Source organism: Thiospirillum jenense (assembly GCF_014145225.1).
GTDB classification, from domain to species: Bacteria; Pseudomonadota; Gammaproteobacteria; order Chromatiales; family Chromatiaceae; genus Thiospirillum; species Thiospirillum jenense.
This window is the reverse complement of sequence record NZ_JABVCQ010000023.1, coordinates 1-54118: the sequence shown is the minus strand read 5'-3', so window position 1 is coordinate 54118 and position 54118 is coordinate 1. Positions and strand designations below refer to the sequence as shown.

Here is a 54118-nt window from a genome sequence, read left to right as displayed (position 1 = left end):
CTTGTTGTAATGGATAATGGGTTGCAACCTACAATCCGGACCCCGTATATTTGCGGGAATTGATGTTTCAATCCTTGTTGTAATGGATAATGGGTTGCAACTGCGACCGCAAAACACGGCGATTGCACGGCTATAGTTTCAATCCTTGTTGTAATGGATAATGGGTTGCAACAGGTTTGTTCACTTTCGGAAGATGTTCTAAAAGTGAAGTTTCAATCCTTGTTGTAATGGATAATGGGTTGCAACCCCGAGACCCCCGCTGACACCCCCAAGACATCACAGAGTTTCAATCCTTGTTGTAATGGATAATGGGTTGCAACATGCAGGACATGTGCCTTCGCACTTGGGCGGCTCCCGTTTCAATCCTTGTTGTAATGGATAATGGGTTGCAACTGAAATCCACACGCCACATGAATATCAAAACGATGAGTTTCAATCCTTGTTGTAATGGATAATGGGTTGCAACGTCAAAACCACTTTTGAAGTTGGAAAAGTGTATTGTTGTTTCAATCCTTGTTGTAATGGATAATGGGTTGCAACGTGGTGATGGTCACGGTGTCGCCATCTGTAACCCGAGGTTTCAATCCTTGTTGTAATGGATAATGGGTTGCAACTGACGTTCTAAACTCACTCATTTATTGATCCTATTGTTTCAATCCTTGTTGTAATGGATAATGGGTTGCAACCCATTCCAACGCGAGTTCCGTGTGCCGTGACGGCAGTGTTTCAATCCTTGTTGTAATGGATAATGGGTTGCAACTTGTCGCCACCCGGGGCGCACCAATACACGCCGCGGTTTCAATCCTTGTTGTAATGGATAATGGGTTGCAACACTGCCGCAATCAAGGCGAAATAATAGAGTTAGCTCGTTTCAATCCTTGTTGTAATGGATAATGGGTTGCAACAACCGAATTTCCAATTCGAGTTTGGTTATTTCGGAGTGTTTCAATCCTTGTTGTAATGGATAATGGGTTGCAACATCGAGTGCCAATTGGATTAACTCACCTTTTTTGCAAGTTTCAATCCTTGTTGTAATGGATAATGGGTTGCAACCAATCTGTGCACGGAGTTTTCCGATTTGATGAGCGTGTTTCAATCCTTGTTGTAATGGATAATGGGTTGCAACCTGCCTGTCGCGGTCACTGTCATTAAATCATTGATGTGTTTCAATCCTTGTTGTAATGGATAATGGGTTGCAACAGAGATTGGCTGGGATGCTGAGGATTTGCAGTTCATAGTTTCAATCCTTGTTGTAATGGATAATGGGTTGCAACCGCATTTTTGGTGAAAACCTAGAAAATTCAGCTAAATACAAAAAATTTTCCGACCTCCTTTTTGGCATTTTCGACCGAAATTTTGCGAAAAACAGCATGTTTTAACCCAAATTTTGACGTTTGAAAGTGCTTTTTTTATCACTAAAAACAATCATTTACAGCACTTCAGCCACGCTGCCAAAATAATTTTCTGTCAGCAAATTTTACACTTTGGCAGCCATACCACCGTGACACCCCGCTGACTGACTGCGACTTTACACCCGTTCGCCGACGATAGCAACAGTTTCCTGCACGATCGCCCCTAAACACAAATATTCCGATAACAACAATCCTCACAGCGCATTTTTGACCCCGTTCGCGCCGGCACCCGCCCCGTCTTCAATAATAAAAAAATAGCATGAATGAATTGATGTGCCTTCGCCACCAACTGGTCAGTAATTGCAACTTCTAATAACTGATTCCCATCCCGCACATACGCTACAAACCCCCGCGTCACCGGCTGTTGATACACTTCCCGAATTAACATCGCATACAACACAATCTGCATTTCATGCGTTTTGAATACCGCTTGACGTGGCGCTGTATATTTATAATCCAATGGCGCCAATGACCCATCTTTTAACCATAAAATCTCATCTACAATCCCCCGCAAACGCAATTGTGGCGATGCCAAATACACCTCAATCTCACGCTTAACTGCACCAATTTTACGCCGCAAATAATCACGATTTTCAGTTGCCCGCCGCTGATGCACCTCCCGCCCTTTTAATACCTTAAACCGTTTTTCTTCATGCTGCGGAATATGCTGTACATTCATAAACCAAATAAAACGCGGACAATACACATACTCCAATACCTCCGATGGCGTCAACATCGGCGTCCGCTCATGATCGCTTAACCATTGACGCACCACCGCATCGTGGCGTTCTAATTCCTCCGCCTCAGCATCAATCTCATTATTCATACAAACAATGCCAATATCTCATCCGTCACCAATTGCTTATCAAATGCCTGCCCCAATAATATCGTCTTCTTAAAATCCATCTCACACATCGGAAACAAATACACCGAATCTACCTGTGCATCCGTCAATTCCTCAATTTGCAACCGCAATTCATCCAATCGGTTGCGTTCAATTGTCCCTAAAAACACCGATTTTTGCACCCGATATAACCCGACATTCTTACAACACCGCGCCACTCTGCTCCGCACTTTATTATCCACAATATCATAAATAATCCACACCAACATCTCCGTCGTTTTCATCTTCAATTCTCCCAATCCATGTATTCGCCAAATGATGACAATCCAACTGCACCGTATCCCGTCGTTTAATTCGCCGCTGCCGATACAAAATGCTCTCATCTAAATACGTTTCAAACGCATTCAGCAATACCACTTTACCCGCTTTTTCTAACCACAACCCATTTTCTAAACGCTTAAATAACGCATCATTTACCTGTTTTGCCGTAAATAATCCCAGCACCGTCTCATCTGCCCAAATACGGTAGTTTTCAATCAAATCAAATACCAACGACTTCTTCTGATAATGATCCGTATGCAAAAAACCCACATACGGATCCAATCCAGCAATCACACACGCCCGCTCAACAATGCCGTATAAAACTCCATACGCATAATTCAATAAACAATTAAACTCATCTTTCGCTGGATTGCGCGACCGCTCGACAAATTGGAATGAAGCTGGCAATAACAAATTCACCGCTTCCAAATACGTCCGTCCCGCCCGCCCCTCAAATCCCATTAACGTCCCACGCATTTCATCCAACGACCCCGTCAATTGCACAACGCTCTGACGCAATGCACCTAGTTGCTCTAACTTATCCGTCAATTCACCATACAATCGGGTGCGCCGCGAGCGCATGATTTCTAATAATTCAATTTGATTCCCCAACTTACATCCCAGCCATTCCCGCACCAATAGTATTCCCTGCTCAGTATCCGCAATGCGTAATTGTTCCCGCCGAATTGCAATCGTCGAACCCGGCCGTCCATGCCAAATCCGCCCATAGGGATCACCGTATTTATCCAGAAAAACAATATCAATATTATTTTCCACTGCCAATTCAATCGCATCAGTGGACAAACTCGCCCCCGTTGTAATTAAAATTGAACGCACTTTACGCGCCGCCACCTCCTTTTTATCCTCCTTAATTTTAATTAAAAACAACTCACCTTGACGATGCAAGTAGCTACCAAACGTGGTTAATACTAAATTCATTTCAAAATCACCTATTCACCATCCACCGGCCAATATTCTTCCAATATCTGCTCCAAAGTAAAGGGGCACTCTATTGGAAAAACCGCCTCATTTAATCCAGTTTCTAATGCCGCTTGCAACACCGCCCGATAATAACTATCTAATAAACAATCTACCACCCGCCCCCGCAAACTCGGATTATGATTTAATAGGTTTTCAATATCTAATCGCTGAATATGAATTGCCAATCGCCAACTCTTTCCCCGCCATTGCGGCTGATACTGCCATTTTAATAAATACGCTAATAATACCGACAGCCTGCTTATCAATTCCCGTCGTTCCCGCACGCCCATATTTTCTAATTCATCTGCGACATGTTCCGCATCAAAAGCAACCCAATTGCGTTGCCGACACAAAGCCGCTTGTTCATATGCCCATTGCGCAAAATCTACGTTATACTGCGTCATGCTCACTTTCTCCGTGCAGTTTTTTCAATCCTTGTTGTAATGGATAGCACGTTAAAATCATGCGCGCTTATCCCGATTTTCCATAGTAATTAACTCCCCAAATCCATGACTCACACCATGCCCAAAAGCAAAACCATTCGGCAACACCGCATTAGTGCGCACCACACCACCAATCCCTAAAAACCGCTCCTGTTTATACTCAATCGTCTGTGTGTAAAACTGCGCAAACACCGCATACAATCGCTCCGAAAACGTCACTTCTAATCCACGCATCGCAATCAACAGCGCCGCAATCAATAATCGCTCCCGCTCCGCCATTTGCTGCTGTTTGTTCATACGTTGGTATTGTTGATAATTACGCGGATTAAACAACAGCGCCGGCGTCAGCAAACGATAACTCATTAAAGAGTCACTCACCCCAAACGTCACCGCCTGAGAAGTTAATACAGCGTCCGCAATCGTCACCTCATCATTTCCAATCCGCAATGCTAAATCCAGCCACGGCAAGTTTAATAAACGCGGCGCCGCTTGATGCCACCCAACCATCACACCATGTCCATTCCACCAGCGGTATTGCACTCGCGGATAACGATACAATGACTTACCCGTCACCGGATCGTGTTGATGAAATAAATCATCTGCCCGAAATGCATTTGCTAATGCCCCACGCAATTGCCGACTGCGCACGACTTTATCACCCGGTAATTCACAGCCCCAATCCAATTCTACTTCGGTATAGGGAATAGTTGCTAAAGAATACATGTTGTTGACTCCTCATCATCACCAAAATCTAAACCACTATCAGAATGATAATAACCTGCGCGTAATACCCAAAATGCACCCACTAATTCAGCATATTCCTCAGGATGAAATGTTGGACGCGCATACACAGTTACCGTCCGCCGTTTTAATTCACCTGCTAATGCGCGTAACGCCTCGCGTCGTTCCCACCGATCCGCGATATTCAATGCCGCTTTTAATTGATCGAGCAACCACTTTTCCTCCACATTTAATACCAAAAAACTGATTTGTTGAATACGCCCCCGCAATAAGGTTTGCACATCCGGCATCTCTTCCCAATACGCAAAAGCGCGAGTAATTTCTGCGCCTGTATTCTTACGCGCTTTCACTAAATCAAAATACGCTTGACCTAAACCCAACACCGATTTTTCATTCAATTGTTTTGGTTGTTGTGCTAATACTTCCCGCGTAACATTTAATAAAATTGGATCATAGATCATACTGGCATAATCGCGCCCACTAGCACTCGTCAAAGAGATAATTTCTACCCGACCGCCACATTCATCTAACCGATTATTACGATTGCAGCGTCCCGCAATCTGAATTAACGCATCCAATGGCGCAAAATCACGAATCACAATATCCATATCAATATCCACGCCCGCTTCAATTGTCTGCGTAGAAACCACAACACACGGCTTTCCTATTGATAAAGATTTAATCGCATCAATTTTAACGATGCGATCATTTGGCGTTACGTCAGCAGTAATTAAATAAACTGGTGTTGTGTTTGGCACATACGCCCGCACCGCTCGCCAAATAGTCTTTGCACTCGCACGAGTATTCAGCGTCATTAACACCCGCTGCCCATGTGCTTGCCAACTATCTAAACGCCGCAGTAATTCGGCAATAAAATCATCAATGCACTGTGTGTCACGATGCCGCAAAATGAGTTGATAACGATTAAACTGATTAAAAATTGCCGTCATTTGTGCAGCATCTCCCGCCAATTCCTGCGCACCCGTTAATAACGCTGGCTGCGTTGCCGACATTAACAACACGCGGCTATTACCTTCTATCGTTAAACCGCGCAACGTATGATCTACAACATCCCACAATTGACACGGCAGTGTTTGCACTTCATCCAAAATAATCACCGCATCCATTAACACATGATGACGCATTTGATGCTTAGTGCGCGGCGATAACAACGCCAGCAATAATTGGTCAAATGTGGTAACAATGATTTCAGAACGCCAAGTATCTAAATAAAACCGCGTATAAGACGTGCCGAGTTTTTTACCTTCCCATTCATACTCACGTTGAGATAACGAATGACTAGATAATAAAAGATCAGATTGCACAGTATCATTGACATCTATACCTAGCAACTCACGATATTCTTTTTCTGTTTGGTCAACAATAGAAAGAAATGGCAGCGCAATAATAATACGCGGTGCAACGCCTGTTTGCGCCATCTGTTCTCGTTGCGCGAATGCCCAACTCGCCGCTAATAACGTTTTACCGGTACCAGTCGGCAAGGTTAAAGTGCAATAATGATCTGTGGAATTGATATTAGCGGTGAATTGCGAGCGCAATTGTTGCCGCAAATCATCGAGCGGTGTTGTTGTTAAATCGGTAATACGTTTAGTCACGCATTCTGGCGATAACATTGGACGTGCAACTTGCAGATAACGCTGGGTATTTTCTTGACTCAACGCTAAAAAGGCTTTATCCGCTTCTAATAATAGCGAGAAAATAAACTGCGTCCACAGCCGAAAATGCACTGCTTCCTCAGTTGATAAAGCGTGTAGTTTTTCTGCAATATCTTGGCGACGAAATAACCACCGCCGCGCATCTTCAAATTCACCCTCAATCTCAGTGAATTCTAAACCGCTGGCATGAGATAATGCCGTATAATTCAATTGTTCCCATTGCGTTAAGAGTGGATCATCGTCATCAAGACGCAGCCGATTTTCTAAATACTCCAGCGTAGCAAAACCAGCATGATGACCTGCAATCGCTTGCGTTAAAGCTAAAATAGTGAGTGGTGCCAACTGTTGTTGACGCGCCCATAATAACGTTAATGCTGCCGACAATGCTGAATGTTCTTTAGCGCGGTAATCACCGCGATATTTTTCGGGATTGCGGATATAGCTTTGAAAAGCTGGACTACCTTTTCCTAAATCATGCCCGCGAACTAATGCAGTTAATACAGCCGCCGTCTCTGGACGTTGCGTGCGGACTTTTTCTGAATGGGTATTGAATAAAAACGTCGCTGCTGTATTCACCTGTTCAATGTGTTGCGTTAATAACAACGTTGGATGCGACAACAGCGACGTTTCATTCATAAAAAGACTCCTGTCCACTGAGTTGTTTGCCATGCAACCGCCGTTTCAACTGTAAACGGTTGCCCGCGATGTTCGAGAAAATAAGGTGCATGACTGAATACGCGATTGGCGCTCACCTGACGCGGCAGCCGCAATAAATGCACTCCCAATTTATCATTGCTAATCAATTGCACCTGCTCTGCTGAACACACTCCTTGCACCTGATAGCGCCCAAATGGTAATGAGATTGCAGATTCACACGCAATGAACTCGACATCACTTAATAACTCAGATAATCCCATGCACGGATTAAAATGCCACCGTCGTTGTTTAATCCGCTCCACTAATTCGTTAAACCGCGCCGGTTGTGTTGGCCACGCTAACTGCAATTGATACTGCGGTTTTAATAGCCACTCTTGCCGATGTAACGCCGCTTTTTCTGGTGCTGGTGATTCACTCCCGCGTTGATTGCGTTTAATTTCTAATGGCAATGCGGTCGGAGGGTCTTTGCGCAATTTAACCCGATGCCAAAATCGCTCTGGTAATGCACCGCTCACCGCAACTTTTAATTCTGCCAATTCAGTCGCCAACGCATCTTTTTCTAATCCCAAAATGGCGGCGACTAATCCCAATACCACCGTGCGCGGTGGCACGGGGTAAGTGAGAGCATTGACATTTGCCTCGGCGCGGAGAAAGTGACCGTATTTAGCCGACCAATTGACACTGAGGATGTCCATAGCATGATGCCTGTTGTTTAATCAAAACCAAGCGCCTGCCATTCATTCGGCAATTCACTCGCAAACGTCACATCAGGTGACACCTCATAGCGCACTTTGGCAATCCGCGATCGTTGCGCATCAATACGGTTTAATAACCGCGATACATCCACGCAGTAATCATCTGGAGATGACCAAGCGCGTTCAGTTTTATCACCACTTGCTTGCAACTTTACATAATCCATCAAATTGCCAAACTGAAATTCTTCACCGGGTTGGTATTCAATAGACACCAATAAACGCGGTACCTGACCAATTTTCGTGCGCGTATTCCCCGCCGAGCGCACACCATTCCACAACGCCAATAACAAATCATTATAATCAGTATCACTCAAACGTGATTTTTGTGCCGAATGTTCATTCGCCACCCCATGAAACGCAATCAAGGCATAACGCAGCGCTGCGTAATTGGTAAACGTACCCTGAGCCTTTTCTTCATCACTGCCAAAAACGGATGTGCCTTGAATCTGAATCTCTTCCGCATCATGCAGCACTTCACCCATATTGAATTGAACTGCGCCAGTCAACGTCTTCGGAACTGGCTTGGGTTTCCATTCCGTCTGTTTCTTTTTATTACCCTTCACTGGTTTCGTATCAAGCGAAAAATCATCAGACTGTTCTGTGACTTCACCGCCATCTTCTTCCTTTTGACCTTTAAAAGCCAATGAAGAACCAAAGCACCGCGCATCAATAAAACTATCTAGCAGAATGTTAACCAATTCCTCACCATCGGCTTTATCTTTGCCGATCTTATTCAAATAATGCGCCACGCGACCGGTTAAATTAGTCGTGCGTCCTTCGATATTACCGACTAAAATATCCCGATTTTGCATTGCCCAATAATCACGCGCAAAGCGTTTTAATCGCACATCAGTTACATAAAAGCGCCCATCCGGTAAACTGCGCGGCCGATTTTCATCAGGATCGCCATTCGGGTTGCCCATGCGAATGTCATACAAAAACAAAATTTCACGGCGGGAAGTGAGTGTTGTTGTCATTGTCATTACTCCTCAATAGTTTTAGATTTGGCAGGCAGCACGTCAACCGTAATTGATTGACCAAGCAATAAAAAATAACAGGTCACAGTTTGGTCAAGCCCAATGGTATCGCCAATTGATTGTCCACCAAGTCGCCCTAAATCCTGCACAATTGAACGCACATCCGCATTAGCTTCTACTCCATAATTCAGTAACTTCTCACGGATTTTGCAATACAACTCAGGTAAATCGCGCCCATCAAGATTCAATCGTTTTAACCAAGCAAGCGCATTAGATGCGACATTGACGCCCCGCGCCGCCTGCACTTGTAATACTTTTCCGTATAAAATGCCTAATAAAAACGTAAAGGCTTTTTCGCGGGTATTTAATCCAGAACCAGATTGAAAATAGGGCTTGAGTGCCGCTAAACTCGGTTCAAATTGCAATGGTTCGGCATTCAATTCTGCCATCGGTAAGACTCCAATTGAATCAAGATAATAAAATAAACGCGCCAGATGTTTCATCCAGCCAGCCAGCGTCCAATAATAGGTTTTTTTACCCCCTTTTTCACTATAACCTTCATACAATAAACCGCCAAAATTACCAGAATCAGCAATATCATCAAGCCGCCAACGAGCGGTAATTAATAATTCACGCCATAATCCAGCCGTTGCTGTGCCGAGTGGTACGCCGTGATAAATTGCTTCCACCAATTGCCGTTTTATTGCAAACAATTGACTGCTCTCATTCGCTTTTGCGGCACGTTTCCCACCGGGACGTTTAAGTAATACCAATAACAGCGTCAGATTCAGATCAAATGTTGCATCCTCCAATGGATAACGCGGTGCGAGCGGATGTTGCCATTTATTTGCCTGTTGATTGTGTCGCGTTAATTCACGCAACCGTGACGGCAAAATATCCGTTACCACGCCACGCACATCATCAATAACTTGTCCAAACGTCGCCCATAAAATATGCACCACCACTTGCGCATCATCTCGATCACGGACGAAATCTAATAAATCATTTTCATGTGAACCAATCTTGTTTCCAGCATCATTAATGGCGTTGATATATTTCTGCCAATCAATCAAAAAATGCCGCCGCCCAGCAGGATTGCCAAGCAAACTGGGCAATAACAACGCCCGATCACCCGCAACGAATCCAGTAAATTGTTGCGTCAATAAATGATTTTTGAAAACATACAATAGATCGGCACAATCTAAACACAACCCATAACTTTTCCACGCTTGTTTAATTTCTAAGTTTGGAAATGCACCAACGCGATCCATATTAGAAAAGTTAATTCCCGTACCGCGCAAATTTGGGTATAGCGTGATGTTCGTTGCGCCACACAACGGACAATTTGCATGGTTATATGCCTGAGCCGAGCTGGTGATGTATTTATTAGCTAATGTTTGTGAAAGATACGCATGATATTCACTACATTCGCCCGGCCAGCGCCCTGTTGAATCAAGAACAGCTAAGAACACCGTTTTCTTTTCTGGAATTAACCGAAGCGCTGCCGCTAAAATATGCGGATCAATTTGCCCTGCCCCGATAGAATAAGATTGATCTGCAAAAACTAATGTTTGGCTGCAAAAAAGCGTGTTGTGCATTTCTCTGAAATAAGCAGCCCACTGCGTATTCTGTTGACCGCGCTCGGCAAAACTTTTTGCAGTGAGTGCTTGTGTATTTAATGTAGGCCCCGGCTCTCCATTCTGAAAAGTCCGCTTCATTATTGGACCAAATGCCGCAACTCGTGACATTACAAAAGGAAGTTTTGGTGCTTTAATAGGCGTGATTTCCTCACTCCATAGTTTCACCACACCGGGCTGTTCACTAACAGCTTGCAATAAATACACAATTGCAATTTTTTCAGAATCTTCTACGAGAAGCGGCGTAAGGTATTCTCCATGCTGTTTACGAATAACACCCAAACTCAGCCCAGTTTGGTTGCATCGCGCATTTAATTCTAATAACGCCAGCTCTCGCATCTCTGCCAACATGATTACTTACCTCACTGTTTCAGCATCGTTAGAATTTGCACACCACTATTCCAACACACCGCACCCAATTTGTCCGACATCACAACCTTGTGATATTCAAGACGAACGTTGATACTTATTCACAGGGCGGGTTTTATTTGGATACTGGCGCACAGTTTAATTCAAATTTAGCGCCCGATCATTTAATAAATGATAAGTCTGTGCCTTTAAAATATTGGCCCCAATACACTACCAAACAATAGGATTACAGAGGCGGCAACGGTAATTAAAATGTTGTCATCAATTGGGCCAAATTCGTAGCGTTCAATCACAGTAGCGACGATTGCTGATAAAACGCCCCAATCAGAAATGGGTGGGTGTGCTAATCCACCAATCCACCAGCCTAATGGTGCGCAGAGTATTAGCATGAATACATTACCAATCGGATTTTTAGAACGTTGCTGAATAACCATATTACGCACAATGCCAGTAATCCCATCGCCAAATGCCATATACAATGCGGGTAGAATCGCCAACCAGGGATCACCCAATATCCACCATAATAATGACACTGAACTCGACCACATCAATGCAAACTTGACATCATTGCGATTATCATCCGTTTGAAACCAATAAAAACGCCAACCGGTGACATGAGTGATGTAAAGTAGCACGGTTAATAATAAACCGCTTACCAATGGATACCAGGGATCAGTGAATACGAGTGGCACCATGATTGATCCAACCCCTCCCGCAAACATGTGGACCAGTTTGCGCACATAATAAACAGCACGAATAGGCGCCATTCCTCGTGCTACCATTGCTTCATACGGTAATCGCGTAAGTGCCAATATCGCTAATACATACACACTTAATCCACACGCCCAAGCAAATTGCGGTGAAAAAGTCATAGTGAGCGTCTCCTATTTATTAATAAAAAGTGTGCAATTTAACGCATAACACTAATTGCCAGTACGCAGCTTTTCAACTAGTGCTTTACGTTCACGTTTTTTATCGGCATTACCCCAGCCATTATAGTCATAAACTTGTTTAATTAAATCGGCGAGTGCGATACGTTCAGCGTCAGGCCAAGCAATACCATCATTTAATAAACGCCGAATATCGGCCATAAACGCTCCACCAGCATCAGGTTTGCGATTGCTTTCACACTCTTGTTCAAATGCAACACGCATATCGCGCAATACACGTTGTTCTAGTGTCAGTGTATTGTCTTGTTCCTGCATTTTTAATTTGTGGCATTCCTCTGTAAGATAAGTCGTCTCTTTATCATCTATTTGCATTACCCCATAACCAACTGCTGTTTTTGCACCAGCGCCTAACCATTCCAATGCCGATTTCAGTGCAGCAAATACATCCTTGAGTTCACTGGCAAATTTGGCACAACGCGGCGCAATGCCAAATAACAATTTTGGCTGTTTAGCAATTAAGAACGGCACTGGTACTGGTGCGTGCCAATCGGCTGGCACATGCTCAGGTTCATTATGCCAATTCTGAATTTCACCCCCTTTTTCATACCATTTACCCATGTGCGGGGTCATGACATCAGCTGCAAGTGTGACTGGTTGAATTGGTAGTGCATCGAAAAAAATAAACGCTCCCGATTGTTCATTATTGCCAAACCAATGATCCAGTCGTTGCTGTTTTTTTATTTCGTCAGTGAGCGATTCATCCCATACTTCAATCCATGCGCGAATTAAACCTTTAACCGCACTACCCGCTAGATACGGCACTCCGAGCGTATGATGCCAGGCAAGTCCATTCTCAACTGGATGTGCTAAACCCAAGCCGGTTGCAAAATGCCAATCTACTTTGAATACCGCACCGCGCCCACCGAGTGCAGTGATTAGCATTAAATGGCGAATCGCGGCGGCATCAAGTGCTGTGCTATCACCAGTTTTTTTAGCATTATCTTTTATCCAATCAGATTTACCCGTATCAGGCACTATCCAATTACTATCATAACGATCAAAAAAACGGTTATACCAAAGCCCGCGATGACCACCATCAGGCATGGTTTTAGGTACATCATGTTGATAAAGCGGTAAGGTCATGGTTATTGATCTCCAGCGTTATCATCTTCACGCGCAAGAAAAGCACTGGCGAGTTTTTTAACCCAATCAAGAAATAATAGCGCCTCAATTTGCGCGGCTAAATAGGCGTCTTGATCGGATTGAGTGATGGCATCTAATAAATCACCCTTGCCCGCAAATGGTCGTCCATCTTTATTAAGCCAATCGCCCAATAGCGCATAGAGTTTATAATAAGTATGCACAGTGCCTTTGCGCCGATAAAATGCCGCAGTTTGCCCCAAACCATTCGCGTGAATCATAAATGGCATAGCGCTGGCGTAACTATTAAATTCCTTCTGTTTTTTCTCATCACTACTCTTTGCAAAATCTTTAATGCATTTTAAAGCAAATGCAGCGCGTTCTTGCTCTGGTGTTGCATTGGATAATTTTTGATTAGGCAACGGTTTATTTTGGTCAGGCATAGAACACGGGTTCTTTGACGATGTGATTGGTAATGGTGCAGGCGTTGCCGAATGCGAAAACCCCAATACTGTTGTCTCTGGTGAATTTGAGTTACTTTTTTTAGGATGGGTTGATTTTGCGCCATCCTTTTTATTATTTTTTGACATGATTTACTCCTTACCAGTCACTGTTTGAATACTCACTTTGCACCAACCCATCCCGACAGTTTCATTGCCGCCGAGTTGTAAATACGGACGCTGAAACAATTCAGTAGTGACGTGTTTTAATACCTCAGCAGCAGATTGATTACTGCCTTTCATTCGTGCTGACTGGGCATGAAGTGCAACATAGAGCAACGTATCTGGTGGCAGCGTTTCTTCATACCAAAGAGCTCCAGGTTTCACAGTTTTTGTGGCATTATCAATGCAAATATGCGGATTCACAGGCGTAGCAAATTGGGCTAAATGATTAAACCGATCATCATTCACTAGCACCAATTGCTTATTCAATATAGCCTCGGCGTCATCGCGTCCCATCAATTTAGCCAATACTGGAATGATTGCACTGAAATCCCTTTCAGCTGTGTTGAATTGAAACTCTTCTAAATACAGCACATGCGTTTTAGTTAATTGCGGTAATAATACAGTGTCATCCGCTAGTAGATCAAATGGCAAATCTATACTAAATGCTGTTAATTCTAACCGCTTTGCATCCGCTGCAAAACGTTTAAGCAACGCTGGACAAGTGACCCATTTGAAATGCCCTGTTAATGAACGCACTGGCAATAACAACAGCCGCGCATCGCCAACTAATAATGCGCCCGCGTGTTCGTGGGCATTACCAACATCTGGACCAAATACGGAAAATAACCAATCAACTTTTTGTTCTTCAGCGCGGGCGCGTAATGCACCTTTCACTGCTGATCCGAATATCACCGGCCAGCCAGTATGGGCTTCACGTTGAATGGGTAAATCAATTGCAGTTGCCATTTGACCAGCGCCGGCGTGAATAGAAGTTTCAGCGAGTAAACCAAGTAGTGCAGTATGAGACATACAATATTCCTTAAACATAAAATGTGTGTATTTTATTTGGCGCTATTGCACGAACAATTCATCAAGCGTGTGCGTGACTAATGCGCGTTCTAACCAGTGTGCGCGATCTGTTGCATTAGCATTTGCAACTCGTTGCCGAATGTTTGTGGGCAATTCACCAAAACGGAGTTGCAATAGACGCAGCAACATCTCAGTTTCTCCTTGTTCAATGCCATGTTCAATGCCTTTTTGGAATCCAATTCGTTCTGCTGTAGTCACATAACGCATTTTCAGTTCCTCTTCGAGTGATTGAATTTCTTCGTGATAATTGACTTCTAAGGTATCCGGCAACGCCAGCACCCAATCAATGAACGTGTATAAATCAATGACATCTGTGCGTTTCCAACCCGCCCGATACAGGGCGCGAGTGAGATCAATTTTTTGCGCTAACCGGGCAATAGGATCGCGTCGTGTTGCAGTCGCAGCTAATTGAGCGCGCACCACGAGCGCAAATGGATTAGGATCAACTGCCAATTGTGCAGGCGCGTAATCCAATAGCTTGACAGTGGGAAATTCCAATAGCGCCCGACAATTCCACAATTGATGTTCATAATGCTGTGGACGCCAGTGGTAATCGCTATCTGCTAAAACGGCAAAACTGGCTACGGGGTGTTGATAGCGATCGCTCAATCGTGAATGATAAGTGTACATACGATGTGCAAAGTCAGCTTCAGGACGGTTTTGAATTTCAATGTGAATCAATACCCACGTTTCTTCTCCGCCTAAACGCCAAACTTTAATTAACTTATCAACATAACCGCGACCTTGTTTGGCATGGCGAGTGACTTTTTGTAATTCCTTATCGAGCGGTTCTAATCCCCGCTGCCAATCAATATCGGCGGCGGCATGTGCAAAAAAGAACTCCACAAATGGTTGCGTCCAACGGTCGAGTAAATCTTTCCACGGTGAATCATAGTCATCGCGTGTAATAGCTGAATTATTCACCATGTTCCCACCACCAATTCGCCGCGCCCAAGCGCAATCTCATTACCAATATGATGACCGTGTAATTGTTCAACAGCCGTCCGAGCATTAGGGTTTTTAATAGTGCAAAAATACACGCTGCCCGCTGGAATTAAACTTTTAACCGGACGCGGTTGTTGCTTCACTAAATCCCAACCACCTTCGCGCACTACCTTACCAATCACCGCGCATTCAATCGTTAATTCAACGCTGTTAATAGTGCCTTGCCATTTGCATATTCCATTGTGTTCAATTGGCTTAAACCCGGGTGGAAACCAATCACGCCCAAAATCCGCGTGGGTTAATAGCATGAGCAGCAAGTGATTTCCCGATAACTTCGATAATTCAAGTGACGCAATAGATGGCATTGCCATTTTATTAACCTCTACCGTACTGGCGCGCCCTTCGCCACCTAAACGCACTATTCCCTGTTGCAATTGCCAACTATCAGGAATCCCCATAACGCCAACGCCGATTGCTAATTCAACACTGGGGCGCAGATGGCGCGTTTGATACAGCAGCCCATCAATTCCAGTGCGCTGTTGATTATTGCGGGCAATACCGAGGCGCGGCTCTTCCGCATATAAATCTTTTGCTTTAAACACGCTATCTGGTGATTTCTGCTTTAGGGCTTTTTGTAAATCAGCAGCAGTTAACCAATAGTGTTCTAATGGTTTTGCACCAGCGAGTGGCTGACCAATATCTTTAATTCGTGGTAATTGCACTTTACCAAGATCACAGTCCACTGCATCACCCGGTTCAAGAAAACGATAATCCTTATCTTTAGCAAGCAAATGTAATGGTGCAGGATACAGTCGTTTATTATTCCAAACTGGATAGGGTCCAATCAGTTTTAATGAACCAAGATCATCACCAATACCAATGATCTGTTTGAGTTCGGCATATTGATCTGACTTTGCAAAGCGATGCCAATCAACGCCCTGCTGTTCACCAATCAATGTGCGAATTGCACCGGCAATAGTCCGCGCTGGTGGTGGAAATAAACTGGATAATTCATTGCTGCCGCTAGTATCAAATCCTCGCGCTTCACGAAAAAACCAAGTATCCAACGGATTAAATTGCCAATGTTGAATTGCATTATTCATTATTTTTCAACTCCTTTTTGTGCAAGAAACCGAATTAGTAACGCGCCGTCGGGTTCAAGACGATTGCTTTTATTAAATTTGATTTCGCAATTTTCCTTATAGCGACTTACTGGTCGGCATTGTTCTAGTAATGGTTTAATTAACGCTTCAGCATCGGCAATTTTTAATTTATTGCGCCGTCCATCATTCACGCCAGATGCTAAATAATCCACAGCCAGCAATGACACTGCTACGTCTTCATTAAACACCGAATCAGTTTGACCTTCTGACGGATTGATAAATGCGAACTGCTCGCGGATTTTATAGAAGAACTTATTACTGAATGCGACATCTTCTGAACCAGTTGGCGCAGAGGTTTTTTTGAATTTTTCCGCAATGTCTTCAATCACTAAAGTTTTGTCTGAATTCGGCAATAATGCACATTCCCACGGTCGCGCCCATTGCAAGACTTCACCGCTACCCTTTTCCACGCGCACTGCCAGTGCATCGCGTCCAGTCGCATCTTTGGCAATCTCATCTAATAAACGATGTGAATTGTGCAATAGCCGCGTGAGTGGCGTTTTAACATGCGCAAAGGTAATTGCTGCTGAAATGGTTGAATAGCCAGATTTGCCGAATGCTTTTTGAAAAGCGGCGAGATAACAAACACGAATTGCTGCCGCACCTTTTAGTGCATCTTCCATTGGAAATAGCGCCAACACATCATCGCCACCCGCGTAAATCAAAAAGCCATTGTGTTTATCCACAATGTCCGGCACAGCGGCGGTGAATTTATTCAGTGCGTTGGATATTTTCTTTGGCGCATCTTCTATCTTCGATTGCAGCAATTGACCAAGGCTGTCTCCATCCATTAACAAAATGGCATAAAATGGCGATGGCAATGTTTTTTGACCAAGTTCTTTGATTGCCTTTTTAACCGCAATAACTTTATGACGATCTGGGCAAAGTTTTTTATTATCTAATACATGCTCAAATAAGGCGCTAGAATGCAAATATTTCAGTGATTCAGTACCAGTTTCGCCCACACACTTTAATTTACCCAAACCACCATCAGATTCGCCTAATAATTCTTCAGTTGCGGTGCGTAATTGTTCCAGTGCATTTGGATCGCTGTCTTTTAATTGTGCGACCCAATGCGCTGCGGCCAAATCAGCAGTTGATGGCATCTGTCCATTCACTTTCCAGCCGTGCAATGTCCATTGATTCAGATGATTCGGCATTTCTACCCGCAAATCAGCAAAGCCTGTTACGAAACGACGTTTAATAAATGCAATTGCACATAACGCTTCATCATTATCAAAATCAGTTATGAAACGCTCGCGCAGTGGTTGCCAAAACGTATTCAAATGCGAATCAGTTGGTGCTATTGCGCCGGATAATTCTTGCCAACCCGCCATCATTGAACATTTCACACCCGCTTCTTCTGGTGATAATTGGGTGCGCCAATTCTTGCGGCGATCAAGCAGGTTATTATCATCACCCAATACCCATGCAATTTCCCAGAAGTGTTCACATTGCCGTTCCCAAATCGCTCGGGTGCATTCTAATTCGGCAGGTTCATTGAGGTAGCGTTTCAAATCACGCTCCCAAATTGATTCTGCCAACGCCCACCATGCGGTGCGCACCGCTTCTTCAATCAATAGTGGCTTAAAACCACTTGGCACTTTCGCCTCAATTGCTTTAAAACGATTAGGAATACATCCTTGACGTGGCGGTTTTCCAGTTCCTTTACCAATTAACCATTCCAAGTAATTGTCATTTGGACTGGGAAAATCAATTTTTCCTTTTTGTTCTTTTACTGCCACCATCGCCGCACCAGCTAACCATGATAATAAGAATGAACCTGCCCAAAAATCACGAGTCCGTCGTGCCTGTGAAACAAAACCCTGCACGGGACCTAATGTGAAATGAAAAGTCGTGGATTCGCTCATGGACGGGACTCCAATACGGTTTGGCGATTAGGAAAACGATTCATAAATTGATGCAATACAGACCAATCAGGATTCACTGGCGTCTGTTGCACTGCGCCCTTACCTTTGATGCCAATACGCCAATCATCCGGTAAAAATTGTCCCGGCAATAATGCTAATACAGCAGCAATTGAACCATCTGGGAATTGATGCGGATGAATAAATAGCGGCGAGGCACGGCGATTAGCGCCAATATCACTCCAACCGCCACCAGGTTTTGGCGTAATCGCATTAACATCTGCTTTGCTATTATCAGTACTAAAAAAATAGTTGTGCGGCAAACCGAATACGATTCGGCGCGGATGTGTATTCACTTTGTCACCATGCGTTGCCTGAAAACCCAAATCGTGATCGTCAATGAAGTTGCGCTCTGCCTGTTTATCTCCCACCTTGCCATTCTGTCCAAAGCTCCGATAAAGCTGCATGTTACTGCCGATTTCACCGAGTAATTGCCACGCATCACGTTTGGTTTCTGAAATAAGATCAATGCGACTGCGCATTGAAAATGCAGTATAAGGCGGCATTGCATCGAGGCGATCAGCAGTCAACTTTTTTAATACCGCAATCATTTCATTCGTATTGGTCGGTACTTTAATATCTGCACCATCAAACATTTGAATTGCTAATGCACCAAAGCCCTTACGAGCGCGACTTCCTAAACCGCCGAGTAAGCCCAGCATCAATAATGCCTCTGCAACTGACTGGCGTTCATTCGGTTGTGTATTTGGATGAAATCGCACATTGATTTGCACTTCACCAGTTGAACGTGCCTCACGCAAGTATTTATCTTTGAAATGATACAGGCCTAAACCAAGTAAATATTGATGCCCAGATTTTGCCTCTGGTAATTGCGTTTTTTTAAGTCTGCGGACATTGCTAGTCACGCGCAATAAACATAAACTCTGCCCAGTCTCTTTACCATCAGCCGCAATGCCAAATAATCGTGCCTCTTGCTGATGTAATAATTGCAGTGCTTTTGATTCATCCCGCGCTTCATGTAAATAACGCCCCCAATTCAGCGCCCGCCACCAAAAGCGTAACGCACCTTTAATTGATGGTGGGCGGATGCCATCATTCGGTGAGTGATCCGCATCGCCGATAAACATCGGAGTGACGATTTGAAAAGTAGCATTGAGCAATTCTGGCATTGAATCAATTCCTCATGTGTTTAAGACTGTGGCGCATCAATACTCTTGGGAAACTCTGGTGCTAATTGACTGTAAGCGATTTCGTCATTTTGATTAAAAAAGCGCAGTTGACCGTTGACAGTACATAACCAGAATTCTTGCGCACCATTAGCAAAATATAGCCGTTTTTTCTCACTCATTTCTCCAGCTGTATTGGATGGAGAAAGAATTTCAATCACAATTTCCGGCGCTTCAAGATAGGGATTTGCTAAACCGTTGCGAATAAAAAATGCCGAACTACCCCAAGCAACATCCGCGACTTTAACGCCGTCTGGTGTGTGAATGCTGCATTCGGCTAAGGGTTCACCAGCAGGAAGTAATTGCGCCAGCAAACGAATTAAACGCGCTTGATAAAGACCATGCCGATTGGTTGCCGGACTCATCACCACCTGTCCCCAGCGATTAGTTTCTACTTTGAATGGAATATCTTGAAATAATGGATGTTCACAAACTTCTTGCCAGTGCATAATGTATTGACCTGATTAGAAAATAATATGACGGCGCGATTAACATTGCAACAGCGACTTGTTTCAAGACCGACGCCCCAATGAAACTATCAGCTTTCGTATAATTCCATCCGTACAAAGGGTTCGTATTGAGCGCGGCGGTCAGCAATCAATCGCGTTGCGACACTATTGCTGCCACGATTTAAGTCAAGCAGGTTGTCGTATTCATCATGGTCAACAATTCGCCACACTAATAAACGACCATGCTCAATAGATGCAAGATAGCGATCGCGAGTATGTTGCCCCGGTTTAAGCCAAAATAAACCATGATTCCAGTTTTCATGTTTGCCATTTTTCAGTTGTTCCGATGAGCGGCTCACCCGCAATAAATATTCTATTGGTTTGCAACCTTCTACCGTGCGAATTTTCAACAAATCATCAAATGCCCGCCGCGATAAAAATGGGACTAATGCCGTTGGCCGTTCTAATTCTTCCCAAATAAGAAATCCAACTGGTGAAAAGCTCATTTGCCCTGGTTCTATTTCTTCAAATAACGGTTCTAGTGCCGCCCGATCATCGAATGGCATCACAGCATCTAATGCTGCGCGTGAAATTGCAGTTTCACTATAAATCCGCTCTAATAATGGCCGAATAGGTTCTAACCGTGAACGCGCAAACTCAATTGGCATCATTGGCAAAGAAATTAACGCTGTTGACTGCTCAAAAATATATTTTGCTTGCACACCTTTCAGCATTCCAATTAAAACAGTATATGGCACTAAACTTTTGAAACCGCCTGTGGGATTTAATACACAGTTCGCAGCACCATAACTTTCAATTTCGTGTAAGACTGCTTTAGTAAAATTGAGTACTCCCTCAGTGCGAAAAAGACGGGCATCTTTTACTTGTAACCCAGAAATAATTGTCACACGGCAAATGATTCCAGGATAAGCGCGCTCTAAGTACAGCTTTGTTGATTCGGCGCAAGCCTGACCATCAGGCGTATCAGAACTAAACAAAACAACTGTATCGCGGGCATTAACTTTCATTCGTGCCAGCGAATGCAATTCAGCAGATAAATCTTTTATCAATGCCGTTTCATCATTCATGCTTGCCATTTCAAAAGTTGCATAAATCAATTTTGCAGCATCATTAATACCACCATGTGCATTTACCCAGTCGGCATTGAAACGCGGTTCACGCGGTAATTTTTTAGCGGCACTCGTGCCAGATGTGCAAAGATAAGTCGTCATACATCATTCTCCTATTTTGAGATTTATTTCATTGGAATCCGTGCATCCCACACCACAATCAGTTGCCTTAACTTATATCTAATATCACGGCAGTTCTTGAACAACTAAAATGATTTGATCGGTGTGATTTATCCAGCATAGCCGAATTTTTACTACATTTGCGACTTCACAACCTTGTCATCAGGCGCCGGCCCTGTAGCTAAATGAGTTTTATTCGACTCAATGGTTGCGATTGATTAAGTATGTCTCATTTTTCACTGACTGAGATAGATGACAATCTTGTCATTGTCATGCCGCCCACCAGCAAAACCGAATGAACCACGCCACAATTGCATCTCACATCCTGCTGCATCCTGTGCTAATTTGCGCATTTATGACCCAACTGAATCACTGTCATCATGTCTTTTATTGACCATCTTAATCACTGTAACACTTGGAATTCACAAGCGTTTTTCCCATTTTATGTCAACGGCGAACGCCTCGGCTGGACGCGCCATGCCGTCGCTGAATTGCTTGCGTGTGACTTCAATAGCGATTTCGCCCTTATCAATTCAGCCGCCCCACAATTGCAGTGGAAGAGCGCCCCGGCGACCTTTAATGATCGTACTGATGCTATGACTGCAATAAGCGACGCATTAGTTACACGGCAATTATTACCGGCGCTGCACAGCGAATACTACCCCGTCACGCCGAATGAACGTGGTAATGCCCAGTTTTTAATTGATCGTGCCTGCGCACCATTATTTGGTATTCGCACTTTTGGGCAGCATATCAATGGTTTCATTCGCCGTGATTCCGAGTTATTATTATGGATAGCGCGGCGCTCACCCAATCGGCGCAATCATCCAAATCTATTGGATAATACCGTTGCCGGCGGCTTACCCTGGGGGTTGTCATTACGCGATAATGTGCGCAAAGAATGTTGGGAAGAAGCCACCATTCCCGCTGCATTAGCCGATCAAGCCCGCCCAGTTGGCGCAATTACTTATTGCCACGCAACGACAACGGGATTAAAACCAGACGTGATGTATTGCTATGATTTAGAATTACCTGACGAGTTTGTGCCGCAGTGTAATGACGATGAAGTAGCGGAATTTTTGCTCTGTCCAATTGAACAGGTCATAGAGTATGTGCGCGAAACACAGGAATTCAAATTAAACTGCAACCTCGTGTTAATTGATTTTTTCATTCGACAGGGCTATATTAATCCCGACGATCCTGATTACCTAAACCTCATTACTCGCCTGCGCTCGCCCCTGCCATAAAACTGATGCAAGTAGCGCCAGTTTTAATTAAACTATACGCAATCCGTGCGAGCGGAGTTGATGTCTTTTCACCATTTAATTGCTTTTGTATGACACGCCATGAATCACACGCCTATTCCCCGTCGTTCTAGTCTCACTGTGCAAGTTGGTCAACTCACTATTGGCGGCAGCGCGCCTATTCGTGTTCAATCTATGACGAATACCGATACCGCTGATATTCAAGCCACGACCACGCAAATTATTGAATTGGTGCGGGCGGGATCCGAATTGGTGCGCTTAACGGTTAATCACGAAACTGCCGCTGCCGCTGTGCCGCGTATTCGTGATGCCCTCGCCGCGCAAGGAATTGATGTCCCGCTAATTGGTGATTTTCATTTTAATGGCCACCGATTGTTAACTGATTATCCCGCTTGCGCTGAAGCCTTAGCGAAATACCGAATTAACCCGGGCAATGTTGGGCGGGGTGAAAAGCGCGATAGTCAATTCGCTACCATGATTGACATTGCGTGTCGTTATCAACGCCCCGTGCGGATTGGCGTGAATTGGGGCAGCCTGGATCCAGAATTGATTGCGCGTTTAATGGATGTCAATGCGAAATCAAAAACGCCGTATTCAGTTGATGATGTGATGTTGGAAGCAATGGTTGAATCGGCAATTAGCAGTGCAACCCGCGCTGAAGAATTGGGCTTGCCGAGCAATGACATTTTATTGTCATGCAAAATGAGCGTTGTACAGGATTTAATTGCCGTTTATCGCCGCCTTGCCACCCGAAGTCATCACGCTTTGCATTTAGGCTTAACTGAAGCGGGATTAGGGTCTAAAGGCATTGTCGCATCCACCGCCGCGCTCGCCGTTTTATTACAAGAGGGCATAGGCGATACGATTCGCGTGTCATTAACACCCGAGCCGGGCAGCTCGCGGGCGCGGGAAGTCATTGTTGCACAAGAGATTTTACAAACAATGGGCTTGCGCGCCTTTGCCCCACAGGTGACAGCCTGCCCCGGCTGCGGGCGCACGACCAGCACTCTATTTCAAGAATTAGCGCAAGAAATTCAAGAATATTTACGCGAACAAATGCCCATTTGGCGTGATCGTTATTCGGGCGTTGAATCCATGCAAGTGGCGGTGATGGGGTGCATTGTGAATGGTCCTGGTGAAAGCAAACATGCCAATATCGGTATTAGTTTACCCGGCGTTGGTGAACAACCTGCCGCCCCGGTTTTTATTGATGGTGAAAAAGTGGCGACATTAAAAGGGTCGGATATTGCTGCGCAATTTAAATGTATGGTGGATACTTATGTCACGACACATTATGGACGATAGGAGTGAATAATATGGCGCTGAACTGGTTATTACGCAGCGTCATAAGTATGATAAACAACCTAGCTCATGCAATTGGACTGCGGCAATGAACACGGATGAAAAACCACTCGCCGAGCAACGTCCAGCATTACCAGTGGCGGCGCGTTTACCAATTAATCGCTGCAATTTACCCGCGGTTATTTTAGGTGGGCCAACCTATCAAGCACACCCGGTGCCATTAGAAATTGATGGCATTAATGATTTTCATCGTGATTTATTCACGGCGCTGGATGCAATACCAACACCAATGGCGCGGGCGGAACGGTTTATTGATTACATGACGGTGCGGTTTTGTTTAGAGGATTTAGAAGAAGCGGGTTTAACGCCGGGGCGCCGTAAAAAATACCGCAGCAATGCCAATTATTTACGCATGGTGCGCGGCTGGTCATTTGATTCAGACGGCCGCGAGGGTGCGGTATTAAAACATTGGGTGGAAACGCGCTTTGGTTTATTAGCGCGTTATCATGGCGGTGCGCTCGACGGGCGGGATAGTGATGCGTATTATCATTATCTATTACAGGGCAGTCAGGGATTATATGCCACCAATGCGTTGGAGGCACAATTGGATTTGCTTTACACCTTTTGTCAATACGAATTAGCGCGGCAACAGCCGGCCATCACGCATTTTACGCTGTATCGTGGCATTAATCGTATTGATGAGCATGAGGTGCTAATGAGCAGCGCGGCGGGGCAGTACCGTGTTTTATTTAATAATCTCAATAGCTTTACCAGCTGCCGTGAACGCGCCGATGAATTTGGCGATTACATTTTGTCCGTCGCGGTGCCGACGCCGAAAGTGCTGTTTTATAATCGGCTGTTGCCTGGTATGTTAAAAGGTGAAGATGAATACGTCGTGATTGGCGGCGTATATGATGTTGTCATTAACACTCTCTAAATATAAACGTCGGTGCGCTATTGAATTTGCGGGCGGCCCAATGCAACTGTTGGTATTGTATTCGATGGTTGTTTAATGCCGGTGTATAAAGCCAGGGCTTTTTTCAAAGAATATGTATTAATGGGTTTCGCTAAACAAGTGTCCAATCCATAGGATTGGGCTAATTTAAGATTAGCCACGGTTGCGACACCAGTGACTAAACACACAAAGGTGTTTGGTGACCAGCGTTTAATTTGACGCAATGCGTCAATTCCATCAACGCCGGGCATGTCAATATCAAGAAAGACCAAATGAATATGTTGTTGAAAAAAGAGTGTGACCGCATCCGCACCTGAATCTGCACCAATGACATTACCCACACCTTCCAGCCGTAATAACCGTTCTAATGAACGTCGGGTTAACCGCATATCATCAGCAATTAAAGCAGTCGAGTCAGCAAGCGGTTGAGGTGGTAATGGTGTCATTAACACTGCGGGTTGAAATTCTAATTGTTGCGCGGCATCTTGTAACGGCAAAGCATTCTCTGGAATCACGTCATCAATAATGCGCCAACCCTGTTGCCGTAAAATCTCTAGCCGATCTGGTGCGGATAATTTTTCATTCCGATGCGCTAATAGCGTTTTATTAGCCAAATAAATATTATAAGGCAGGGGTTCATCGGCAATAATTTCGCTTGGTACGACTGGTGCAAGCAGAGTGGGTACCATAAATTCTCCTAAAGTGATTGAAGCTGAATGATTTAGAAAAGGCGGTGGAGCAGTAGCAGCGAAATTGATTATGATGCTATTCACTTTAACACGGCATCGTATCGCGCTCAAATGATTAGGTACGATTTTTGAAAGCGTTCGCTATTGCGGTGGCTTCGGTGATTATACATCATATCATTATTATTGCACTTCGTCGTGAGACAGAGTTCATATATTTGGCATTACCTATGCTGTCAATATTTATTCCAAATCCACATTTATTCTAAATCCACTGTCAAGGTTTTCCCCCGCCACGGCACCGGCGTTGCAAAACACTGCCACCCCCAGCGCAGCCAAGTTAATAACCGCCACGCCAGCCATAATGCCCAAAGTAACATCAAGCCGCGATACACCAGAATTGGGAATGAAATGATGCTGACATCACCCAACACGGGCGCGGCGCGATCTAAATACCAATGCAATTCGTGTGCGCTAGACCCATTGCCGCGAATGTACATGGCGGGATAATTTAATAAGCCCTGTTGCACCATTGTCATGACAGCACTGAGTGCGGCAATGGTGAGTAGGATTAAACCGACCTGAATGAGATTAAAGCGCCAGCGCGAGTGGTCGGCGGTTAATTGGCGTTTTTTACCCAATGCCAATAACCACACTGCCATAATGATAACGGCAATGATCCCGCCCGGCGTTATCATTCCCAATCCGAGTAATAACCAATCCCAGGGTGTTAAGGGCGTGAATTGACTGCGCCCAAATGCCCAGGCGAGTATGACTAATAACGGTAAAACACTCCAGAATAAGACGGCGGGGCCAATGCCATCACCTTGCACCCATAATACCCAGCGCGCCGGCGGTAATGAAACGGTGGTATTGGCATTGACGCTGATTAACCCGACATCCACCAGCGGCGGTTGGTAATTCACAGTTAATCCCGCCGCTTGCCGCCATTGCAAATGAATCTGCTGCGTTCCCGGCACGAGCGGAATATTCAGCATCATACCGGTTTTTAATTCGGTGGTGGTCAGATTTAATCCAAATGGTTGATTATCAATGCGCAAGTTTAATTGCTCCGCGCCCGTCGGCAAATGCAGCGGTAATTGCCCACCGCGACTGCTGCGCACGGTTAATTCTAATTCAGCCGCCGTCGCTCGCTGCCCGGGGGTGAGTTGATAATGACTGTGATCGAGCGTGACCGTGGCGCCCGGCACCGCCTGCGGTCGGGTGATGTCCAGTTGCACCTGTTGCCCGGTGCGCAAGCGCCAGCCCAGTTCGCCGCTGGCGCAGTGCGGGTGATTGGGCGGCAGCCCGCGCCGTTCGACGTGCCACAACGGGCTGACGTTGACGCACCAGTGGGTGCTGAAGCGCTCGTCATCGCCAGCGGTCAGTTGCATCTGCGGCTGGATCGGCAAGCGCGATTCCCACGCCTGCGTCATCCGTCCCGGCGGCAGACTGACCAGCACGCGGCGGCGCTGGGCATCCGCCGCGAGCGGTTCAACTTGCAACCCGGGCGTGGTCACGGCCTCGTCGGGCAGCAGATCGAGCCACGCGCTGACTGCCGTCGTCGCTGGCGACAAGCGCGTCACTCGTGTCAGCACTTGCCAGTCCAATCCCAGTTGCAGCGAGCGTTCCACCCGCAGCAGCGGCGGCAGGTCATTGGTCACGGCTGCATCCGTCGCGGTCGGCTGCGCCGGTTGACGCGGCACGAGGCGCAGTTGTTCACCGGCGATGCCGTCCGCTGTCACGCCATCCAACGTCCAGCCGTCTGCCAAGTCGGCCGTGACGCGGCGCGGGGCGAGCGGGAGGGGCAAATCCAGCGGAAGAAAATCCCCCCTGTCGCTCGTTGCCGGAAGAAAATCCCCCCTCCCCCCCTTTTGCAAAGGGGGGTAAGAGTCTTCCCCCCCCTTTGACAAAGGGGGGCTGGGGGGGATTTCTTCCGCTGACAAAGGGGGGGCAGGGGGGGATTTCTTTTCCGCAAAAGGGGATTTCTCCCCAAATTTGGTCATCGTGACTTGCTGATGCCCCGCCGGCACCGCGAGTAACAACTGCCCCGCCGCGTTGCGGTACGTTGCTTTAACTGGTTGATCGTTCAGCAAAATCTCCGCTGCATTCCAACTGCTGGCTTGAACGGGCAACGGCACCGCGCTGGCGACGGCGGCATCAAGGGTCAAGCGCAACTGGACAGCGGCGGCATCTGCTTTGATGTGCAAGTGCGCCAGCGTGACGCACTCGGGCAGGCAGTCCGGCGGCGCGAGCAATCGGGTTTGCAACTGCTCCAACAATTCCGGCGGCGGAAAGGTCACGACCTCGGCGGCGTGACTGGCGGGTGGTACGAGTGACAGCGCCACGCCGCTCAACCCGAGTGCCAGAATCACCGCCGGTGTGGCACGGTTGATCGCAATGCGGCGGGCGGCGAGGTGGCAACTCACGACGGTTTTCCAGATCAATCCCAACAACAACGCGACCTGCGCGAGTGCCAGTGCCAAGTTGCCCGCCGGCGGGAGTAGCCACAGTTGCACCGTCTGCGTGGCCGTGACTGGCGCATTCCAGTTGAGCGTGAACTGGTGCCACGTCCAATTCGGCACGCCCATCCCGGTTTGCACCTGCGCGTTGGGATCGATGTCCGGCAACGCCCGGCGCGGTTGATCGCTGCCCGCGTCACTGTCACTCGATCCGTACAAACCAAGCGCTTTGCGCGCCTGCGGAGCGGCCGGCCGCGGCGCTTCAGCAGCCGGGGCGCTCATGGCTAATTCCTGTTCATTTAACGTCAAGGCGTCAGCGGCCATCGGTGGCGGCGGTGGTGATCTGACCACTGTGGCCATCCCGCCCGCCGGCACCAGCGGCAGCGGCGCCGTCGTGGTCAATTGCGGATAAACCCCGGTGCGCAACTGGTGCAGCAGAAACGGCAGCGTGATGAGTACCAGCGCCGCCACCGTCAGCCAGTAGTAACTGGTCACGCCGCGCCGCAGCGTGGTAATCACCGGCGCGGTGGCCGGCAGATGACGCCGCAGCGCAATTGCCGCGAGTAAATGCAGCCACACCAGTTGCGGCGCGTTGGGTGCTTGCCAGGTCAGGATCAACGCCACCAGCGCCAGCGCCCCCCAGCGGTTGCCAAATAACCGAGCGGTGGCGGTGGCGGCGATCAGCACGAGGAAAATGTCGAGCAGTGACCACCGCGCCAGCCAACTGTTTGGCACGTTATCCGTCCCGTTGACGGCGAGTAAATCCCACCCCGGCGGCAGGTGCAGCGTGGTGTTGATGCGGCTGATCGCCGTTGACCAGGCGGAAATCGGCAGATCACGAGTCACGTCCAGTCGCCCGTCCGCTGTCAACTCCAACGGGCCGGGGCGGATTTCAACGCCCGCCTTGCCCGTCGTTTTGTCAGCATCCAACCGCGTGATGAGCCGCGCTTCACCGTTGACGCGCACCTGCCCGAGCGTGAACGGTGGCGACGTGGTCAGGTGCTGCGCCTGCTCAACCGTGCCGCTGAGGCGATCACGAACACTCACCCCGCCGCCGTCAAAATCCAGCCACAGCTGGCGCGCCAATGCCAACTGGTCAGGTTGACTGGGCAGTTGCGGCAACTCGGCCAACGTCGGCTGACTGTCCGAGCGAATCAGATAGGCGGGTAACTGTTGCCAGGCGGGCGGCAGGTGCGTTTGGCGCGGATCCACCACCTCGGCACCGTGCAACGTCACTTGCCGTAACGCCGCATCCGTGCGCACTGCCCAGACCTCGGTGGCCGGCCACGGTGCCGCGGCAGGCGGGCGGGTCAAGTCGGGCAACGTGCCGGCGTGGCGGCTGGTCAATTCCAGCACCCACTGCCCCGGCTGGGCTTGAATGCGCAGGCGATTGTCCGGCTGCCACTGTGCCGGTAACGGGCTGTCCAGTTGCACCCCGACGCCAGTGCCGAGCGTGACCGGCCCGAGCGTGATTTGCCGCGCTGACCCAGCAATATTCAGCGCCAACCGCGTCGTGACCGTGACTGGTACACCGTCGCTAATCAGGCGGGTGACGTGCAATTCCACCGTTTGCGGTTCAGGTGACGCGGTCGCGGCGGGCGTGGGATGCAGCAGCAGGCGGTGATCGGGCGTGATGGTCGGTTGGGCAATGGTGTCGCCGTTGAGCGACAGTGTCACTTGCGCGACATCGGGCGGCAGCGCGAGATCGTCCGGCAGCCGTGACCAGTGAAATTGCCCGCTGATCTGATGACTGCCGCTGGTCAGTTTCACCATCGGCCGCCCGTCGCGGCGCAGCACCACTGCTGGCACGTCGTCCACCTGCACCTGTTGCGGCCAGTGGACATCATCACCGGGCAACGTGACCCACTGCTCGCGCTCGGGGGCGGGGTAGAGCTGCCAAGTGTGGCTAAATCGCCCGCCGTTGTGATTTAACCACAGTTGCAGTGCGCCGTTCCAGCGGCACTGGCGCTCGTCGCTGTTGACCGCGAGCGGGCAGGCGCGGGTGTCGTTATCGTGTAGCACCCAGTCCACCCAGGGCGCGAGCGGCGGCGGGATGTCAGGCGGGGCGGCGGCAGCGTGATGGGCGGTGACGGTGAATAAAATCATCAGACCAATGAACAATAATACGGGGCGGCGGGGGGTGCGCATAATCGTGACCCGAGGGGAGTTAATTGGGTTGAATCATACTGTAATTTTAGTCAAATTGTTGTGCGCTTGACTGCATTATCTAATCACTGAGAATTAATGATGTCTGCTATTGCTGATTTTTTTACCGTTGTTACTCATGTGTATGCGCATGGCAACGCGACTGAGCATTCGTATCGTCCGGCATTGAGTGCTTTATTTAATAGTCTTGCGGCCGATTTAACGGTCATCAATGAACCCAAACGCATTGCCTGCGGGGCGCCAGATTTTATTATTCAGCGCGGCGCGGTGGCAATTGGATACGTCGAAGCGAAAGACGTGCCAATTGATTTAACCGCGTTAAATAAAGACAATCTGGCGCAGCAGCACCGCTATTGTCAAGCGCTGCCTAATCTCATTTACACCAATTGTCTGGAGTGGCAGTTTTTTCGGGAGGGTGAATTAAAACAGCGCGTGGCAATCGGTGCGCTGGTGAATGGTCAATTGGTCGCGCAGCCCGATCAATTCGCTGTATTAGAAAACCTGTTGCACGATTTTATTCAACAGCGCCCGGCGACCGTGACGACGCCGCGTGAATTGGCCGAGCGCATGGCGGGGAAAGCAGCGTTAATTAAAGATGTGCTGCACGCGACTTTAATTGCTGATAATCACCGGCAGACGGAATTGGCGGATCAATTTGCCACCTTTCAACAGCATTTAATTAGTGATATTTCGCCGGTTGAATTCGCCGATGTCTATGCCGAAACCATTGCCTATGGGTTATTTGCGGCGCGGGTGCATTACACGGGTGAGCCGCTGCAATTCACTCGCCAGCAGGCGGTGGTCACACTGCCCAAATCCAATCCGTTATTGCGCGCTTTATTTGGCTACATTGCCAATGCGGAATTAGACGAGCGTATTGCGTGGATGATTGATGAATTGGCCGCAATTTTTCAAGTGACCAATATGACGCAGGTGCTGGCCGGCTTTGGTCAATTCACCAGTCAAACGGATCCGGTGATTCATTTTTATGAAACCTTTTTATCAGTTTACAATCCCGCTAAACGCAAAGTACGGGGCGTGTGGTACACACCCGAACCGGTGGTCAATTTTATTGTACGCGCAGTGGATGAAGTATTAAAAACCGAGTTCGGGTTAATTGATGGATTGGCGGATACCTCGCGGGTGACAATTGATTTTGATACGGGAAAAGTGGATCCTAGCGGGCAGCGTGTGACCATTAAAAAAGATGTGCATCGGGTGCAAATCCTTGATCCAGCAACGGGAACTGGGACGTTTTTAGCGGCGGTCATTAAACAGATTGCGCCGCAGATTAAAGGCGTGGCGGCGGGGTTATGGTCGCGTTATTTAGAAACGGATTTAATTCCCCGTTTGCACGGGTTTGAATTATTGATGGCATCGTATGCCATGTGTCATTTGAAGTTGGATTTATTATTAACTGAATTGGGCTATGTGCCAACCGGTGCGCCGCCGCGTTTATCAGTCTATTTGACCAATTCACTCGAAGAGGGCAGCGCAATTCATCAAAACCTACCATTTGCGCAGTGGTTATCGAATGAAGCGCGGGGCGCGAATATCGTTAAACGCAATTTGCCGATCATGTGTGTTATTGGTAATCCGCCGTATTCGGGACATTCAGCAAATAAAGGCAAATGGATAAATAGTTTAATGGACGTGTATAAACAAAGTCCTGAACTAAAAAAACCAGCTCAGGCTAAATGGTTGTCAGATGATTATGTAAAGTTTATACGCTGTGCTGAATATATGATCGAAAAAAATGGCGAAGGGATTATTGGTTTCATAACAAATCACGGATACTTGGATAATCCCACATTTCTTGATATGCGCCGACATTTAATGTCAACGTTTAGCAGTATTTATGTCATTGATTTACACGGGAACGCCAAGAAAAAAGAGAGTTCGCCTGACGGTAGTGCTGACAAAAATGTTTTCGATATTCAACAAGGCGTAGCGATTATTATTGCAGTGAGAAATAAACAACAGATCACTGGTCAAGCAAAAGTCTATTTTTATCAACTGTGGGGTAGCAGAAACTCTAAATACAATTGGTTATCCTCTGCTTTACTCAATTCTATTAAAAATAATGACATTACGCCTACCAAAAAGCCCTGGGTATTTGTGCCTAAAAATACTCAAATTCAAAGTGTTTATGAACAAGGATTTCAGTTGCAAGAATTTTTATCGGCAAATGGCAACCCCGCACCGGGAATTGTGACAACGCATGATACGTTTGCAATTTCTTGGACACCACAAGAAATGATTAATAAAGTTGAACTGATCCTTAAAACGCATCAAGAAACAGACGCCAGAGCCAGATTCAAGTTATGTACTCAAGCGCAATGGTCATATCTACGCACTAAAGAAGAGCTGCCAAAATCCGATTGGAAAAATCAAATAACGCAAATTGCGTATCGTCCATTTGACACGCGATACACTGTTTATAATTCTAATGTGACTGTGCATCGGCGCGAGCGGGTTTTTCGTCATATTCTTGTTCAAGAAAACATTGTTTTGTGTTGCTCCCGCCAGCAACGCGGGAATGATTTATTCAGAAATGTTTTTATTACAAATAAAATCGTAGAATCCAGTTTTATATCCAATAAAACATCCGAAATCGGTTATGCGTTTCCGCTCTATTTGTATTCAAACAACCAACCCCGCCGCGTCAATTTCAATTCAGAGTTATTCCAAAAATTACAAAACCTCGCCACTGATTCTAATCACCCCGCTCCCGACGAACTCGCTGTTTTTGATTACATTTACGGCGTCTTGCATTGCCCCGCGTATCGGGAACAATACGCTGAATTCTTAAAAATGGATTTCCCGCGTATTCCGTGGCCACGCAGTGCGGATGAGTTCTGGTCAATTGCCGACAAAGGAACTCAATTGCGGCAGTTGCATTTAATGGAACCAGCGGCAATTGGCGCTACAACGCATCCGTTCATTGGCGATGGTCAACCGATTATTGATAAACCGCGCTATGTGAATCAGCAAGTGTGGATTAACCAATCACAATATTTTGCCGAGGTGCCGGCGGTGGCGTGGACGTTTTATATTGGTGGTTATCAACCGGCGCAGAAATGGTTAAAAGATCGGCGCGGGCGGGAATTGACCTTTGATGAGATTAAACATTACCAGCGCATCATTAAAATCTTGAGTGAAACGGATCGTATTATGCAAACGATTGGTTTCAACGACATCTAAACCACAGTATAATGCTAATCAACTTACCATGCCCAATCGCACCAATGACCAATCAACCCGCCCCACAACCAATGATTATTCGCTATGATCCGGCGGCTGAGTTTTTCACGTCGGAACGCTGTTTTATTAATGAATTATTCAATACCGCTGCGGATGAATCGCTCTCCATCGCCCAAGCGCGTATTGCACCTGGCGTCACCACGCGCTGGCACACGCTCATTGCAACGACCGAGCGGTATGTCATTTTAGCCGGAGAAGGGTTAATTGAAATCGGTGAATTGCCCGCGCAATTAATGACAGCATTGGATGTGGCAATCATCCCGCCCGGCTGCAAACAACGCATCACCAATAGCGGCACGATAGACTTAATTTTTCTCGCCATTTGTACGCCGCGCTTTATGCCGAAGGTGTATGTTGAAATGGCGCATAGCGAGTGAAATGTTGAATTGTCACAACCTATAAAACGTGTGATAATGACCGGGGCATCGAAGACAAAAATGATTGACTGTCAAATTGAGGAAAGCGTATGAGCATTTCACTGGAAAAGAAACTAGAAGAAGCCACGATTGCAAAAAAACGTTATCGGGCGTCATTTTTCGTGGCAACGGCAGCGTTTTTAATTGTGGTGGGTGTTGTGTACAATCAAACGGTTTTAGAGTATGCCGTATTAGATCAGGTGACGATCACGCGGCAGTCCAATAACGACAATAAAGTTTCATTCAAATACGACGTGATCGAGCCCGGGCGAATTGATTTTATTTATGGACAAGCAATTCTCACGGATCATAAACCCGTACAGCAAGACGATGGCTTTGAATGGACATGGAGTGCGGAGGGGGCAACGACTATTCGGGTCCGCAGCCGCCAGTGGTTATTGCCGCATTGGGATGAACAGACGTTCGAGTTTTAATTCACGGGGATTGAAAATTGGCGCGCCCGACAGGACTTGAACCTGTGACCCCAGCCTTCGGAGGGCTGTACTCTATCCATCTGAGCTACGGGCGCGTATTTTTTTAGCAGAAGGTGCGCTCGGCGGGGATTGCCAAGCGGTCAGTCACACACAAGTTGCGGCGACCTGCGCATTGTGAACCGATACTGGCAGCGGCGTCAAAATTTGTTCACCGCCACTGGTCACGGCGCGGGTGGCGACTAGCTCGGATCGCGCAACGCCTCGACTGCCAACACCTGATACTGCGCCGCTTCCAACACATCCAGCAACACCTGCGGCTGCAACTGCGTAAATGCCCACACCGGCGGATCAACCGGCGGCGCATCATCCCAATCCCGCGAATCCAGTTCCGCTAAATGCGCGCCAGTGTTAGCCAAATGTACCAAACTGACGGCTAACTGGTGTTCCGGCGGCGCAGACAAGGGTGCATGATGAAACTGCAAAATCGCGCACAGCACCGTCGGCAACCCCCAATGTTCTGCCAAAGCGCCACCCAATTCGGCGTGATTAAACCCCAATTCCGCCGTTTCCGCCGCCTCGGGCGAGATCATCGCTGGCGCAGTTAAACAGCTTAAAAATGCCCGCTCGGATTCGTCGGGATTGTGCGAAAACAGCACCAAATGCCCCAAATCGTGCAGCAACCCGCCGAGAAATACCGTACTGGACAATGATTTGGTACGGCCATCCGCTTCCGCCAACAGCCGCGCAATCACGGCACAATACGCCGAATGGCGCCAAAACGTTTCTAATGGAATCAAATGCTGCGTCGGCAAGCGATCCGAAGCGCGGGTGATCGCACCGGCGATAATTAACCGCCGCACCTGCTCGCGTCCTAAAATAGTCAGCGCCCGCTCGACCGAATCCACATGGCGGGCCGCGGCAAATGCGGGGCTATTGGCTAATCGCAGTAACATCACCACCAATGCCGGGTCTTTAGCCAAGCAATTGGCAATTGCCACTTGGGTGCTATTACTATTATCCAATAGCTTTAATACCTCGCCGACGACCCGTGACATTGCTAATAAACGCCCGGTCGATTCAACCAGTTGGTCAATCGTTAAAATCGCCACCGTCTCAGAATGCTCCATGTCAATTCGCCCAATTAGTGACTGCATTGATTATGCAGTCTAAATCTCAATTGCCGGTTCTTTACTATAGCACTCGAGCCGGGTAATTTCAGACTTCAAACATATTCCGCAAACTGTGAAATGCTTCGCTGCTGTCAGCCAGTTCTTCTAAACCCTTGCCCGGTTGAGGAATTTGCAAACCAAACTGCTGAAATGCCGGAATCTCCGCCGCTGCCGGACACGGTTGCCCTAAATGATTGGCGCTTGCCCAGCGGGCAATCACAGTCAGACTGGCGTAATCGGGCGTGTCATTACAATAATCCCAATGATCAACTTGTTCGGCAACCGCAACTAGATCCGCTCCCAAAGTCCAATAATTAATGACTAAGACCCCAGCAATACTGCGCAATTTATCCACCAGGCGTTTGACGCGATCAGCGGTGGGGTTAGCATCATGCTTTTCTAAAAAATGAATAATTGGCACCGCACCAATGCCAGCAATGAGCCCGGCTAATAATGCTCGATCACGATTTAATACTTTTAAATGATCCGCCAATAGGTAACTGAATGCCGAACACAACACACTTTCGGTCCACACATTCGTTATTGCTTCTCGCGTCACATGATGCGTTGCTTTAAATACCTGACGCAAGGCTAAATTAGTTGCCAACATGCGGGTATTATCAAAACCTAAACGCAATACCGCATCGCGCACCGAGAGAATCTCTCTCAAAGCACGAAAGCGGGCGGTATTAGTCGCGTGAATCATTGCGCCCGCCAAGGTGCCATCGCTTTGAATGACTTCAACCAATTCATCAATCCCAACACTCGGGCTGATGGTTAATTGTTGAATACGAATTGCCACCTCCGGCCGCGCTGGCAATTCCAACCGATTTGCTGCAATCAATTCATACAACTCGGCTAAAAACGCACTTTCCACATCGTCTAATTCAATCATATTCACATCCAGTGCACGACGGTGTGCTTCATCCAATACAGCGATTGGTATGTGTAATAATAAACAGGCAGTTTCTGTGATTAATGTATCTTCTGGATCACCGGGTTCTTCAAATAATTCACGCGGTGCCGTCAATCCCAAACAACTGTCAAAGCGATATTCCGTACCTTGACACTTACAATACAAATGACCATCAACTAAAAATAAACGATGATCTGCCACCGAATGACGGCTAATCTGATTGCCCGCTGCAAGTCGCATCAAATGTGCTTCGGCAGCCAATAGTTCACGGATTGTCAATGGCAAATCACGAGTAGTTTCCATCTGCGCAAGTAATGCCAGCACATCAGTTGTTGATGACATAAGTTATTCCTCTGCGAATGACGCAACTGGACACTGCACTTTCAAATACAACATACACATCCCACTATTTTTAATAAAAAGAATTAATCTTTTACAGACACCGGTGTTAGAATAACTATTATCCAGCGTTCTAAAACTATCATAGATAACTTCGCAATCGTGTATGCTTTAATCACTCAATCATGTTCAGTTTTGCTCTAATAGGAGAGCCTACAACTATGAAACAACTTTACCTATCAGCCACGCAAAAATCTTCGGGCAAAACCACCTTGAGTATTGGCTTAACTCGCCTATTTTATCAACGTGGTCATTGCGTACAACCTTTTAAAAAAGGCCCTGATTATATTGACCCGATGTGGTTATCCCTCGCCGCTGGCCGCCCCTGTTACAATTTAGATTTTCATACCACACCCGCTGCTGACATCTACCGAACTTTTATTAATTATGCCGCCAACGCTGATATCAGTTTAATCGAAGGAAACGTCGGTTTATTCGATAGCATTGATCCACGCGGGAGCTATAGTAACGCCGAATTAGTCAAATTATTGCAAGTGCCATTGATATTAGTGATTGATGCAAAAGGCATGGGACGTGGCATCGCACCATTATTATTAGGCTATCAAACATTCGATCCGGCATTGCGTATTCATGGCGTCATTCTCAATCAAGTTGGCGGCGAACGTCATGCCAACAACTTACGGCGCGTGATTGAACACTACACGGATTTACCAATTCTGGGCATTCTACCACGTTATGATGAGTTATCCATCACCGAGCGTCATCTAGGTTTAATTCCAAGTAATGAAATTACAGCAGCCGAAGAACAAATAGCGCGTATTGCGATGCGCGTTGCAGCGCATGTTGACGTGGATGCCCTGTTATCATTAATGACAACCGCGTCCAATCCCCTGCCAACTGATTTAATCCCCGCCGTCATGCCATCAACCCCACCGCACATTCGTATTGGGATTGCCCGCGATTGTGCATTTGGTTTTTATTATCCTGATGATTTACTCGCGCTAGAACATGCAGGTGCCGAACTAATCCCCTTTAGTCCAGTCAATGATCCCGAATTACCCACAGTGGATGCGCTGTTCATTGGTGGCGGCTTTCCTGAATGCTACATGCAGGCATTAGAAGACAATCATACCATGCGTCAAGCAATTAAAAACTGGGTCGCCGATAATAAACCAGTCTATGCTGAATGTGGCGGGTTAATGTATTTATGTCAACGCATTCATTGGCACGGTCACGTCAATCAATTATGCGGTGTCTTAAATGCTGATATTGCTATGCACCCGCGCCCACAAGGTCGGGGGTATGTGCGCTTGCGTGAAACCGCTGCATTTCCCTGGGCAGGCGATGATTTAATTGGCCGCGAAGTCCTGGCACATGAATTTCATCATTCCAGCGTTATTAAAACTGATCCCACTTGGCAATATGCTTACGATGTATTACGCGGCAGCGGAGTTGATGGTCAACATGACGGTATTGTCGCCCAGAATGTATTAGCGAATTACGCGCATTTGCGCAGCACCGGTGGTAATAATTGGACCGGCCGCTTTGTTCAACACATTTGCAAAACGCTAGATGGTTAATGCGTATTGCAATTGCACGGTTTTTAATCAGGAAATAAACAAAAACGCCGAACTAATTGTTGAATTAAAGTTAACGTTGGTGGAATACGGTCAATCGCTAAAAATTCATCTGGCTGATGCGCCTGAGCAATATCACCGGGGCCTAATACAATCGTCTCCATGCCCAATTGATTAAAAAATGGCAATTCAGTGCCAAAACTCACTGCCGCCGCCGGCTGACCAGTTAATTCCTCCGCAATCCGCACGATCAACGAATCAGCGGGCGTTTCACCCGACGGAATACTGTCAAACAGCGGCGTGACGGTCCATTGCAATCCCCGTGATTGGGCAATACGCGCCACCTGCGTTGATAATTCCGTGTGCAAGGTTTCGGGTTGCAATCCGGGCAAAACGCGCATATCCACTTGCAATTCACAACTGCCACAAATGCGATTCGGATTATCGCCGCCGTGAATAGCGCCGAAGTTAATTGTCGGCCACGCAACGGGAAAAGCGTGATTTACATAACGGGTTTTTAATGTGTCACGCCACGCAAATAACGCGGTTAAAACGGCGTGCATTCCTTCTAATGCGCTATTACCCAAACTGGGATCGCTGGCATGACCACTGCGCCCGTGTAATTGAATAGATTCACCCATCACACCCTTATGTAATCGAATAGGTTGCAAATTGGTTGGCTCACCAATCACGGCATAGCGCCCAATTGATCGCCCCGTTGCTGCTAATGCCCGCGCCCCGAGCATGGAGGATTCTTCATCTGCTGTGGCTAATATGACCAGCGGCCGTTTTAATTCGGCTGCCGTTAATCCGCGTGTTGCTTCAAGCACGAGCGCGAAAAAACTTTTCATATCACACATGCCCAGCCCGTATAGCCGTCCATTGTCTTCGGTCAATTGAAACGGATCATATTGCCAGCGCGCTGCATCAATTGGCACGGTGTCGGTGTGACCGGCTAATACTAATCCGTCATTCCCCGCGCCCAGCGTGGCAATTAAATTAGCTTTATCAGGATGGTGCGGTACCGGCAATTGTTCAACCCGAAATCCGGCCGCTGTCAACCAATCAGTTAATAGCGCCAGTAATGGTAAATTGCTTTGATTCCATTCAGCGTGAATGCTGCTAATTGACGGCGTGGCAATTAACGCGGCCAACATCTCTTTTAATGATGGGATGGGCGGTGTCATGTCATTTTTCTCATTGATTGAATTAACTTATGCCGAAGCGCCCCGCCCAGTCACGGGCGAATTGCCAAGCGGTACGGCCGCTGCGTGAGCCGCGTTGTAATGCCCATTGCAATGCGGCACGTTCACACACGGCGCGGGTTTCTTCATCGGTAATAATCATATTAAACGATTCTAACCAATGCCATACAATGGTTAAATATTGCGCTTGGCTGAATGGATAGAATGATAACCATAATCCAAAGCGATCCGATAATGAGATTTTTTCTTCAATGGCTTCGCCGGGGTGAAGTTCACCGTCAATCATGCGCGTATCACGATTATCGTCGTGGAATTCAGTTAATAGGTGACGGCGATTAGAGGTGGCGTAAATTAACACGTTATTGGGCATAGCGGTTAATGAGCCATCGAGCGTGGCTTTCAAGGTTTTATACCCGGATTCCGATGCCTCGAATGACAGATCATCGCAAAAGATAATAAAGTGTTCGGAACGATGACGAATGGGTTCTAGGATGTCGGGCAAATCAATTAAGTCATCCTTGTCCACTTCAATTAAGCGTAGCCCCTGTTCCGCGTAGGTGTTGAATAATGCTTTAATTAATGATGATTTACCAGTGCCGCGTGATCCCCATAATAACACGTTATTGGCACTGCGTCCGGCGAGGAATTGGCGCGTATTACGTTCAATCGTGCTGCGTTGGCTGTTAATACACAATAAATCATCTAAAGCAATGCGATGTGGATAACGCAGTGGTTCTAATTGACCGTATTGACCGTGTTTGCGCCAGCGAAAACTAATTGCTTGCCAATCGGGTGGCGCCGGCCGAGCGGGCAGGAGTGTTTCTAAACGATCTAATAAGCCATTGGCGAGGTTAATAAAGTCGGTTAATTCAGACATGGCAATGGGTTTGGTGAAGAATATTGTTGCGTTTGTTAATTGGTTAGCGGGGCTGGTTACTTCAGTTGCAATGCCGCTGGTTGAATATCAATGCCGACATGTAGTGTCACCCACGCTGTGTTGTTTTGTTTAATAGCCGCGACCAATAAGTATTCAACTGGCGGCGCCGGTGTCATTGCGTTGGTATCCCGCGCATATAGCATTGCGCGCAGGCGACGGCGGAGTTGTGATTGGTCAGTTTGATCGAGTGTTTCATCCAAAATACGCGGGGCAATGCGCGTATCACCAGCGGCCCAAACGCGCTGATATAATTGACCATCTTTGGTTTGAAAATCCGGCCAACCAATTACACCTTCGTATTGATCTAACCAAAAACTCCATTCATCTTCATTACTGGGCGTGACCTCATCTAATAATGAGAAATAGCGGCACTCATCGGGCTGTTTATTTTCATCGAAATGCAATTGAAAGAACTGCTGTTCATCATCAGTCAAATACAACCGCTGCCAATTGAGCGTATCACTGGTGACGGTGCTAACCGCTGTCACTGATAATAATCCACTGCTGGTGGCGGCCTCGGGTGTTTGAATAGCGGTATAGGGCGCCGCTAAAATAAATGCCGACGGGTCAATTGGAATTGTCATACCAACCCGCAATCCCGCCGGCCGCGCTGGTAATTGACTTGCCGCCGTTCGGGTGGGTGATTGTTGAATAGTTGACTGATTATTTGCCGCCCGCCGGTGACGCCATATTAAATAAATCACTAGCCCAATCACTAATAACACAAGACCGCCAAATAGGATTAGCGAGAATAAAAAACGGGCAAATCCGCTGGCGACCCCCGCGACAGCATTGGCAATGGGCGCGCCGCCTGAATAGTTATTTGATGGCAATTCAAGATCAAAATCCAATTCGATTTTTGGCGACCGTTTTGATGAATGATTCGAGAATGACGGAGTACGATTTGACCCGCCAAAACTGTTAATAAGACTCGGCGCGGTAGATGGAGTGCGTGCTTTGGTAACGGCGGCAACGGCTGAATCAAACCGGTCTAATGCACTGGCTGAATTTTGCCGCGCTAATGTTCGATCTGTTTTGCTGCGGGTTGATGGAGTGCGGCTGCGAGTGAATGAACTAGAGCGTGAATAACCCCCGCTGGATTTGCTGCCGCTACTGCCTCGCGCCCAGCTATCATCAATGGGGGCGAGGTATAAAACTAATCCAATTAGGCTAATAAAACATATGCCCCAATTGAATTGGGATAATGCGCTAAAGCGGTGATGAGTGACAAATGTAATAATCATCGCAAGTAATGAACACTTAATAGCTGGGCGTTGTGTTGAGAATGGTGCGACATTAGCGCAGATTCACTGCGAATCACATCATTACTGTAGCATAGTGGCCGAGGAGTACGCTGCGGTTCAATTGGGCAAATCAAGTGCATTACCCGCGTCGCCGTGACGTGAGTTGAGGTTCCCCGCCCGTGCGCGTACTCTTTAATCACTTGCCATTTGCACCGACCATGAGTGACCTCAACCCGTGTCTATTGCCGATTTGTCCGATTCGACCCAACTGGGTTGTCAAGCCGCGCCATCTAAGGGTTTGCGCGCCACCACACTGCTCAGTCAGGATCAACGCCTGATGGGGCGACCGCACCTGTGTAGCGATTGCGGCGTGTGCGATGGGCGCTACAAACCGCAGATGGCGCAGACCTGTGCCTTTGTACGCACCCACGTTGAAGCGCTGGAGCAGCAGCTTTACGGGCGATTGCGGCGGCGCGGTGATGAGGAGCTTTTCGGTGTTTTTCGCAACATGTACGCCGCACGTTTGCAGCAACCCGTCGCCGATGCGCAGTGGTCGGGCATGGTCACGACGCTGGCGGCGCGGCTGCTGGAACAGAAGCAGGTCGAGGCGGTCATCACCACCCGCGCTATTCCTGGCACGCGCTTTGCTCCACAGCCGCTGCTGGCGCGGACGGTGAGTGAAATTCGTGCCAGTGCCGGTAATAAACCGTGTTTGTCACCCAATTTGTCATTACTCGATCAAGTGCGCACCGATGGGATTAAAAAACTCGCGGTCATTGCCACCAGTTGTCAGGTGCAAATGCTGCGCGCATTACAGCCGCAATTGGAATTAACCCATTTAGATATTATTGGCATTCCATGTAGTGACAACGTCACCTATCCCGATTTAACCTTATTCCTGCGATTAATTTCACACTCGCCTGATACCATTGTGCATTATGAATTCATGCCCGATTACAGCGTCTGGATGCGGCATGAAGATGGTCATATTGAACGGCGCAATTTTGTTGATTTTCCAATGGATAAACTCGATGGCGTCTTTCCATCCGCCTGCTTATCCTGCTTTGATTATGCCAATAGTTTAGCCGACATCACCATTGGTTACATGGGCGCACCCTTCGGCTGGCAATGGGTCTTAACCCGCACCGAACGCGGTCAAGCCTTATTCGATTTACTCGCCCCCGAATTAAACACCACGCCCTTAACGAGCGGCGGTGATCGCACCCGGGGAATGCCGCGTTATATTCAAATGCTCGACCGACCGCCCGGCAAACCACCCAAGTTGATTCGCAGTTTCATTGCCTTTTTACAACGCCGCCGCGGCCCGCGTGGATTAGAATTCGCCCGCGCCGTGATTGAAATGAAACTCTTGCGCAATTTACAACACGTCCGGCGGCAATTCGCCCGCTATGAACCGCGCATTGTGCCGTATTATGTCTATTCGGCATTGGCGCCCTACGCGAATGATTACAGCGCCACTTTTAATCGGCAATTACAGCCGTAAATAATTCGATATGCGCTATTAAGTTGGCTTGATTTTTCCATGCTTTTGCGTGGAAATGATTCGTCAAACATTGAATAATTTTGCATTAAACCACTCCTTTTTTAATCTGATTTTTTGGAATTGATCGGTCTCATGCTCGATAAAACTTATTCCCCCAACCGTATTGAAGCGCATTGGTATCCCATTTGGGAAAGCGCTGGTTATTTCACCCCGCAACCGCACGGCACTGGTCATTATTGTATTATGATCCCGCCACCCAATGTCACCGGTAGTTTGCACATGGGGCATGGGTTTAATAATACGATCATGGATACGCTCATTCGATATCAGCGAATGAATGGAGTGCGGACGCTATGGCAAGCGGGGACAGATCACGCCGGTATTGCCACGCAAATGGTAGTTGAACGGCAATTAACCGCGCAGGATTTAACGCGCCATGATCTCGGGCGTGAGGCATTTATTAATCGCGTCTGGGAATGGAAAGCGGAATCGGGCGGTCATATTACGCGGCAATTGCGGCGGCTGGGTTCTTCACTTGATTGGCCGAATGAACGCTTTACCTTAGATGATGGTTTATCCGCCGCGGTGCGCGAAGTGTTTGTGCGGTTATTTGATGAAGGTTTAATTTATCGCGGCAAGCGGTTGGTCAATTGGGATCCAGTATTGCACACCGCCGTTTCTGATTTGGAAGTCTTATCCGAAGATGAAGCCGGGCACATGTGGGATATTCGTTATCCATTGAGTAACGGCAATGGTGAGTTAATTGTTTCCACCACGCGGCCGGAGACGTTATTAGGCGATTGTGCCGTTGCGGTTAATCCTGATGACGAGCGTTATCAGCATTTAATTGGCGCGACCGTGCAATTGCCACTCACCGGTCGGCAGATTCCAATTATTGCCGATAATTATGCCGATCCGTCATTCGGCACCGGTTGCGTTAAAATCACTCCGGCGCATGATTTTAATGATTACGCGGTATGGCAACGCCATCGTGACACGCCCACGTTAATACAGCAACCACACGGCGGTTTAATTAATATTTTTACGCCAGACGCGGTGATTCGAGCGAATCAACCGAATGAAGGTGAATTATTACCGGCGGCTTATGTTGGCTTAGATCGCGTCACCGCTCGCCAGCGGATTGTGGCCGATTTACAAGCGCACGGGTTATTAGTTGGCATTAAAAACCACACGTTGCGGGTGCCGCGAGGTGATCGCTCTGGGGCTATTATTGAACCATATTTAACTGATCAATGGTATGTCAGCATGGCGTCACTCGCCGCACCGGCCATTGCGGCAGTGGAAAATGGGCAAGTGCGTTTTATTCCAGAGCAATGGCAAAACACTTATTTTGATTGGATGCGCAACATTCAAGATTGGTGTATTAGTCGCCAAATTTGGTGGGGGCATCGTATTCCCGCGTGGTATGACGCGACCGGTGCGGTGTATGTCGGGCGATCAGAAACTGACGTGCGCACGAAATATAAACTCGCTAATGATCTGCTATTGAAACAAGATGAAGATGTCTTAGATACCTGGTTTAGTTCAGCATTGTGGCCATTCAGTACGCTCGGCTGGCCAGAATCAACTGAGCGCCTGCGCGAGTTTTACCCAACCGCCGTTTTAATTACCGGGTTCGATATTATTTTCTTTTGGGTCGCCCGCATGTTAATGATGGGCATCAAGTTCATGGGCGACGTGCCATTCCGCGATATTTATATTCACGGATTAGTCCGCGATGCGCACGGCAATAAGATGTCGAAATCAAAAGGCAATGTACTTGACCCGATTGATTTAATAGACGGGATTGATTTAGACAGCTTGTTAATGAAGCGTACCAGCGGGTTAATGCAGCCGCATTTAGCTGATAAAATTGCACAACAAACGCGGCATGAATTTCCCAATGGTATTCCCGCCTTTGGCACGGATGCACTGCGCTTTACCTTTGCTGCATTAGCCACCACTGGGCGCGATATTCAATTTGACTTGGGACGGATTGAAGGCTACCGCAATTTTTGTAATAAACTGTGGAATGCGTCGCGCTATGTTTTATTAAATACCGCCGAGCATGACTGTGGTCAAACTGGCGCTGCGCTGGAATTGAGTGCGGCAGATCGCTGGATTACAGTGCAATTAAATTGCACAATTCAATCCGTCCGTGATGCGCTGGATAATTATCGTTTTGATTTGGCGGCGCAAGCCGTTTATGACTTCACCTGGAATGACTTTTGTGATTGGTATTTAGAATTATCCAAACCGGTTTTAACTAATAAAACGGTCTCAGCCGCTGCGCAACGCGGTACACGGCAAACATTGGTGCAGACATTAGAGACGCTGTTGCGTTTATTGCATCCGCTCATGCCGTTTATGACTGAAGAGATTTGGCAAAAGGTCAAACCATTAGCGGGCGCGAGCGGTGAAACAATTATGCTGGCAGCCTATCCAATTGCAATTAAACCAAGCACAGCCGATCAATCAGCGGTTGCGGAAATCAATTGGGTGCAGCAAGTGATTTTGGGCATTCGTCGTATTAAAGGCGAAATGAACATTGCACCGAGTAAAGCCTTACCCATTGTGATTGCTAATGCCACCGCGCAAGAACAAGAGTGGTTAGATAGCGCCTTGCCGTATTTAACGTTCTTAGCACGGGTTGAATCAATTCAGCAGTTGGGCGCGAATGAAACACTTGCAAACGCGGCATTAACGCTAGTTGGTGAAATGAAAATCTTTATCCCACTGGCGGGGTTAATTGATAAAACTGCCGAATTAACGCGCTTGGAAAAGGACATCTCTCGATTAGAAAGTGACTGTGAGCGCCTGTCAACTAAATTAGCTAATCCCGATTTTGTCGCCCGCGCACCGGCGGCAGTGGTGAATAAAGAACGCGAACGGTTAGCAGAACAACAGACCGCACTGACACAATTAAAAACGCAGCATAATCATTTAATGCAGTCGCTGCAATAATTCGACATTTAACAGGTTATGCGGTAATGTAAATGACTGGTCTGTTAATACGAGGTAGGTGCAGTGGTAACATATCAACCCGGTAAAGAAAAGCGTTCAATCTGTATGATTCGCATCGTTGATTCACTCGCTGAAATCACGCGCTATCAAGATCGTGAATTACTCGAACGCAGCCTCGTTACCACCTTATCTGAACTATTCATAGATGCGGAATTTCGACTTTACCGCGTGATGATGACTGAGGGCATACTGGAATTAGCGTTATTAGCCTACGCCAGCAAGGGGGCAATTGTCTCTGAAGCCCGCCCGCGTCAACGTCATTTACCGCCAGAATTATTCGAAGCGATTTCTGATGCAATTATTAGCAAAGTTGTTATTGAGCGGCGCATAGATGAATCGTCGCTCATTAACATCATTTACCCAGTATACAATCAGCGTGATGAAATCTATGGCGTTTTATTACACGCAACTGCGCAGCCAAGTTTTGAAACGCAACGTTTGACCTATGGTTTACTGCGAATCTATTCTAATTATCTTGCCCTATTAGAAGACAGTCAACGCGACAAATTAACGAATGTATTTAATCGTGAAACGCTGGATGCAGAAATTACCAAACGCATCATTAGTTTTACGCAACATACGCATCAAAACCACAACAGCATTCGACGACGCGATGACGAAGGCTATTATTGGTTATGTTTGTTAGACGTCGATCATTTCAAAAACGTTAATGACACTTGGGGACATTTGTACGGGGATGAGGTGTTAATTTTATTAGCACGATTATTAGAAGCGATCTTTCGTAAAGAAGACCCCGTTTTTCGTTATGGTGGTGAAGAATTCGTCGTCATTTTTCGCACCTTTCATTTAGATGATGCACAATCTGTTGTAGAACGGGCGCGCAAATCTATTGAAAAACATTCGTTTCCCGGCGTAGGACAGGTCACAGTCAGCATTGGTGCCGTGCAAATTTTCGATCAAGATAGCGCCACTAATGTTGTTGACCAAGCGGATAAAGCCTTATATTACGCTAAAACACATGGGCGGAATTGTAGTCATTTTTATGCCGAATTATTAGCCGCTGGATTGATTGAAAAAAGCCAAGTGCAACTATACACAAGTTCAGTGGATTTTTTCTAATCACACCCGCCGCCGCGCCCAATCATTAGATAATTATCATCGCCAATTGCATCTGAAAACTCTGGAGGTTATTATGGAATTAGTCTGCCCGGCGGGCAATTTACCGTCATTAAAAACGGCAGTGGATCATGGCGCCAATGCCGTCTATTTTGGGTTTCGTGATGATACCAATGCACGGCATTTTGCGGGATTAAACTTCACGCCTGCTAAAATGGCCGAAGGCATTGAATACGCCCGACGTCATCGGGTGCGCGTCTTTTTAGCGTTAAATACTTATCCGCAACCGGATGGATTCAAACGGTGGCAAACGGCAGTGGATCAAGCGGCCGAATTAGGTGTTGATGCACTCATAGCTGCTGACCCAGGCGTATTAGAATATGCCAGTACCCATCATCCTAAACTCAATTTACACTTATCGGTGCAAGGGTCAGCAACTAATTATGAAGCCTTGCGGTTTTATCACGATTTATTTGGCATTAAGCGCGCCGTCTTGCCGCGTGTATTGTCAATGAGTCAGGTGCGTCACACCATTGAAAACAGCCCAGTTGAAATAGAAGTGTTTGCATTTGGCAGCCTATGCGTCATGGTTGAAGGGCGCTGCATTCTGTCATCCTATGCCACCGGACGTTCACCTAATACCTTTGGCGCCTGTTCACCTGCCAGTCATGTTGAATGGATTGAAACGCCTAATGGTTTAGATACGCGCTTGGGCGGTGTGTTAATTCAACGCCATCCCAAAGGGGAAAATGTTGGCTATCCAACGCTATGCAAAGGCACCTTCCGCGTCGGTAATAACACCTATCATGCGATTGAAGAACCGACCAGTTTAAATGTCATGGAGTTATTACCTGAATTAGCAGCTGCTGGTGTCAAAGCAATTAAAATCGAAGGTCGGCAACGCAGCCCCGTGTATGTCGGCCAAGTCACCCGTATTTGGCGCGCTGCATTAGATGCTTTTGAACGCGACCCCGCCCATTTCACTCCCCGTCCCGAATGGACAGCCGAATTAGGCAAGGTCTCAGAAGGTGCGCAAACCACACTTGGCGCCTATCATCGTCCCTGGCAATAATTATCATTAGGAAATAAAACACGCTATTATGACAGACGTTGCTTCTCACCAACCACGCCTCGCTCTCGGCCCAATTGCATATTATTGGCCACGCGCTCGCGTTCAAGACTTTTATACTCAAATTAGCACTGCACCAGTGGACATCGTTTATTTGGGTGAAACGGTGTGTTCTAAACGTAACGAATTGCGCTTGGATGATTGGTTAGCCATTGCCGAAACCCTGACAGCAGCGGGAAAAGAAGTGGTGTTATCCACGCTCGCGTTATTAGAAGCTGAATCAGAGTTAATTCGCCTGCGCGAGATTTGCAATAATGGGCGCTATCGGGTAGAAGCCAATGACATGGGCGCGGTGCAATTATTACGCGGCCAAGCGTTTGTGGTTGGGCATAGTGTCAACGTTTATAATGATCGCACCCTTGCTTTATTAGCGCGGCAGGGTTTAATGCGATGGGTATTGCCGGTTGAATTAACTGCCGCAACCTTAGCTGACATGCAGCGCTTGCGCCCGTCCGGTATTGAAACCGAAGTGGTGGTGTATGGGCGGATTCCATTAGCGTATTCGGCACGCTGTTTTACGGCGCGGGCGCGTAATTTGCCAAAAGATGATTGCCATTATTGTTGTATTGATTACCCCGACGGATTGGTATTAACAACGCAAGATAATCAAGGCTTTTTGGTATTAAATGGCATTCAAACCCAATCAGCGCGTACTGTCAATTTGCTATCCGAATTGCCACGCCTGCGTGAATTGCAGGTAGAGAGTATTCGTATTCAACCGCAAGCGGAACACACGTTAGACATTATTGATGTGTTCCACCAATGTTTAATAGGTGAGCAAACGACCAGTGAGGCCAGTGCAGCATTAGAATCATTCATGCCAACTGGCGGCTGTGATGGGTATTGGCACGGCGGGGCGGGAATGGAAAAACGTTACGAATCCTAATGCGAATGGCAAATAAAGTTGGGCGGCTGACCAATGAGTAGCCGCTGGCTGGTTTTGCATTTCACTGGCAAGTGGGTGAATGATGCAGGCAACTAACGGCAGGGAAATGACAGGTAAAACTGCTGCCAACGCCAAGTTCACTGGCAATAGAAAATTGGGCTTCATGGCGATGTAAAATGTGTTTAACAATGGCTAATCCCAATCCTGTGCCACCTGATGCGCGGGAGCGGGCTTTATCCACGCGGTAAAAGCGTTCACTCAAACGCGGTAAATGTTCGGCGGCAATGCCGGGGCCATTATCCGTGACGCGAAAACAAGCGCCCTGTTCATCTTCATGCCAATTGATCGTAATAACGGTGTGCAGTGGGGTATGTTTGACGGCATTAAAAATCAGATTAGACAAGGCACTGTGCAATTCGCGTTGATTGCCAATTAGTTCTAATTGTGTATCCAGATTAAGAACGAATAGATGTTGATCGCCGCTTAATGCCCGCGCCTCTATGACAATCAATTCTACTTCATCAGCGACTGCCACTGTGGTCATTTCGCTGGCATGTTCTTCTAATTCCAATCGTGATAAAGTTAGCAGGTCTTCAATAATGGTCTGCATCCGTTCTGCTTGATTGCGCATTAAATTAAGTGGCCGCTGGTGGCTGTCGGGGGTGAGTGTAGATTCACTCAGATTTTCTAAAAATCCTGCAATGACTGTTAATGGTGTGCGCAATTCGTGTGAGGCATTGGCGACAAAGTCGCGGTGAATTAAATTCAGATGAAACACTTTGGTAATATCCCGCCCCACCACTAAACATTGTTTGCGTCTTTCGCCAAAAGGGGTGACGCGCACGGAGAGAATGAGTGATTGATTATGCTCGGGGATGAGTTCAATTGGGCGCGTATCATCACCATTTAAGAGATAATTGCGCAGGGGGAGTGAATGGACGATGTCGGTGAAATAACGCCCTTGATCGGCGGGCATGAGAATACCCATTAACGCTGCCGCCGCGGGATTTGCCCATTCAATTCTTTTGACTTTATCTAAGACAATGAGCGCGTCAGGTAAAGAGTGCGCCGCCTCGCGGAAGCGCCGACTAAACCGCAATTGCCGTTTGCGTCCTTTGCGGGCGCGTTGTTGATAATGTGCAATAGCGCGATAAATGTCGCCCCATAGCCCGAGTGGAAATGGCGGAATTAAACGGTGATGTTGGCGAATTAACCGGGTGAGTTGTCCCAGTAATAATAAATGGCGAATCAAATAGGGTAGCAGAGCGAATAATACAGCAGTTGCAACTGTGAAGCCAATTAGATATAACAGCGCGGTGACTAATACGATTGCGCCAATGAGAATCAATTCAAAAAACCAATGAGTCTGCTGAATGCGGTGGGTTATCATTTGTATCAATTGGTGCGCATCAGTGACCCGGCGTAATTGGGTTGGTCGCCAAACGTTATCCATTTTGTTATCGGTCTGAAAAGCGGTAGCCGAGGCCGCGCACGGTTTGTAATAAACCATGATGTCCGCTCTGTTCTAATGCTTTGCGTAAGCGCCGAATATGCACATCAACGGTGCGCTCTTCGACATAGACTTGATTACCCCATACTTGATCGAGTAATTGTGAACGGCTAAAGGCGCGGTCAGCGTGGGTCATAAAAAAGTGTAATAGACGGTATTCGGTGGGTGCGATTTCAACGGGTCGGCCATTGGCGCTGACGCGGTGACTAATATGATCGATGCGCAAGCCGGCGATTTCTATTTGATCTTCACTATTTTCTGGTTTGCTGCGGCGTAAGACGGCATGAATGCGGGCGACCATTTCACGCGGTGAAAAGGGTTTAGCAATGTAATCATCTGCGCCGGTGTCTAATCCTTTGACGCGATCTTCTTCTTCGCCTCGCGCACTAATCATAATAATTGGAATGGTTTTGGTTTTGGGGTTTTGTTTTAATTGAACAGCCAATTCTAAGCCGGAGCGGCCGGGCAGCATCCAGTCTAATAAAATCAGGTCAATTTCATCATGTAGTTGTTTGCGTGCTTCGTCGGCATGACCGGCTTCGCGGACATAAAAACCCGCGCCTTCTAATGTAAACCGAATCAATTCACGAATGTCTGGTTCATCTTCAACGATTAATACATTTGGCATAATGGTATCATTCAATTATGACGGTGCTTGGGCGATTAGCGCCAGCAGCCTGTTGAAATAAACCATGAGTGTATGTCGGCAAGGTTACGATCTAATGACTAATAAAGTGTTGAGTAGTTTGCGCGTTGATAATTGCCTTGTTGTTACCTGTGGCATTTATTTTGCAAGAGCAGTCAATTGCAATCACCTGTCAGCTTTATGGCGCCCAATAATGTTAATGCGTATCAGTTTTAGTCAACGCGCCTGGCGATGGCGCACCTTTGGTATGGCGTGTTTGCTGGCGTGTCTATGTCACACCAGTACGGCACAAGTGTTTGAATCTACTGACAATATTGCCAGAACGGCGCGCACGTTTTTAGCCGATGAGATGCAGCGCCGTTACCCGAATCACACGGTGCAGGTCGAGGTTGATCCGCTGGATGCGCGGTTGCAATTTGCCCAATGTGACCACGCGGTGCGGGCGGAATTGGCGCCGGGGAGTCACAAACGCGGCGGCAATGTCAGTGTGCGCGTATTTTGTACCGAGCCGACGCGCTGGTCGGTGTTTGTGCCGAGTCGCGTGACGATTTTTGGTCAGGTGTTGGTGGTGGCGCGGCCATTGGCGCGGTCACAGCGCATCACCGCCGCCGATGTTCAATTAGAACAACGCGATGTTTCGGTGTTGCCAAATGGTTATTTTGATACGCCTAGCGCGGTATTGGGTTTGCAAACCAAGCGGGTGTTAGTGCCGGGGCAGGTGTTAAATAGTGGGCAATTGATGCCGCCGCTGTTAATTAAACGCGGGCAATTGGTGACGTTGCGCGCTGGGGCGGGGGGGGTACATGTTGACATGCAGGGCGAGGCGCTGGCTGACGGCAGTTTGGGGCAACGAATTCAGGCGCGCAACCAGTCGAGTCGGCGGGTGGTGGAGGGCGTGATTATTGCTGATGGGATCATCGAGGTGGCACAATGATAATCAGGTATGATGTTGTTTTAATAGATAATTCTGGCTGCAACCAGTCGCGCTGTGTAACATCACATTTCAAGTTTTGCGCAGAAATGCCGATAACTCATTCAAAGCACCGAGTGATTCAATTCGCATTGCTATTTGTTTAAGGACAATTCCTATGGACATTAAACCGTCATCTGGCAAAACATTTATCGCGGATAAACTGGTCAAGGTCGCCAAATTGTCGTCACCATCTACTGTGGCAGTAACGCACACAGCGCGGGCGAGTGACGAATCGGTGACGCTGACTTCTAGCACCCACGCCACCAATAAGGCGCCATTTAATCATGATCGGGTGCGCGAATTAAAAACGGCGCTTGCTGAAGGGCGTTATAGTATTGATTATCAGCGCTTGGCTGGCAAGATTATTGACGCCGAATGTTTTGGTTGAGCGTGAAAACCAACGGCGTATTGAATACGCAAAACGGATCGCTTCCGGGCGATTGGTGCCGCGGCGTTTATTATGTAGGTGAGTGATCGAAATGATGGATAAACAGCATCCGTTTTATATGTCATTGGAGCGTTCCATCGCGCTGGCGCTGCAATTAGAAAACGCATTAGCCGAAGAAACCAGTGCGATTGAACGTCGTGATGCTGATCTATTGCAACAGGTGGTCGCCGCTAAAAAAGGAATTGTGATGCGGTTGGAACAAGAAACCCAATTACAACGGCAGCAGGTTGAAAATAGCGGTCAAGCCTTTACGCCGCAAGGGTTGGATGTGTTTTTAACAGCATTGGATGATAGCACTCGCACGTTAATAACCCAGTGGAATAGCTTGCGGCAGGTGATCGTGCGCTGTGATTTAATGAATAAAACCAATGCCCGGTTAATTGAACGCCACCGCCAGCGCGTCGCTACAACCATTCAATTATTGCGGGGTGATGATGGCAATGGTGGTGTTTATACGCCTAAAGGACAGACTACGCCGATCACGGTGCAACGCCGCACGCTCAGTCGTGCTTAAATGACCTTAAATCGGTTATTATGGCATGAGGGCTATATAACGCATTAGATAAAACTGCTATGAAAGAAATTGTTCCGCCTCAATTGTCGCCGGTGTCGCTGCGTACCGAGACGGGGCGCGGAACGTTAATTGAGCGTGGGCAAGCGGTCACGACACCAACGCCGCCGCCAGTTGAATCATCTCCAACCGCTTTGCAATTGACGCCGGGAATGCGTTTGGAGGCGCAAGTGCGACCGTTGGGCGCTGGGCATGAGGCATTAGTACGCTTGCGTCCGGCGGATGGTCACGGTGAATGGTCGCCGCCAATGCGGGTGCAATTAACTGCATCGCCACCGCCTCAACCAATTCCCCCGCTACCGCCATTACAAATTGCTGCTAAAGGTGCCTCCGCGCATTTAGTTCAGCAATACGCGGCGGTCGGTTATAATTCACCAATTTCGCAAAGAGCGCGCCCTGCAACTCAGCGTTCTGAATTAAACTCAATTCCTGCCCGTCAATCAACTGACCAACAAGTCAATTCATCCGATTTGCCTGAATTACCGCCTATTCCAGTTCGTCAAACGCAATCATTGCCAACTAATCAACCAATTGACTTGCCTGAATTACCGCCCATTCCAACTCGTCAAACGCAGTCATTGCCAACTAATCAACCAATTGAGTCGCTTGAATTACCGCCAATTCCCGCACGTCAACCGCAATCATTGCCGACTAATCAACCAATTGACTCGCTTGAATTACCACCCGTCCCC

At 47.3% G+C, this 54118-nt stretch carries 44 protein-coding genes, 1 tRNA gene and 1 CRISPR repeat array; of the genes, 16 read left to right on the top strand and 29 right to left on the bottom strand.

From position 1 onward, the window contains the following. Nucleotides 1-64 precede the first annotated feature (64 nt). Nucleotides 65-1274: direct repeats of the CRISPR family, unit length 37 nt; unit sequence GTTTCAATCCTTGTTGTAATGGATAATGGGTTGCAAC. A gap of 301 nt (nt 1275-1575) precedes the next feature. The 19 genes from cas4 to HUK38_RS10585 form a co-directional block, all read right to left on the bottom strand. Beyond that, nucleotides 1576-2238: a CRISPR-associated protein Cas4 gene (cas4, locus tag HUK38_RS10675; protein WP_238787593.1), complete on the bottom strand. Its 663-nt coding sequence runs from the start codon at nt 2236-2238 to the stop codon at nt 1576-1578. Next, the gene (gene cas2, locus HUK38_RS10670) at nt 2235-2540 is read right to left on the bottom strand and encodes a CRISPR-associated endonuclease Cas2 (protein ID WP_202985547.1); all 306 of its coding nucleotides are present in this window, start codon (nt 2538-2540) and stop codon (nt 2235-2237) included. The genes cas4 and cas2 overlap by 4 nt, the downstream gene beginning before the upstream one ends. Then, a complete protein-coding gene (cas1, locus tag HUK38_RS10665; RefSeq protein WP_182584316.1) occupies nt 2503-3516 on the bottom strand; it encodes a CRISPR-associated endonuclease Cas1 in 1014 nt (337 codons plus the stop codon). Before cas1 ends, cas2 begins: the two co-directional genes overlap by 38 nt. Nucleotides 3517-3527: 11 nt before the next feature. Then, nucleotides 3528-3962 (bottom strand): DUF29 domain-containing protein, encoded by a 435-nt coding sequence (locus HUK38_RS10660; RefSeq protein WP_182584315.1) that lies wholly within the window; start codon nt 3960-3962, stop codon nt 3528-3530. A gap of 57 nt (nt 3963-4019) precedes the next feature. Beyond that, the gene (locus tag HUK38_RS10655; protein WP_182584314.1) at nt 4020-4724 is read right to left on the bottom strand and encodes a CRISPR-associated endonuclease Cas6; all 705 of its coding nucleotides are present in this window, start codon (nt 4722-4724) and stop codon (nt 4020-4022) included. Then, on the bottom strand, nt 4712-7054 hold the full coding sequence (gene cas3 / locus HUK38_RS10650; protein WP_182584313.1) for a CRISPR-associated helicase Cas3': 2343 nt from the start codon (nt 7052-7054) through the stop codon (nt 4712-4714). Before cas3 ends, HUK38_RS10655 begins: the two co-directional genes overlap by 13 nt. Beyond that, a complete protein-coding gene (gene cas5 / locus HUK38_RS10645) occupies nt 7051-7770 on the bottom strand; it encodes a CRISPR-associated protein Cas5 (RefSeq protein WP_182584312.1) in 720 nt (239 codons plus the stop codon). Before cas5 ends, cas3 begins: the two co-directional genes overlap by 4 nt. Before the next feature lie 17 nt (nt 7771-7787). Further along, on the bottom strand, nt 7788-8807 hold the full coding sequence (gene cas7b, locus HUK38_RS10640; RefSeq protein ID WP_202985546.1) for a type I-B CRISPR-associated protein Cas7/Csh2: 1020 nt from the start codon (nt 8805-8807) through the stop codon (nt 7788-7790). Nucleotides 8808-8812: 5 nt separating this feature from the next. Beyond that, nucleotides 8813-10795 (bottom strand): TM1802 family CRISPR-associated protein, encoded by a 1983-nt coding sequence (locus HUK38_RS10635; RefSeq protein WP_182584310.1) that lies wholly within the window; start codon nt 10793-10795, stop codon nt 8813-8815. A gap of 206 nt (nt 10796-11001) precedes the next feature. Then, a complete protein-coding gene (locus HUK38_RS10630) occupies nt 11002-11685 on the bottom strand; it encodes a hypothetical protein (protein ID WP_182584309.1) in 684 nt (227 codons plus the stop codon). Between the two features lie 51 nt (nt 11686-11736). Next, nucleotides 11737-12846 carry a type III-B CRISPR module RAMP protein Cmr6 gene (gene cmr6, locus HUK38_RS10625; RefSeq protein ID WP_182584308.1) on the bottom strand — a complete coding sequence of 370 codons (1110 nt, stop codon included), beginning with the start codon at nt 12844-12846 and terminating at the stop codon, nt 11737-11739. Nucleotides 12847-12848: 2 nt separating this feature from the next. Then, a complete protein-coding gene (gene cmr5, locus HUK38_RS10620) occupies nt 12849-13433 on the bottom strand; it encodes a type III-B CRISPR module-associated protein Cmr5 (RefSeq protein ID WP_182584307.1) in 585 nt (194 codons plus the stop codon). A gap of 3 nt (nt 13434-13436) precedes the next feature. Then, entirely contained in the window at nt 13437-14318 is an 882-nt protein-coding gene (gene cmr4, locus HUK38_RS10615) for a type III-B CRISPR module RAMP protein Cmr4 (protein WP_182584306.1), read from the bottom strand. Between the two features lie 42 nt (nt 14319-14360). Next, the gene (locus tag HUK38_RS10610; RefSeq protein WP_182584305.1) at nt 14361-15305 is read right to left on the bottom strand and encodes an RpnC/YadD family protein; all 945 of its coding nucleotides are present in this window, start codon (nt 15303-15305) and stop codon (nt 14361-14363) included. Next, nucleotides 15299-16426: a type III-B CRISPR module-associated protein Cmr3 gene (gene cmr3 / locus HUK38_RS10605; RefSeq protein WP_182584304.1), complete on the bottom strand. Its 1128-nt coding sequence runs from the start codon at nt 16424-16426 to the stop codon at nt 15299-15301. The genes HUK38_RS10610 and cmr3 overlap by 7 nt, the downstream gene beginning before the upstream one ends. Further along, entirely contained in the window at nt 16426-18357 is a 1932-nt protein-coding gene (cas10, locus tag HUK38_RS10600; protein WP_182584303.1) for a type III-B CRISPR-associated protein Cas10/Cmr2, read from the bottom strand. The genes cmr3 and cas10 overlap by 1 nt, the downstream gene beginning before the upstream one ends. After that, entirely contained in the window at nt 18354-19544 is a 1191-nt protein-coding gene (cmr1, locus tag HUK38_RS10595) for a type III-B CRISPR module RAMP protein Cmr1 (protein ID WP_182584302.1), read from the bottom strand. Before cmr1 ends, cas10 begins: the two co-directional genes overlap by 4 nt. 20 nt (nt 19545-19564) lie before the next feature. Continuing rightward, nucleotides 19565-20050, bottom strand: coding sequence for a Uma2 family endonuclease (locus tag HUK38_RS10590; protein WP_182584301.1), 486 nt, complete (start codon nt 20048-20050; stop codon nt 19565-19567). Nucleotides 20051-20139: 89 nt separating this feature from the next. Next, nucleotides 20140-21282, bottom strand: coding sequence for a putative CRISPR-associated protein (locus HUK38_RS10585; RefSeq protein WP_182584300.1), 1143 nt, complete (start codon nt 21280-21282; stop codon nt 20140-20142). 398 nt (nt 21283-21680) lie between these two features. On the opposite strand from HUK38_RS10585, the gene HUK38_RS10580 reads away from it, so the two are divergent. The 3 genes from HUK38_RS10580 (at nt 21681) to HUK38_RS10570 (ending at nt 24804) form a co-directional block, all read left to right on the top strand. Further along, the gene (locus tag HUK38_RS10580) at nt 21681-22547 is read left to right on the top strand and encodes an NUDIX hydrolase (RefSeq protein WP_182584299.1); all 867 of its coding nucleotides are present in this window, start codon (nt 21681-21683) and stop codon (nt 22545-22547) included. Between the two features lie 99 nt (nt 22548-22646). Continuing rightward, complete coding sequence (gene ispG / locus HUK38_RS10575; RefSeq protein ID WP_182584298.1) at nt 22647-23870, top strand: flavodoxin-dependent (E)-4-hydroxy-3-methylbut-2-enyl-diphosphate synthase; 1224 nt, start codon at nt 22647-22649, stop codon at nt 23868-23870. Between the two features lie 85 nt (nt 23871-23955). Beyond that, nucleotides 23956-24804: an NAD(+)--dinitrogen-reductase ADP-D-ribosyltransferase gene (locus tag HUK38_RS10570; RefSeq protein WP_182584297.1), complete on the top strand. Its 849-nt coding sequence runs from the start codon at nt 23956-23958 to the stop codon at nt 24802-24804. A 17-nt stretch (nt 24805-24821) separates the two neighbouring features. Here the strand turns inward: HUK38_RS10570 and HUK38_RS10565 are convergent, their stop codons facing one another. Further along, nucleotides 24822-25511 carry a response regulator gene (locus HUK38_RS10565; RefSeq protein WP_182584296.1) on the bottom strand — a complete coding sequence of 230 codons (690 nt, stop codon included), beginning with the start codon at nt 25509-25511 and terminating at the stop codon, nt 24822-24824. A gap of 257 nt (nt 25512-25768) precedes the next feature. Then, a complete protein-coding gene (locus HUK38_RS10560; RefSeq protein ID WP_182584295.1) occupies nt 25769-30118 on the bottom strand; it encodes a hypothetical protein in 4350 nt (1449 codons plus the stop codon). Between the two features lie 96 nt (nt 30119-30214). Here HUK38_RS10560 and HUK38_RS10555 point away from each other — a divergent pair, with 96 nt between their 5' ends. The 3 genes from HUK38_RS10555 (at nt 30215) to HUK38_RS10545 (ending at nt 34250) form a co-directional block, all read left to right on the top strand. Continuing rightward, nucleotides 30215-33340, top strand: coding sequence for a type ISP restriction/modification enzyme (locus tag HUK38_RS10555; RefSeq protein ID WP_238787592.1), 3126 nt, complete (start codon nt 30215-30217; stop codon nt 33338-33340). 44 nt (nt 33341-33384) lie between these two features. Continuing rightward, on the top strand, nt 33385-33777 hold the full coding sequence (locus HUK38_RS10550; RefSeq protein WP_238787591.1) for a cupin domain-containing protein: 393 nt from the start codon (nt 33385-33387) through the stop codon (nt 33775-33777). 89 nt (nt 33778-33866) lie between these two features. Further along, the gene (locus HUK38_RS10545) at nt 33867-34250 is read left to right on the top strand and encodes a hypothetical protein (protein ID WP_182584293.1); all 384 of its coding nucleotides are present in this window, start codon (nt 33867-33869) and stop codon (nt 34248-34250) included. 18 nt (nt 34251-34268) lie between these two features. On the opposite strand, the gene HUK38_RS10540 is transcribed toward HUK38_RS10545, so the two are convergent. From HUK38_RS10540 to HUK38_RS10530, 3 genes are all read right to left on the bottom strand, one after another. Then, nucleotides 34269-34345: transfer RNA gene (locus tag HUK38_RS10540), tRNA-Arg, on the bottom strand. 144 nt (nt 34346-34489) lie between these two features. Further along, complete coding sequence (locus tag HUK38_RS10535; protein WP_238787590.1) at nt 34490-35404, bottom strand: HDOD domain-containing protein; 915 nt, start codon at nt 35402-35404, stop codon at nt 34490-34492. Nucleotides 35405-35465: 61 nt separating this feature from the next. After that, on the bottom strand, nt 35466-36677 hold the full coding sequence (locus HUK38_RS10530) for an HDOD domain-containing protein (RefSeq protein ID WP_182584292.1): 1212 nt from the start codon (nt 36675-36677) through the stop codon (nt 35466-35468). 218 nt (nt 36678-36895) lie between these two features. On the opposite strand from HUK38_RS10530, the gene HUK38_RS10525 reads away from it, so the two are divergent. Further along, nucleotides 36896-38275 (top strand): cobyrinic acid a,c-diamide synthase CobB, encoded by a 1380-nt coding sequence (locus HUK38_RS10525; RefSeq protein ID WP_182584291.1) that lies wholly within the window; start codon nt 36896-36898, stop codon nt 38273-38275. Nucleotides 38276-38298: 23 nt separating this feature from the next. Here HUK38_RS10525 and argE read toward each other — a convergent pair whose 3' ends face one another. The 3 genes from argE to HUK38_RS10510 are packed head-to-tail and all read right to left on the bottom strand — an operon-like array spanning nt 38299 to nt 41658. After that, nucleotides 38299-39459 (bottom strand): acetylornithine deacetylase, encoded by a 1161-nt coding sequence (gene argE, locus HUK38_RS10520; protein ID WP_182584290.1) that lies wholly within the window; start codon nt 39457-39459, stop codon nt 38299-38301. A gap of 22 nt (nt 39460-39481) precedes the next feature. Further along, entirely contained in the window at nt 39482-40354 is an 873-nt protein-coding gene (locus tag HUK38_RS10515; protein ID WP_182584289.1) for an ATP-binding protein, read from the bottom strand. A 56-nt stretch (nt 40355-40410) separates the two neighbouring features. Continuing rightward, nucleotides 40411-41658 (bottom strand): DUF2491 family protein, encoded by a 1248-nt coding sequence (locus HUK38_RS10510; protein ID WP_182584288.1) that lies wholly within the window; start codon nt 41656-41658, stop codon nt 40411-40413. A 235-nt stretch (nt 41659-41893) separates the two neighbouring features. Between HUK38_RS10510 and HUK38_RS10505 the strand changes: the two genes are divergently transcribed. The 5 genes from HUK38_RS10505 (at nt 41894) to ubiV (ending at nt 49278) form a co-directional block, all read left to right on the top strand. Further along, nucleotides 41894-43162 carry a Coenzyme F420 hydrogenase/dehydrogenase, beta subunit C-terminal domain gene (locus tag HUK38_RS10505; RefSeq protein WP_338065405.1) on the top strand — a complete coding sequence of 423 codons (1269 nt, stop codon included), beginning with the start codon at nt 41894-41896 and terminating at the stop codon, nt 43160-43162. A 132-nt stretch (nt 43163-43294) separates the two neighbouring features. Next, a complete protein-coding gene (locus HUK38_RS10500; protein ID WP_182584287.1) occupies nt 43295-46126 on the top strand; it encodes a valine--tRNA ligase in 2832 nt (943 codons plus the stop codon). A gap of 63 nt (nt 46127-46189) precedes the next feature. Further along, nucleotides 46190-47266: a GGDEF domain-containing protein gene (locus HUK38_RS10495; RefSeq protein ID WP_338065404.1), complete on the top strand. Its 1077-nt coding sequence runs from the start codon at nt 46190-46192 to the stop codon at nt 47264-47266. A 73-nt stretch (nt 47267-47339) separates the two neighbouring features. Continuing rightward, entirely contained in the window at nt 47340-48335 is a 996-nt protein-coding gene (gene ubiU, locus HUK38_RS10490) for a ubiquinone anaerobic biosynthesis protein UbiU (protein WP_182584285.1), read from the top strand. A 28-nt stretch (nt 48336-48363) separates the two neighbouring features. Next, nucleotides 48364-49278, top strand: coding sequence for a ubiquinone anaerobic biosynthesis protein UbiV (gene ubiV / locus HUK38_RS10485; RefSeq protein ID WP_182584284.1), 915 nt, complete (start codon nt 48364-48366; stop codon nt 49276-49278). Nucleotides 49279-49339: 61 nt separating this feature from the next. Here ubiV and phoR read toward each other — a convergent pair whose 3' ends face one another. Both phoR and phoB read right to left on the bottom strand, forming a co-directional pair. Further along, nucleotides 49340-50668: a phosphate regulon sensor histidine kinase PhoR gene (gene phoR, locus HUK38_RS10480; RefSeq protein WP_182584283.1), complete on the bottom strand. Its 1329-nt coding sequence runs from the start codon at nt 50666-50668 to the stop codon at nt 49340-49342. A gap of 67 nt (nt 50669-50735) precedes the next feature. Next, nucleotides 50736-51416, bottom strand: coding sequence for a phosphate regulon transcriptional regulator PhoB (gene phoB / locus HUK38_RS10475; RefSeq protein ID WP_182584282.1), 681 nt, complete (start codon nt 51414-51416; stop codon nt 50736-50738). Between the two features lie 211 nt (nt 51417-51627). On the opposite strand from phoB, the gene flgA reads away from it, so the two are divergent. The 4 genes from flgA to HUK38_RS10455 form a co-directional block, all read left to right on the top strand. Beyond that, nucleotides 51628-52368, top strand: a complete 741-nt coding sequence (gene flgA, locus HUK38_RS10470) for a flagellar basal body P-ring formation chaperone FlgA (RefSeq protein WP_238787589.1) — start codon at nt 51628-51630, stop codon at nt 52366-52368. 154 nt (nt 52369-52522) lie between these two features. After that, the gene (flgM, locus tag HUK38_RS10465) at nt 52523-52795 is read left to right on the top strand and encodes a flagellar biosynthesis anti-sigma factor FlgM (RefSeq protein ID WP_182584280.1); all 273 of its coding nucleotides are present in this window, start codon (nt 52523-52525) and stop codon (nt 52793-52795) included. 91 nt (nt 52796-52886) lie between these two features. Next, entirely contained in the window at nt 52887-53369 is a 483-nt protein-coding gene (locus tag HUK38_RS10460) for a flagella synthesis protein FlgN (protein WP_182584279.1), read from the top strand. A 59-nt stretch (nt 53370-53428) separates the two neighbouring features. Beyond that, nucleotides 53429-54118: hypothetical protein (locus tag HUK38_RS10455; protein ID WP_182584278.1), on the top strand; the 690-nt coding region annotated here is incomplete at its 3' end.

Coding starts and splice junctions, on each gene's coding strand:
- cas4 (WP_238787593.1), bottom strand. CDS start 2,238: ATGAATAATGAGATTGATGCTGAGGCGGAGGAATTAGAACGCCACGAT.
- cas2 (WP_202985547.1), bottom strand. CDS start 2,540: ATGAAAACGACGGAGATGTTGGTGTGGATTATTTATGATATTGTGGAT.
- cas1 (WP_182584316.1), bottom strand. CDS start 3,516: ATGAATTTAGTATTAACCACGTTTGGTAGCTACTTGCATCGTCAAGGT.
- HUK38_RS10660 (WP_182584315.1), bottom strand. CDS start 3,962: ATGACGCAGTATAACGTAGATTTTGCGCAATGGGCATATGAACAAGCG.
- HUK38_RS10655 (WP_182584314.1), bottom strand. CDS start 4,724: ATGTATTCTTTAGCAACTATTCCCTATACCGAAGTAGAATTGGATTGG.
- cas3 (WP_182584313.1), bottom strand. CDS start 7,054: ATGAATGAAACGTCGCTGTTGTCGCATCCAACGTTGTTATTAACGCAA.
- cas5 (WP_182584312.1), bottom strand. CDS start 7,770: ATGGACATCCTCAGTGTCAATTGGTCGGCTAAATACGGTCACTTTCTC.
- cas7b (WP_202985546.1), bottom strand. CDS start 8,807: ATGACAACAACACTCACTTCCCGCCGTGAAATTTTGTTTTTGTATGAC.
- HUK38_RS10635 (WP_182584310.1), bottom strand. CDS start 10,795: ATGTTGGCAGAGATGCGAGAGCTGGCGTTATTAGAATTAAATGCGCGA.
- HUK38_RS10630 (WP_182584309.1), bottom strand. CDS start 11,685: ATGACTTTTTCACCGCAATTTGCTTGGGCGTGTGGATTAAGTGTGTAT.
- cmr6 (WP_182584308.1), bottom strand. CDS start 12,846: ATGACCTTACCGCTTTATCAACATGATGTACCTAAAACCATGCCTGAT.
- cmr5 (WP_182584307.1), bottom strand. CDS start 13,433: ATGTCAAAAAATAATAAAAAGGATGGCGCAAAATCAACCCATCCTAAA.
- cmr4 (WP_182584306.1), bottom strand. CDS start 14,318: ATGTCTCATACTGCACTACTTGGTTTACTCGCTGAAACTTCTATTCAC.
- HUK38_RS10610 (WP_182584305.1), bottom strand. CDS start 15,305: ATGGTGAATAATTCAGCTATTACACGCGATGACTATGATTCACCGTGG.
- cmr3 (WP_182584304.1), bottom strand. CDS start 16,426: ATGAATAATGCAATTCAACATTGGCAATTTAATCCGTTGGATACTTGG.
- cas10 (WP_182584303.1), bottom strand. CDS start 18,357: ATGAGCGAATCCACGACTTTTCATTTCACATTAGGTCCCGTGCAGGGT.
- cmr1 (WP_182584302.1), bottom strand. CDS start 19,544: ATGCCAGAATTGCTCAATGCTACTTTTCAAATCGTCACTCCGATGTTT.
- HUK38_RS10590 (WP_182584301.1), bottom strand. CDS start 20,050: ATGCACTGGCAAGAAGTTTGTGAACATCCATTATTTCAAGATATTCCA.
- HUK38_RS10585 (WP_182584300.1), bottom strand. CDS start 21,282: ATGACGACTTATCTTTGCACATCTGGCACGAGTGCCGCTAAAAAATTA.
- HUK38_RS10580 (WP_182584299.1), top strand. CDS start 21,681: ATGTCTTTTATTGACCATCTTAATCACTGTAACACTTGGAATTCACAA.
- ispG (WP_182584298.1), top strand. CDS start 22,647: ATGAATCACACGCCTATTCCCCGTCGTTCTAGTCTCACTGTGCAAGTT.
- HUK38_RS10570 (WP_182584297.1), top strand. CDS start 23,956: ATGAACACGGATGAAAAACCACTCGCCGAGCAACGTCCAGCATTACCA.
- HUK38_RS10565 (WP_182584296.1), bottom strand. CDS start 25,511: ATGGTACCCACTCTGCTTGCACCAGTCGTACCAAGCGAAATTATTGCC.
- HUK38_RS10560 (WP_182584295.1), bottom strand. CDS start 30,118: ATGCGCACCCCCCGCCGCCCCGTATTATTGTTCATTGGTCTGATGATT.
- HUK38_RS10555 (WP_238787592.1), top strand. CDS start 30,215: ATGATGTCTGCTATTGCTGATTTTTTTACCGTTGTTACTCATGTGTAT.
- HUK38_RS10550 (WP_238787591.1), top strand. CDS start 33,385: ATGACCAATCAACCCGCCCCACAACCAATGATTATTCGCTATGATCCG.
- HUK38_RS10545 (WP_182584293.1), top strand. CDS start 33,867: ATGAGCATTTCACTGGAAAAGAAACTAGAAGAAGCCACGATTGCAAAA.
- HUK38_RS10535 (WP_238787590.1), bottom strand. CDS start 35,404: ATGCAGTCACTAATTGGGCGAATTGACATGGAGCATTCTGAGACGGTG.
- HUK38_RS10530 (WP_182584292.1), bottom strand. CDS start 36,677: ATGTCATCAACAACTGATGTGCTGGCATTACTTGCGCAGATGGAAACT.
- HUK38_RS10525 (WP_182584291.1), top strand. CDS start 36,896: ATGAAACAACTTTACCTATCAGCCACGCAAAAATCTTCGGGCAAAACC.
- argE (WP_182584290.1), bottom strand. CDS start 39,459: ATGACACCGCCCATCCCATCATTAAAAGAGATGTTGGCCGCGTTAATT.
- HUK38_RS10515 (WP_182584289.1), bottom strand. CDS start 40,354: ATGTCTGAATTAACCGACTTTATTAACCTCGCCAATGGCTTATTAGAT.
- HUK38_RS10510 (WP_182584288.1), bottom strand. CDS start 41,658: ATGATTATTACATTTGTCACTCATCACCGCTTTAGCGCATTATCCCAA.
- HUK38_RS10500 (WP_182584287.1), top strand. CDS start 43,295: ATGCTCGATAAAACTTATTCCCCCAACCGTATTGAAGCGCATTGGTAT.
- ubiU (WP_182584285.1), top strand. CDS start 47,340: ATGGAATTAGTCTGCCCGGCGGGCAATTTACCGTCATTAAAAACGGCA.
- ubiV (WP_182584284.1), top strand. CDS start 48,364: ATGACAGACGTTGCTTCTCACCAACCACGCCTCGCTCTCGGCCCAATT.
- phoR (WP_182584283.1), bottom strand. CDS start 50,668: ATGATAACCCACCGCATTCAGCAGACTCATTGGTTTTTTGAATTGATT.
- phoB (WP_182584282.1), bottom strand. CDS start 51,416: ATGCCAAATGTATTAATCGTTGAAGATGAACCAGACATTCGTGAATTG.
- flgA (WP_238787589.1), top strand. CDS start 51,628: ATGTTAATGCGTATCAGTTTTAGTCAACGCGCCTGGCGATGGCGCACC.
- flgM (WP_182584280.1), top strand. CDS start 52,523: ATGGACATTAAACCGTCATCTGGCAAAACATTTATCGCGGATAAACTG.
- HUK38_RS10460 (WP_182584279.1), top strand. CDS start 52,887: ATGATGGATAAACAGCATCCGTTTTATATGTCATTGGAGCGTTCCATC.